Genomic DNA, 49,451 nt, shown 5'->3' on the forward strand with positions numbered 1-49,451 from the left:
TTGTCCGAAGACATTAAGAATCCATGTCACTTTGAGTGCCCACACAGATTGTCTGATAAATTGTTAAAGAGCAGTTGCGACGCGCTTTAGCGCTCTGTCGCGAGGTGGCGTATATTACGCTTTCCTCTTTCAGAGTCAACCCTGAATTTCAGGATTTTTCTCTTCAACCGAACTGGCTGTTTGTGTGAAGTGATTCACATCCGCCGTGTCGATGGAGGCGCATTATAGGGAGCTCTCCGGGAATGACAAGCGGAAAAATACAATTTTATTTCAACCGCTCATCTTTTAAACGCAACGCTTATTTTTGCTGCTTTTTAATCGCCGCAGGCAGCTCTGCCAGGCTATTTAGCACCCAGTCAGCCGCTTTTTCCGCTTCTTCAGTCAGGGGCTTACCGGTACGCACCAGCACTTTAGTACCGACATCTGCCGCCGCAGCAGCCTGCATATCTTCCAGTTTGTCCCCTACCATATAGGAAGAAGCCATATCGATATGCAGATAATCGCGGGCGGAGATCAGCATCCCCGGATGCGGTTTACGACAATCACAAGTCTGACGGTACTCCTCCACCGCACCCTGCGGGTGATGCGGGCAATAGTAGATACCGTCCAGGTCGACGCCACGATCGGCCAGAGACCAGTCCATCCATTCGGTCAGCGTTTCAAACTGGGCTTCGGTAAATTTACCGCGTGCAATACCGGACTGGTTAGTGACCAGCACCAGCGCATAGCCCATCTCTTTTAGTTCGCGCATCGCGTCAATGACGCCATCGATAAATTCAAAATTGTCGATTTCGTGGACGTAGCCATGATCGACATTAATAGTGCCGTCACGGTCGAGAAAAATTGCGGGTACTGACTTTGCCACCGGTTTGCTCCTGAAAAAGGCTAGTGCCGTTAGTATCGCATGTTTCAGCATGCAAGAAAGTGCTCATTATAAAGAGTCAGATTGATTTAGACGTCTGGATGCCTTAACATCCATTTCATTGCCAGGCATCGCCTGGATACGGCAGAAGAAAATGCCACGGCAAACGGCTAAACGATAATAAATAACTGATGATTAAACTTTCCAATATCACCAAAGTGTTCCAGCAGGGGAATCGCAGCATTCAGGCGCTGAATAACGTCAGCCTGCATGTCCCTGCCGGACAAATTTATGGCGTCATCGGAGCCTCCGGCGCCGGTAAAAGTACGCTGATTCGCTGCGTCAACCTGCTGGAGCGCCCGACCGAGGGCAGCGTACAGGTTGACGGTCAGGAATTGACTGCACTGTCGGAAAAAGAGCTAACCCGTGCGCGCCGTCAGATTGGCATGATTTTCCAGCATTTTAACCTGCTGGCCTCCCGGACCGTTTTCGGCAACGTCGCGTTGCCCCTGGAACTGGATAACACCCCGCAGGCAGAAATCAAACGCCGTGTGACGGAGCTGCTGGATCTCGTCGGCCTGGGTGATAAGCACGACAGCTACCCGGCTAATCTCTCCGGTGGCCAGAAACAGCGCGTCGCTATTGCCCGCGCGCTGGCCAGCAACCCGAAGGTATTGCTGTGCGATGAAGCCACCAGCGCCCTCGACCCGGCCACCACCCGTTCCATTCTCGAACTGCTGAAAGACATTAACCGGCGTCTGGGACTGACCATTCTGCTGATCACCCACGAAATGGATGTGGTGAAACGCATCTGCGACTGCGTGGCGGTCATTAGCAACGGTCAACTGATCGAGCAGGATACGGTGAGCGAAGTCTTCTCCCATCCGAAGACGCCGCTGGCCCAGCAGTTTATTCAGTCCACGCTGCACCTCGATATTCCGGATGACTACCAGGCGCGCCTGAAATCTACTGCCACAGCGGATAGCGTGCCGATGCTGCGTATGGAATTTACCGGCCACTCCGTCGATGCGCCGCTGCTCTCTGAAACCGCGCGTCGCTTCAATGTGAATAACAACATTATCAGCGCGCAGATGGATTATGCCGGCGGGGTGAAGTTCGGCATCATGCTCACCGAAATGCACGGTACACAGGAAGACACTCAGGCGGCCATCGCCTGGCTGCAGGAACATCATGTAAAAGTAGAGGTATTGGGTTATGTCTGAGGCAATGATGTGGCTGCTGTTGCGCGGCGTATGGGAAACGCTGGCAATGACCTTTGTCTCCGGCTTCTTCGGTTTTGTCCTTGGTCTGCCGGTGGGCGTGCTGCTGTATGTGACCCGGCCGGGGCAAATCGTCGCCAATGCCAAACTGTACCGTACTCTGTCGGCGCTGGTGAACATTTTCCGTTCCATTCCGTTCATTATCCTGCTGGTCTGGATGATCCCGTTTACCCGCGTAATCGTCGGCACCTCGATCGGCCTGCAGGCGGCAATCGTTCCGCTGACGGTGGGCGCCGCGCCGTTTATCGCCCGCATGGTGGAGAACGCCCTGCTGGAGATCCCGACCGGGCTCATCGAAGCTTCCCGCGCGATGGGCGCCACACCGCTGCAGATCGTCCGCAAGGTTCTGCTGCCTGAAGCGCTACCGGGGCTGGTCAACGCCGCCACCATCACGCTTATTACCCTGGTAGGCTACTCCGCCATGGGCGGCGCGGTGGGCGCCGGTGGTCTGGGGCAGATTGGTTATCAGTACGGTTATATCGGCTACAACGCAACGGTGATGAATACCGTACTGGTGTTACTGGTTATTCTGGTTTATTTAATTCAATTCTCTGGCGATCGTATCGTCCGGGCTGTGACTCATAAATAACGTTATTGGCAGACAACACTCATTCTTACAGGAAGGAAATAACATGGCCTTTAATTTCAAAACCTTTGCGGCAGTTGGCGCGTTAATCGGTTCTCTGGCGCTGGTGGGTTGCGGTCAGGATGAAAAAGATCCGAATCATATTAAAGTCGGCGTTATCGTCGGGGCGGAACAGCAGGTCGCTGAAGTTGCGCAGAAAGTGGCAAAAGAGAAGTATGGTCTCGATGTTGAGCTGGTGACCTTCAACGATTACGTGCTGCCAAACGAAGCGCTAAGCAAAGGCGATATCGACGTGAACGCCTTCCAGCATAAACCGTATCTCGACCAGCAGATTAAAGACCGTGGCTATAAGCTGGTCTCCGTTGGCAACACCTTCGTCTATCCGATCGCGGGTTACTCGAAGAAAATCAAATCGCTGGACGAACTGCAGCCGGGCTCGCAGATCGCCGTCCCGAACGATCCGACTAACCTCGGCCGTTCCCTGCTGCTGCTGCAGCAGGTGGGTCTGATCAAACTGAAAGACGGCGTGGGCCTGCTGCCGACCTCGCTGGATATCGTCGAAAACCCGAAAAACCTGAAAATTGTTGAACTGGAAGCGCCACAGCTGCCGCGTTCGCTGGACGACGCACAGATTGCGCTGGCCGTCATCAACACCACTTACGCCAGCCAGATTGGCCTGACCCCGGCGAAAGACGGTATCTTTGTTGAAGGCAAAGAGTCTCCTTACGTGAACCTGATTGTGGCGCGTGAAGACAATAAAGATGCTGAGAATGTGAAGAAATTCGTTCAGGCTTACCAGAGCGATGAAGTTTACGAAGCGGCGAACAAGATCTTTAACGGCGGCGCAGTGAAAGGCTGGTAATCTTTTCTCACCGTAATATCATTCAGGACGGGCTTCACGCCCGTCTTGTCATTTATGCAAGCACCTGATTCAATAACGCCCTGTTTTTTATTCATTGAGGAAATACTATGCGTGCTTTACCGGTCTGTTTGTTAGCACTCATGTTAAGCGGTTGTTCCATGCTAAGCAGATCCCCCGTTGAACCTGTTCAAAGCACTGCAACCCCCCCGGTTAAATCTGAGCCGAGCAAACCACGCGCAACCCGTCCGGCGCCGGTACGTATTTATACCGATGCGTCAGAGCTGGTGGGAAAACCGTTCCGCGATCTGGGTGAAGTGACTGGTGAGTCATGCCAGGCCTCAAATCAGGATTCTCCGCCGAACATCCCAACCGCCCGCAAGCGTCTGCAGGTGAATGCGGCACGCATGAAAGCCAATGCCGTCCTGCTTCACCGCTGCGAAGTGACCAGCGGCACGCCAGGCTGCTACCGTCAGGCGGTTTGTCTGGGCTCGGCGCTTAACGTTTCGGCACAATGAGTGCATTCCAGTTCGCGCAGATAGGCGTTATCCGCTCGCCGTATAAAGAGAAATTTGCCGTTCCTCGCCAGCCTGGTCTGGTGAAACACGGCGGCGGAGAACTGCATCTGGTTGCGCCCTACAACCAGGCCGACGCCGTGCGAGGCCTGGAAAACTTCAGCCATCTGTGGATCCTGTTTGTGTTTCATCAGACCATGGAAGGCGGTTGGCGTCCGACGGTGCGCCCTCCCCGACTGGGAGGCAATGCGCGGATGGGCGTCTTCGCCACCCGTTCGACGTTTCGCCCCAACCCCATCGGCATGTCGCTGGTTGAGCTGAAAGGCGTTCGCTGCCAGAAGGATCAGGTGATCCTGGAACTCGGTAGCCTCGATCTCGTCGACGGGACGCCGGTGGTTGATATCAAACCGTATCTTCCTTTCGCCGAAGCCCTGCCGGATGCCAGCGCCAGCTATGCGCAACAGGCGCCGCTGGCGGGTATGAACGTCAGTTTTACACCGGAAACAGAAGCACAGTTACTGACCCTGGAAAAACGCTACCCGCATATCAAAGCGTTTATCCGCGAAGTATTGGCGCAGGATCCGCGCCCGGCCTACCGTAAAGAGGAAGAAGCAGGAAAAAATTATGCCGTCTGGTTGCTGGATTTCAACGTCCGCTGGCGGGTGGTTGCCTCTGGTTTTGAAGTCTTTGCCCTCGAAGCGCGCTAATTTTATTTTTCCTCTCTTTTGGCATCTTTGCCACACTGGTAAACTAAACCACTTTTTTTGTTTCAGGCTGGGCAACCAGCCTGTTCCGCTCGTTTAACTGGAACCGTTACAACATGCGTACTAGCCAATATCTGCTCTCCACTCTGAAGGAGACACCTGCCGACGCCGAGGTAATCAGCCACCAGCTGATGCTGCGCGCCGGGATGATCCGCAAGCTGGCCTCCGGGTTATACACCTGGCTGCCGACCGGCGTGCGCGTCCTGAAAAAAGTCGAAAACATCGTGCGTGAAGAAATGAATAATGCCGGTGCGATCGAGGTGTTAATGCCGGTCGTTCAGCCCTCTGAACTGTGGCAGGAGAGCGGTCGCTGGGAGCAGTATGGCCCGGAGCTGCTGCGCATTGCCGATCGTGGCGATCGCCCGTTCGTCCTCGGTCCAACCCACGAAGAGGTCATTACCGATCTGATCCGCAACGAGCTGAACTCCTATAAGCAGTTGCCGCTGAACTTCTATCAGATCCAGACCAAATTCCGCGACGAAGTGCGCCCGCGTTTCGGCGTGATGCGCTCCCGTGAATTCCTGATGAAAGATGCTTACTCTTTCCATACCTCTCAGGAATCGCTGCAGGAAACCTACGACGCGATGTATACCGCTTACAGCAAAATCTTCAGTCGTATGGGGCTGGATTTCCGTGCGGTACAGGCTGACACCGGTTCTATCGGCGGCAGCGCCTCTCATGAATTCCAGGTGCTGGCGCAGAGCGGCGAAGACGATGTGATCTTCTCCGACAGCTCCGACTACGCGGCAAACATCGAGTTTGCGGAAGCCGTTGCGCCAAAAGAGCCGCGCGCAGCCGCCACCCAGGAGATGACCCTAGTTGATACGCCGAACGCCAAAACCATCGCCGAGCTGGTTGAGCAGTTCGACCTGCCGATCGAAAAAACCGTGAAGACCCTGCTGGTGAAAGCGGTTGAAGGTAGCGCCTCCCCGCTGGTTGCCCTGCTGGTGCGCGGCGATCACGAGCTGAACGAAGTGAAAGCGGAAAAACTGCCGCAGGTCGCCAGCCCGCTGACCTTCGCCACCGAAGAAGAGATCCGCGCTCTGGTGAAAGCGGGTCCGGGCTCCCTGGGTCCGGTGAACCTGCCGATCCCGGTGGTTATCGACCGTACCGTCGCGGTAATGAGCGATTTCGCCGCTGGCGCTAACATCGATGGCAAACACTACTTCGGCATCAACTGGGATCGCGACGTCGCGACTCCGGAAGTTGCTGATATTCGTAACGTCGTTGCCGGCGATCCGAGCCCGGACGGCAAGGGTACTCTGCTTATCAAGCGCGGTATCGAAGTGGGCCACATCTTCCAGCTGGGTACTAAGTACTCTCAGGCGATGAATGCCGCAGTTCAGGGCGAAGATGGCCGTAACCAGATCCTGACCATGGGTTGCTACGGTATTGGGGTGACCCGTGTGGTGGCCGCCGCTATCGAGCAGAACTTTGACGATCGCGGGATTATCTGGCCAGACGCCATCGCGCCGTTCCAGGTGGCAATTCTGCCGATGAATATGCACAAGTCCTATCGCGTGCAGGAGCTGGCCGAGAAGCTGTACGCCGAGCTGCGTGCGCACGGCATCGATGTGCTGATGGACGACCGTAAAGAGCGTCCGGGCGTGATGTTCGCCGATATGGAACTGATCGGTATTCCGCACACCATCGTGCTGGGCGATCGGAACCTCGATAACGATGATATCGAATACAAGTATCGTCGCAATGGTGAGAAGCAGCTGATTAAAACCGGTGATATCGTGGAATATCTGGTTAAAGCGATAAAAGGCTAAGCAACCACCTCAGGGCCCTGAACGGATGTCAGGGCCTTTTTTTTACAAGGAAAGTACCCATGACTGCACCTATCCTCAGCAGCGGACTGCTTACTTCCGCCCTGCTGCTGCTTACCGCCTGCACCATAGACGTCGGCCGCAGCGCCGCTTCCGCATCCGCTACCGAGGGCCGCTCCCCGCCATGGGCTGTCACTCTCCAGCGTCAAAGCTCGATTGCCGGCAGCGGGCTCCACGAAATTGACGAAAGCGATCTCCGTTCCGGCGACCTGCTCTTCTCGTCCAGCATGGGTATCACTTCGCTTGGGATCCGCGCCTTCAGCGCCTCTTCCGTTAGCCACGTCGCACTGTATCTTGGCGAGGGTCAGATCGCGGAAGCCACCGGCGCTGGCGTACAGGTGATTTCTGTTCAGCAGGCGCTGGCGCATAGCGATAAACTCTTTGCCCTCAGGGTGCCCGACCTGACGCCGGACCAGGCAACGGCGATGAAAAATTTTGCCTGGCAGGTCAAAGACAGCGGGTATAACTATCGCGGCATTATTCAGTTTATCCCTTATATGGTCACCAAACCGCTCTGCTCGCTCAACCCTTTCTCGCGTAACTTTCGTCAGCAGTGCGTGAGCGGCCTGGCCAAAGCGCAACTGGGCGATGCGGCAAGCGCCGACAAGAAAGCGTGGTTTTGCTCGGAGTTTGTTAGCGAGGCCTTCGTCAGAGCCGGGCATCCGCTGACCCTGGCGCAGGCGGCGTGGATCAGTCCTTCCGATCTGCTGCACATGCGGGAAGGAGACGTCGCCACGTTTAAACCCGAAACGCAGCTACAGTATGTCGGGCATCTGAAACTGGGCGTTTATCTTCAGGCCGGGAAGCTGGTGGGGCTGAATAAACCGAAGGACGATGCGGAGTAAAGAAAAGATTTGCGCTTTTCCGCCAGCCAGACTCACGCTCACTCTGTATATGACAGGGCGAATAGCAGGAGCAAGTAGGGGTACTGTGTGGGATCATCCCCTGCCCGTTTCCCGGGCAGGGGCCTGACAATCAATGGCTACAGTCTTTACCGGGAATAAATTTGCCGGCCTGGTCCGTCATCAGCGTCTTCATCATTTCGCCGGTGTCCGGGTTCGCCTCGAGGGTAAAGTGCCCCTCCACCACCAGCAGCACCGGTCGTGAATCATTGCCGCGGGCAGCGGCATAATCCCGCTCAAGCTGGGCATTGTTCGCCACCGCGACGCGTTTACCGGTCGCGCAATCGGTAAAGGTTGCCGCATCGGCCATATAGAAATACATGCCGCGCATCGCCATCGGGGTGGTCGGCAGGCTGGCCTTCACCGGCTCCAGGGTATAATTGAGAGGAGACTGAACGGGGCTCCCGTTGCGGTCAAGCATCTCCAGCTTGTCGCCCTTCGCGCGAAAATATGATTTCTCGCCTTTGCTGTCGGTCAGCACCAGTTTATCCGCTGTGCGAGCCCAGGTGCCATAAGAGGCAAAAGATGACGGTTCACGACGAGCGCCCTGGTAGTGCTCGTTCATCACCCAGGTACCGTCTTTTTCCAGGAACAGCGAGGTGTCGATACCTTCACAATCCGCGCAAGGCATCACCCCACGCCAGCTTTGCTGCATCGGTTTGAGCTCTTCCATCGCCGCTGGCTGTACGGTGTCAGTCTCGGCGCGATGGTTACAACCAAACAGCGCGAACAGCGAGCAGGCCGCTATCACGGAGAATACGATTTTCTTCACTTTGCTTTCCTTATCATCCATTTCACCCGTTCGCCGACGTCTTCACTGGCGAACTTTCCCACGCAGCGCCTTGACTGAGGACTTCTGTGCCTTGGAAGCAAGGCGTCGCTCTTTGGATGCCCGAGTCGGTCGCGTCTCCCGGCGACTTTTTTGCACTGCGGTTAATTCTTTTATGAGGGCCACCAGCCGGGCAATCGCCGCTTCGCGGTTCATCTCCTGGCTGCGGTATTCCTGAGCCTTAATGATAACCACACCGTCAGCAGAAATTAAGTGGTGCCTGGCGGCGAGCAGGCGCTCTTTGTAAAACTCCGGCAGGCTTGAAGCTTTAATATCAAAGCGCAGATGGATTGCCGTCGACGCTTTGTTCACATGCTGGCCCCCGGCCCCCTGGGCACGAATACCTTCCAGCGTAACCTCGTTATCGGCAAGGGTCACGCTGCGGCTAATGGTAATCATGCCGGTGCTTGCCAGGCCGTCAAATGAATTTCCAGATTATTCCGAGCATCGGATAACCAGATACTACCGTCCTGCAGAGTGGCCTGCAGTGTCATGGTACGGTCGGCAAAGGCGCTAAGCTGCGCCAGTTGCGCGTCATCAAGATACCAGATGGTCAACTTCGGGTACGCCGCAAGCTTGTTCTGATTCTGCTGCCACCAGATTTCAGCGGCCCGGCTATTATAGGCAAACAGCGCTACCGCCTGCGCCCGTGAGCAGGCTTTCTTAATCCGCCGCTCATCCGGCAGACCCAGTTCGATCCACAGATCGACCCCGAGATGATCGTTAAGCAGCCACAGCTCCGGCTCGTCGTCCGACGACAGGCCGCGGGTAAACTGCAGCCGTTCATCGGCATATTTGATCCACGCCAGCAGGCGCAGCATCATGCGCTCCTGGGTTTCCGAGGGGTGCTGCGCCAGCGTCAGGTTAGCATCCAGAAACTGGTTGCGATCCAGATCGGCTACATTTACCGCAGCTTTATATATTGTCGCTTTCAGCGCCATGAATAAACTCCTGAAAAGAATGGCGGACATTGTAGCGAAACTGGCGGCAAAAGGCTGTCGTCAATCGCAGCAACCTGTTTCATCCTGCTGAAATTGCTTAAATGACTATGATATAGTTCCCTTGCTAAACAGAGTTTATCTTCGTAGGCTTAAACTTGCATCCCACGGTTGAGTCAGAACGCTGACAGGAGGGCATGTGGACCACTATTGTGAGTTAATACGCAAGCGGTATGCGGAAATAGCCAGCGGAGACTTAGGGTATATCCCGGATGCGCTGGGTTGCGTGTTGAAAGTATTGAATGAGATTGCGGCGGATGAGGCCCTTTCGGAGTCAGTCAGGGAAAAGGCCGCTTATGCGGCAGCAAACTTACTGGTGAGCGATTATGTCAATGAATGATACTTATCAACCCATTAACTGCGATGATTACGACAACCTGGAACTGGCTTGCCAGCATCACCTGGTGCTGACGCTGGCGCTGAAGGATGGCGAACAGCTGCAGGCAAAGGCCAGCGATCTAATCTCGCGTAAAAATATCGAGTATCTGGTGGTCGAACTCGCCGGCAACGTCCGCGAGCTGCGCCTGGATAAAATCGCCAGCTTCAGTCACCCGGAAATCGGCACCGTGGTGGTGAGCGAATCCTGAATCAAAACGGGCTTAACCGCCCGTTTTCCTCCATGACAGCCTGACCCCTTCCCCGTCCTTCACTTCACCTTCGGTGGTCACAAACAGATCGTCCGCTGCAGCGATCGGCGTTTCGCCGTAAAACAGCAGCGGCGTAGTGTCTCGTCGCCAGGGAGGAACGCCCAGCTCCTGCCAGATCTTCTTCAGCTTACGTCCGCCGTGGCGTCCGACGATATGCAGGTGGCCGCTGGCGCGAAAGCGGACAGTGACCGGCTCATCCGCAGACGGCGGGCGCAGCCTGCCGCCGGGCTGCAGCATCAGCTCGCCGAGACCGTCTGCCAGCCGCAGCGGCTGGCGCCAGTCGGGCCAGTGCTGGACACTTTCCGTCTGGCCGGGAAGATACTTCACCCAGTACAAACGCTGTTGAAAACGGCGGACGGTAAAATCCCCCAGCCGCAGACAAGGGCTGGCATCTTCCCGCGCCAGCGCCACCTCATGCCAGAGGCGCTCTGGCACCTCCCGGGCCGGCATCGGCGCCTGATGCCCGGCGAGCCAGCGACGCAGCAGCGCCGCGCGACGGGGTGGGCTCATCGGCGTCAGCGGCGTGATAGACAGCGAGCCATCTTCGGCCACCAGCGACGCCAGCTCCGCCGCCAGCATTTCGTCCAGCAGTTGTTCCTGCTCGGCGCACAGGCTGGCGCTGCGGGCAACGGCCTCGCTAAAGTGCGGCCAGCGCTCGCGCAGGACCGGGATCACCCGCAGGCGCAGAAAGTTGCGGTCATAGGTATCGTCCTGATTACTCTCATCTTCAATCCACGACAGCTGATGGGCGAGCGCCCACTGGCGTAGCGATTCGCGGGTTTCATTGAGGAGAGGACGCAGTAGTCGACTGTCGGCAAAGGCAGAGGATGGCGCCATCGCCGACAGACCAGTAGGACCGCTGCCGCGTTTTAACGCCAGCAGCAGCGTTTCGCACTGGTCATCCTGGTGCTGGGCGGTCACTAACACCTCGCCGGCATTGAGCGTATCCTGAAAGGCCTGATAGCGCGCCGCACGGGCATGGGCCTCCACGCCGAGACCGCCCCTGGCTAACGTCACATGATGCACCACCAGCGGCACCTGCCACTGCTGGCAAATCTGCCGACAATGCGCCACCCAGTCGTCTGCATGGGCGCTCAGGCCGTGGTGAACATGCACCGCTCGCAGCGTCAGCGAGGGATCCTGTTCCCGCAGCAGCACCAGCTGGTGCAGGAGAACCGTCGAATCCAGACCGCCGCTGAAGGCCACCAGCAGCTGGCGATGGGGATGAAGCGTATGCGCAATATCAGCCGTCATATCCACGAACATACCGAGAAGTGATGGCCCGGCAAGTTACCGGGCCAGGGTCGCGCTGGCAAGGTTTACTGCTGATATATTTCCAGCGGCAGGTCGTCCGGATCGCTAAAGAAGGTAAAGCGTTTGCCGGTAAAGGGATCGACGCGAATCGCTTCGCACTCGACGCCATGCGCCGTCAGATGCGCTACCGCGGCGTCGATATCATCCACGCTAAAGGCCAGATGACGCAGCCCGCAGGCTTCGGGGCGACTGGGGCGGGCCGGGGGAAAGGGGAACGAGAACAGCTCAATCACGTACTCGCCATTGAGCGCCAGATCGCCCTTCCAGGAGTCGCGCTCGGCGCGATAGAACTCACTTTGCAGCGTAAACCCCAGAATATCGCAATAGAACGCTTTACTGCGGGCGTAGTCAGTCGCAATGATGGCAATATGGTGAACCCGTTTCAAACCCAGCATGGTCAAACTCCTTCTGTTAAGCCAGCCACGTTACTCGTGCGCGCCGTTAACGCGCAAGCCTTTCGTCATTTTTTAAGACTCGTACCCGATACACGCCGTCCTCATCGCGCTTCGCCCCGTGAATATCGGTCTCAAACCCCGGATAATGACGGCCGATAGAGCAGAGCATCAGCAGGAAATCGAGCACTGCCCGGCTCTCCTCCGTAATCATCTCTCCCGGCATCAGCAGCGGTACGCCCGGCGGATAAGGGAGGATCATGTTGGCCGAAATCCGGCCGACCAGGTTCTCCAGTTCAATGGTTTCCACCTCACCCTTAATCTGGCGCTGCCAGGCGTGATGCGGCGTCATTTTCATTTCCGGCAGGACGTCAAAGGCGCTGAGCATCAGCTGCGGCAGCTGGTGCTGACGGATCAAGCGGTGGATCCCCTGTGCCAGATCCTGGATCCGCATGTTGCGGTAGAAGTCGGGATCTTCCGCGTACAGATCCGGCAACATATTTTTCACCCGCAGATTGAGATCGTAGGCGCGTTTGAACTCGGTCAGGCCGCGCAGCAGCCCCATCGCCCGGGTTTTATCAATACCGATGCTGAACAGGAACAGCAGGTTATAGGGGCCCGTTTTTTCCACAACCACGCCCCGCTCGTCGAGGAACTTCGCCACCAGCGCCGCCGGGATCCCCTCTTCATCCATATTCCCCTGCTCGTCCATGCCCGGCGTCAGAATGGTGACCTTCACCGGATCGAGATACATATGATCCGCATCGGCATCTTTGAAACCGTGCCAGTCTTCGCCAGGCGCCACCGGCCAGCACTCGGCTTTATCCACCGCTTCCGGCTGCCAGATATCAAAGAACCAGCCGTCCGACTCCTCGCGCAGTCGCTGCACCTCTTTGCGGAAATCCAGCGCCCGCTCAATGGAGCGCTGGATCAGGCGCTTACCGGAGTTACCGCGCAGCATCGCCGCCGCGGTCTCAATCGACGCGACGATGGGATAGCTCGGCGACGTCGAGGTATGCATCATAAAGGCTTCATTAAAGGTCTCTTCATCATAGTTGCCCTTAATGTGGATCAGCGAGGCCTGCGACAGCGCGGCCAGCATCTTATGCGTCGACTGCGTCTCGAAGATGACTTTTCCGGGGATCCGCTCCCCGCTCATGCCGCTTTTCCCCTGATATATCGGATGGAAATGGGTATAGGGCACCCAGGCGGAATCGAAATGGATCGACGGGACGTCGAGCGTCTCCTTAAGCCAGGTGGTGTTATAGAGCAGGCCATCGTAGGTGGAGTTGGTGATCACCGCATGCACGGGCCACTGCGCCCCGCCCGTGTCGCGTACTTTCTGCTGAATGCTGTCGCGGGTAAATTCGCGCCGGGGGATACCGCCGAGGATCCCCAACGCGTTGCGGGTCGGCTTCAGCCACAAGGGAACCACATCGCTCATCATCAGCAGGTGGGCCAGTGATTTGTGACAGTTACGGTCAATCAGCAGCGTGCTGCCGGCGGGCGCCGAGTACATACCGACAATTTTGTTGGACGTCGAGGTGCCATTGGTCACCATGTAGCTCTGTTCAGCGCCAAAGGCGCGGGCAATATACTCCTCCGCCTCCAGATGCGGGCCGGTATGATCCAGCAGGGAGCCCAGCTCGGTGACCGAAATCGAGACATCCGCCTTCAGCGTATTTCCGCCAAAGAAATCATAGAACAGGCAGCCCACCGGGCTTTTCTGATAGGCGCTACCGCCCATATGGCCCGGTGTACAAAAGGTATACTTCCCCTCCTGCACATAGTTAAACAGCGCGCGGGTAAACGGCGGGGTGATATTGTCCAGGTACTCGCGGGTATACTGCCCAATGCGGGTGGCGATCTCTTCGGAGAGTCCCAGCGCATATTCGAAGAACCACAGCGTCATGCGTAGATCTTGACTGCTGACGTCCATCGTGGAGTGGGCATTAATAAAGGCGTACAGGGGCAGATATTCATTGAGCTGATTGATATCGCTGCACAGATCGACGCTGTATTCATCCCAGTCGAAGATCACCCCGCAGATGCGCGGGTTGTGCTCAATAAACTGCAGCAGGTCGGCGCTGTTTTGCGGCCAGATGGTCTGGAAGCCCTGGCGCTGCAGCGCCGCTTCCAGTTCTTTGATCGGCTCGTCTTTGTGGTAGACGCCGTGAGGCCCCATGATGGCGATAATATTCACGCTTTCCTCCTGGTATTCACCTAAGTCAAGCATCATAGCAATCCCCTGGGCGCATCGCACACAAAAAAAGGGCCGGAAAATCCGGCCCTTAGTGTTTTTCGCTAGCGGAAAACTTAGGCGTAACCGTAGCTCATCAGACGCTGATAGCGGCGGTTCAGCAGCTCTTCTTCGCTGAGCAGATCGAGATCGGCCAGGTCTGCCAGCAGCTGCGCTTTCAGGCTCGCTGCCATTGCTTCCGGGTTGCGGTGCGCGCCGCCCAACGGTTCCTGAACGATAGAATCAATCAGCTTCAGCTCTTTCAGACGCGGTGCGACGATACCCATCGCTTCCGCGGCCAGCGGTGCTTTATCCGCGCTTTTCCACAGAATGGACGCGCAGCCTTCCGGCGAAATCACCGAATAGGTGCTGTACTGCAGCATATTGACCTTGTCGCCCACGCCAATCGCCAGCGCGCCGCCGGAGCCGCCTTCGCCGATCACGGTGCAGATAACCGGCACGCTCAGACGCGACATCTCACGCAGGTTGCGGGCAATCGCTTCCGACTGGCCGCGCTCTTCCGCGCCGACGCCCGGGTAGGCGCCAGGGGTGTCGATGAAGGTGATGATCGGCATTTTAAACCGCTCGGCCATTTCCATCAGGCGCAGCGCTTTGCGGTAGCCTTCCGGGGCCGGCATACCAAAGTTGCGACGGATCTTCTCTTTGGTTTCGCGACCTTTCTGGTGGCCGATGATCATCACCGGACGACCATCAAGACGCGCGATACCGCCGACAATCGCTTTATCGTCAGCGTAGGCGCGGTCACCGGCCAGTTCGTCAAATTCGTCGAACGCCAGGCGGACATAATCCAGGGTATAAGGACGGCGCGGGTGGCGCGCCAGTTGCGCAACCTGCCATGCACCGAGATCGGCGAAGATTTTGCGCGTCAGCTCTACGCTTTTCTCGCGCAGACGATGCACTTCTTCGTCGATGTTAATATCCAGTTTCTCATCCTGACGGCTTACCGCAGTCAGGGAATCGATTTTCGCTTCCAGCTCTGCAATCGGCTGTTCAAAATCTAGGAAATTCAGACTCATAGTATTCCTGTATTAGTCAAACTCCAGTTCCACCTGCTCCGAGCCGATAAGGCCACGCAGATCGTTAAGTAAACGATCGCTCGGAGAGACGCGCCATGTTGCGCCGAAACGCAACCGCGCGCGTGCATCCGCCCTCTGATAGTAGAGGTGCACTGGAATGGTTCCCGAACGGTGGGGTTCCAGAGACTGACGGAGTCGGTTTAAAAGCTGGTCATCAATTTGCCTGTCCGTCAGCGAGATAGCAAGCCCGCGAGCATATTTTTCCCGGGCTTCGTCAATGTCCATGACTTCGCGGGCGGTCATTTTAAGCCCCCCGCTAAAGTCATCAAAGCTGACCTGTCCGCTGACGATAAGTATGCGGTCTTTTTCCAGCAACTGCTGATATTTATCCAGCGCGTCGGTGAACAACATCACCTCCAGACGCCCGGAACGGTCATCCAGGGTACAGATGCCGATACGATTGCCGCGCTTGGTGACCATTACCCGCGCCGCAATCACCAGCCCCGCCGCCGTGGTCACTTTACCACGATCGGTCGGATGCATGTCTTTGAGCCGCACGCCGCCGACGTAGCGCTCAATCTCTTTCAGGTACTGGTTAATCGGGTGCCCGGTCAGGTATAGCCCCAGGGTTTCCCTTTCACCATCCAGCACCACCTGCTCAGGCCATGGCTGACAGCTGGCGTAGGACTGTTCTATTTGTTCAGGCTCTTCAGCCAGTACGCCGAACATATCGGCCTGGCCAATAGCCTCCGCTTTCGCGTGCTGGTCGGCGGCTTTCAACGCATCGCCCAGCGAGTTCATCAGCGCCGCGCGATGCGGACCGAGACGATCGAACGCCCCGGACATAATCAGTTTTTCCAGCACCCGGCGGTTGAGCTTTTTAATATCGGTCCGCGCGCAGAGGTCGAACAGCTCGCGGAAATAACCGCCGTTGTTGCGCGCCTCAATGATCGCTTCGATCGGCCCTTCGCCAACGCCTTTGATGGCGCCGATGCCGTAGACAATCTCGCCGTCGTCGTTAACGTGGAAATGGTACAGGCCGGAGTTAATATCCGGGGGCAAAATTTTCAGCCCCATGCGCCAGCACTCGTCCACCAGGCCAACGACCTTCTCGGTGTTGTCCATATCGGCGGTCATTACCGCCGCCATAAACTCAGCCGGATAGTGCGCCTTAAGCCACAGCGTCTGGTAGGAGACCAGCGCGTAGGCGGCGGAGTGCGACTTGTTAAATCCGTAACCGGCGAATTTCTCCACCAGGTCGAAGATTTTCATCGCCAGTTCGCCGTCAACGCCGTTTTTCTTCGCCCCATCTTCAAAGATAGAACGCTGCTTGGCCATCTCCTCCGGTTTTTTCTTACCCATCGCACGGCGCAGCATATCCGCGCCGCCGAGGGTATAACCGGAGAGCACCTGGGCAATCTGCATGACCTGTTCCTGATACAGGATAATGCCGTAGGTCGGCTCCAGCACCGGTTTCAGGCTCTCATGCTGCCACTGCACGTCCGGGTAGGAAATCTCTTCGCGGCCGTGCTTACGGTCGATAAAGTTATCTACCATCCCCGACTGCAGCGGACCCGGGCGGAACAGGGCCACCAGCGCGATCATATCTTCGAAGCAGTCAGGCTGCAGACGCTTAATCAGATCTTTCATGCCGCGCGATTCAAGCTGGAAGACCGCGGTGGTTTCCGAGCGCTGCAGCATGTCGAAGCTTTTCTTGTCATCCAACGGGATAGCGGCGATATCCAACGGCCCTTCGCCGTTTTTCGCCCGCCGCTTGTTGATCATCTCCAGCGCCCAGTTAATGATAGTGAGCGTACGCAGACCGAGGAAGTCGAATTTTACCAGCCCGGCGTATTCCACGTCGTTTTTGTCAAACTGGGTAACCGGATGCAGCCCCTGCTCATCGCAATACAGCGGCGCAAAGTCGGTGATTTTAGTGGGAGCGATAACCACCCCACCGGCGTGTTTACCGGCGTTTCGCGTCACCCCTTCCAGCTTACGCGCCATGTCGATCAGCGCTTTAACTTCTTCGTCCGCCTCATAGATTTCCGGCAGCTGCGGTTCGGCTTCAAACGCTTTCGCCAGCGTCATGCCCGGATCGGGCGGCACCAGCTTGGAGATACGGTCGACAAAGCCGTACGGATGACCCAGCACGCGGCCCACATCGCGGATGACCGCTTTCGCCGCCATAGTACCGAAGGTGATGATCTGCGATACCGCATCGCGGCCGTACATGTCCGCCACGTGCTCAATAACCTGGTCGCGTTTCTCCATGCAGAAATCGACGTCGAAGTCGGGCATCGAGACACGTTCCGGGTTAAGGAAACGTTCGAACAGCAGGTCGAATTCCAGCGGATCAAGATCGGTGATCTTCAGCGCGTAGGCCACCAGCGAGCCGGCGCCGGAACCGCGGCCCGGGCCAACCGGCACGCCGTTATCCTTCGACCACTGGATAAACTCCATAACGATCAGGAAGTAGCCCGGGAACCCCATCTGGTTGATCACCTGCAGTTCAATATCCAGACGCTGGTCATACTCCGGGCGCTTTTCAGCACGGACGGCAGGATCCGGGAAGAGAAATTCCAGCCGCTCTTCCAGACCCTCTTTCGATTTCATGACCAGGAAATCCTCCGTGGTCATATCGCCGGTCGGGAACTGCGGCAGGAAATATTCGCCAAGCCGCACGGTGACGTTGCAGCGTTTGGCGATCTCGACGCTGTTCTCCAGCGCTTCCGGGATATCGGCGAACAGCTCGCACATCTCCTCCTCACTGCGCATATATTGCTGCGGCGAGTAGTTGCGCGGCCGTTTCGGGTCGTCGAGCGTAAAGCCGTCGTGGATCGCGACGCGGATTTCATGGGCGTCGAAATCGCTGGTGTCGAGGAAGCGGACATCGTTGGTCGCCACCACCGGCAGGCCGCGTGCTTCCGCCAGCGCCACGGCGGCGTGGAGATAGGCCTCTTCATCCTGACGACCGGTGCGGATCAGCTCAAGAAAATAACGGTCCGGGAAATGCTCTTCATAGAACGCGACGCACTGTTCCACTAACGGCATATTGCCGCGGATCAGGCTAACGCCGACGTCGCCTTTACGGCCGCCGGAAAGCAGAATCAGCCCTTCCTGGTGTTCCACCAGCCAGTCGCGGTCAATCCACGGCCCCAGCGCGCCGTAGCCGCGCTGATAGGCGCGGGAAATGAGCAGCGTCAGGTTCTGGTAACCGGTGTTGTTCGCCGCCAGCACGGTCAGCTCGGTAAACTCATCGCCGAGCAGGTCGCACTGCACGTGAAAATCGGCGCCGACAATCGGCTTAATACCCGCGCCGTGTCCCGTCCCGTAGAACTTCACCAGCCCGCACAGGTTGGTGAAATCGGTGATCGCCAGCGCCGGCATGCCAAGCGAGGCCGCCTTCTTGACCAGTGGCCCGGTCTTTGCCAGCCCATCGATCATGGAATAGTCGCTGTGCACCCGCAGGTGTACGAAACGTGGTTCAGCCATCTTTAGATCCCGGTGACTTAGTTGGACGCCAGGCCCAGGGCACGCTTCACCGGACCAAAACTGCGCCGGTGATGCTCTGTTGCGCCGTGTTCCTGCAGCTTCTGCAGGTGAACAGCGGTGGGATAGCCTTTATGCTGGGCAAATCCGTAGTGGGGAAATGCGAGGTCCAGCGTGGCCATTTCGGCGTCACGAGTGACTTTTGCCAGAATAGACGCTGCGCTGATTTCTGCCACCCGGCTGTCGCCTTTCACCACCGCCAGAGAGGGCATCGGCAGCGACGGACAGCGGTTGCCATCGATCAGGACAAACTCAGGAACAATGCTCAGGCCGGCGACGGCGCGCTGCATCGCCAGCATAGTGGCATGCAGAATATTCAGCTCGTCGATTTCGTGCGGCTCGGCACGCCCCAGGCTCCAGCACAGCGCTTTCTCTTTAATCTCATCGCACAGCGCCAGGCGACGCTTTTCGCTGAGTTTTTTGGAATCATTCAAACCCACAATCGGCTTCGCCGGATCGAGGATCACCGCCGCGGTCACGACCGCGCCAACCAGCGGCCCGCGGCCAACTTCATCAACGCCGGCAACCAGATGGGTATGCGGATAGACGAACTCCATCATTGTTTTGCTAACTCCAGTACGGCGTCCGCGGCCTGCTCATCGGCGTTGCAGCGGATCTGCTGATGCAGCGCGCGGAACGTCTCATGCATCTCGTGGCTGGTTTTGCCATCGGCCAGCAGCGGCTGCAGGGCGGCGGCCAGCGCCTGCGGCTCGCACTCATCCTGCAGTAGCTCTTTGACCAGCTCGCGACCGGCCAGCAGATTCGGCAAGGAGACGTAGTCGGTTTTCACCAGACGCTTTGCCAGCCAGAAGGTGAACGGCTTCATGCGGTAGCCAACCACCATCGGGCACTTCGCCAGCATGCACTCCAGCGCCGCCGTCCCGGAGGCCAGCAGCGCGGCGTCGCTGGCGATCATCGCATCGCGCGCCTGACCGTCCAGCATATGCACGATCATATCCGGCGCCGTCTCAGCTTTGATTCGCTCAAACTGCTCCCGCCGTTTGGCATTGACCAGCGGCACCACCACCTGCAAATCGGGATAGGTGCCGCGTAACAACTGCGCGGTTTTCAGAAAGTCCGCGCTGAGCATTTCGACTTCCGCGCCGCGGCTGCCGGGCAGCAGCGCCAGACAGCGCACATTGTGCGGGATCCCTAACCGGTCGCGCGCAGCGCCTTTGTCAGGATCCAGCGGCATCGCATCCGCCATGGTATGGCCGATAAAGCGGCAGGGGACGTTAAATTTGTCATAAAACGCTTTTTCGAAAGGCAGAAAAGCCAGCACCAGGTCGGTCGCTCTGCCGATTTTGAAAACGCGTTTTTGTCGCCAGGCCCAGACCGACGGGCTGACGTAGTGAATCGTTTTGATGCCCTGCTTTTTCAGATTCCCTTCGAGGGTAATATTGAAGTCAGGGGCGTCGATGCCGACGAAGACATCGGGGCGCAGCTCGCCAAAGCGGCGAGTAAGATCGGCGCGAATATGCAGGAGACGGCGTAAGCGACCGAGCACCTCAACAATGCCCATCACCGCCAGCTCTTCCATTTCGTACCAGGCTTCGCACCCTTCCGCCTGCATCAGCGGCCCCGCCACGCCGACAAAGCGCGCGTCAGGGATGCGCGCTTTGAGAGCCCGGATGAGGCCTGCACCAAGAATATCGCCGGAGGTTTCTCCGGCGACCAGGGCAATCGTCAGGGGACGCGGTTCAGCCATTAACGAATCAAGCCGCGAGTGGAACGGGCAAAGAAATCAACAAACGGCTGAACTTCAGGATGCTGAGTCGCCAGTTCGGCGATTTCCGGTTTGGCTTCGTCCAGCGTTTTGCCGCTGCGGTACAGCAGTTTATACGCGTTACGAATCGCGGTAATCGCCTCACGGCTAAAGCCGCGGCGTTTCAGCCCTTCGATGTTGACGCCAAACGGCGTCGCGTGGTTACCCTGGGCGATCACGAACGGCGGAACGTCCTGCGCCACGCCGGAGCATCCGCCTACCATGACGTGTGCGCCGATGATGCAGAACTGGTGTACTGCGGTCATGCCGCCGATGATGACGAAATCATCCAGAGATACGTGACCGGCCAAGGTTGCGTTATTGGCCAGAATGCAGCGATCGCCAAGCGTACAATCGTGCGCCACATGGGCGTTGATCATCAGCAGGTTATCGTTGCCCACCTTTGTTAATCCACCGCCCTGTACTGTGCCGCGATGAATGGTGACGCTTTCGCGGATGCGGTTGCGATCGCCAATTTCCACCCGGGTCGGTTCGCCAGCATATTTCAGATCCTGGTTAACTTCGCCGATGGAAGCGAACTGATAGATCTCATTGTCACGGCCGATTTTGGTATGGCCGTTAACGACGACATGAGACTTCAGTACGGTGCCTTCGCCAATTTCGACGTTAGCGCCAACAATACAAAACGGACCAATGTGAACGTTAGCACCAATGACGGCGCCTTCTTCTACAATGGCGGTAGGATGAACAAAAGCGGTTTTATCAATCACGTATCAGGCCTCCCGGCTACGCGCACACATCATCGTCGCTTCGCAAACCACTTTACCGTCAACCAGCGCGACGCCTTTGAAACGGGTCAGGCCGCGGCGGGTTTTCTCGAAAGTGACTTCCATAATCATCTGATCGCCTGGTACTACCGGACGTTTGAAGCGCGCTTCGTCGATGCCTGCGAAATAATACAGCTCGCCTGGCTCCAGTTTTCCGACGCTTTTAAATGCCAGAATCCCGGTGGCCTGCGCCATCGCTTCCAGAATCAGCACGCCAGGCAAAATCGGCTTACCAGGGAAGTGCCCCTGGAAAAACGGCTCGTTTACAGAAACATTTTTTACTGCGCGCAGAAAACGACCTTCTTCAAAATCCAGCACGCGGTCTACCAGCAGGAACGGGTAACGGTGAGGCAGAAGTTCCAGAATCTCTTCAATGTGCAGAGTATGAGTGTCAGTAGTCAAAATACTCTTCCTGTCTAAATGTACTAAAAGGCAATAATAACACGGCCTGCGGCAATCTTTTAGCGAATGCAACAGGCCGGAAATGTCATGTGACCAAATGATGAATTAGTCTTGTTGATTAACCTTGCGCTCAATCGCTTTCAGGCGCTTGCTCATCTCGTCAATATTCATCACCAGCGCCGCAGTTTTACGCCACGCCTTGTTCGGCTGCAGCGGAATACCAGAGGAGTATACGCCAGGTTCAGAAATAGGACGCATCACCATCCCCATCCCCGTGACGGTGACTTTATCGCAGATTTCCATATGGCCGTTAATCACGCTGGCGCCGCCAATCATGCAGTAGCGGCCAATTTTCAGGCTGCCCGCCATGATAACGCCGCCGGCAACCGCGGTATTGTCGCCAATCACCACGTTATGCGCAATCTGACACTGGTTATCAATGATAACCCCGTTACCGATAAGGGTATCGTCCAGCGCGCCGCGATCGATGGTGGTGCAGGCGCCAATCTCCACGCGATCGCCAATAATGACGCGACCCAGTTGCGGGATCTTGACCCAGTTACCGCGATCGTTAGCATAACCGAAGCCATCCGCGCCGATCACCGTGCTGGACTGGATCAGGCAATTCTCGCCGATCTCAATCTCATGGTAAATGGTCACATTGGCCCACAAACGCGAGCCGGCACCGATTTTCGTATTTTTCCCAACGAAGCAGCCTGCGCCGATCGCCACGTTATCGCCCAGTACAACACCGGATTCGATAACCGCGTTAGCGCCGATAGCCACGTTGTTACCCAGCTTCGCCGACGGATCGATGACCGCGCTCGGCGCGATATCCTGTGCCGGCTGCGGCGTGGTATCAAGAATTTGAGCCATGCGCGCGTAGGTCAGGTAGGGATTACGCACTACCAGCGCGGCGCTATGGGCAAAAGGCAAATCATCCTGCGTCATGACAACGGCAGAAGCCTGACAAGCGGCCAGGTGTTCACGGTACTTAGGGTTGACCATGAAAGTGATTTGGCCCGTTTTCGCGCTCTGCATGGACGCAACGCCGGTGATGACGATATCGCCATCACCGTGTAATTCTGCATCCAACTGCTGCGCGAGATCAGCCAGTCGAATTGAAGGCATTACTTATTTAACCTGTTTCAGCACATCAGCGGTGATGTCTTTTACATCGCTGCTGTTGTATGCAACGGCATTTGCGTCAACCACCAGATCGATGCTCTGATCTTTCGCTACGCTCTGTACAGCAGTCTGGATGCGGGTAACCAGTTTGCCACGCTCTTCGTTGGAACGACGTGCGCGATCCTGTTCAAACGCCTGCGCTTTCTGGGAGAAGGTCTGGCGCTGAGCCATCACGTCTTTTTCCAGTTTGGTACGATCGGCGCCCGGCTTCATGGACTGCAGACGCTGCATTTTAGACTGCAGGTCGCCTTCCATACGCTGCAGTTCGCTAGCGCGGCCTTTGAACTCGTTTTCCAGCGTGTTGGAAACGCCAGTTTTCTGGGCAACCTGTTGGAACAGGCTGTTCATGTTCACCAGGGCAATTTTATCTGCCGCCTGAGCGGAAGTTACCATTGCCAAACCCAGACCTGCAGCTAATAACCACTTTTTCACAATAAACTCCTTACCATCCCATGAGTACCCAGGGGTACCGTTATTTGCGTGGCGAGGCGATAACCGCGTTATCGCCTACAGTCAGCGCTATACTGCACTTGCATTCCGTTGCCGCCAACAATTACCAGGTTTTACCAATGTTAAACTGGAACTGTTCGGCTTTGTCTCCATCGTACTTTTTGAACGGTTGGGCGTAGGAGAAGACCAACGGCCCCAACGGCGACATCCACTGCACGGCAATACCCGCAGACATACGGATGTTGCTCGGATCACTGTAATCCGGGTAACCGCCATAGGCGTTCGAATCCCAGTGAGTATCCCATACGGTACCCATATCCCAGAAGACGGAAGTACGGACCGAGTTCGCATATTTGTCACTAATAAACGGCGTCGGGGTAATCAGCTCCAGGCTGGCCACCGCCATCGCGTTACCGCCCACCGCATCATCGGATTTACACGGCGCGGATTCGGTGCTCTTACAGTCATTGGTATAACCGCTATCGCCATCATGACGGCTGCTCGACGGGAAGTACACCGCCTTCGGACCAATGGTGTTCGACTGGAAGCCACGCACGGTGCTGGAACCACCGGCATAGAAGTTCTCATAGAACGGCATCTCTTTGCCGCCGATACCATCGCCATAGCCAAAGCGGGTACGACCCAGCACTACCCACTGGTGATCGTTGTCGATCGGCACATAGGTGGCGGTATCCAGCGTCGCTTTGTAGTATTCGTTGTCTGAGCCCGGAATGGTCACTTTACCGTTCAGGTTGACGCGCGAACCTTCCGTTGGGAAGAAGCCGCGGTCAAGCTTGTTATAGGTCCAACCGTAGTTGAAGGTGAAGTCATTCGCACTGAACGAGTTCCGGTCGTTGGTGTTGTCCGGATACTGGCCCATCGAGTTCAGGTAACGCCACATCGCCACCTGCGGCTGCATATTGGACAGGGAGTTATGAACATAACCGACCCCGGCGCGCAGCGTGTTGTATTCGTTGACCGGGAAGCCCAGCGTGACGTCTGTACCATAGCTTTTGTTGGTATAGTCAGACAGATCCGCATCGTTCGCATCAAAGTCATTATAGAAGATACGGCCGCCGAGGCTCACACCGTCAACGGTGAAGTACGGGTTGGTCACCGACAGTTCGGTATAGGTCTGGTAATCGTTTTTGGTGCCGTTGATCCCGACCGCATAACCGGTACCTAACCAGTTATCCTGCTGGACGCCCGCCTGGAAGCTGACGCCGCTTTCGGTACCGTAGCCGATACCGAAGTTGAAGCTACCGGTGTTACGCTCTTTCACCTTGTAGACAACATCGACCTGGTCCGGGCTGCCCGGCACGCGTTGGGTATCGGTATCCACCGTTTCGAAGAAGCCTAAACGGTTGAGGCGGTCTTTACCCTGATCGACGAGATCGCTCCCCAGCCATGCGCCTTCCATCTGGCGCATTTCGCGGCGCAGGACGGCATCTTTGGAGGTGTCGTTACCTTCGAAGCGAATTTTACGCACGTAATAGCGGTTACCCGCATCGACGTTGACGTGCAGTTTGACGGTCTTATCGCTGTCGTTGATTTCCGGCTGCGACTGAACGCGCGGGTAGGCGTAACCATAACGACCCAACAGTTTCTTGATGTCGTTTTCCATCTTGGTTACTTTCGCGCCGTTGTACAGTTCGCCCGGCTCGACTTTGGTCAGCGCTTCGATTTCGGCCGAATGGCCCGCGAGATCGCCCGTTACCTGCACCCCGGAAAGCTTGTACTGATCGCCTTCGGTGATGTTGACGGTAATGTAGATCCCTTTCTTGTCCGGCGTCAGGCTAACCTGAGTAGAATCGATGTTGAAACGGGCATAACCGCGATCCAGATAGTAGCTGCGCAGGGTTTCAAGGTCGCCCGCCAGCTTCTGCTTCTGGTATTTACGGTCGCCGACCACGTTCCACCACGGTACCTCATCGCGCAGCTGGAAGTGGGAGATCAGTTCATCGGTCGAAAACGCATGGTTGCCGACGATATTGATCTGCTGAATTTTTGCGGAGACGCCTTCCTGGAAGACCAGCTTCAGATCGACACGGTTACGCGGCAGCGGCGTCACAACCGCTTTGACGCTGGCGCTGTATTTACCAACGCTGTAGTAGAAATCCTCCAGACCCTTCTCGATATCCGCGATGGTCGTGCGGTCAAGCGACTCGCCCACCCGAACACCAGAGGCCTCGAGGTTCTGCTTGAGCATGTCATCTTTCACCGACTTATTGCCGGAGAAGGTGATGCTGGCGATCGTCGGACGCTCTTTCACCTGCACCAGCAGGGTATCACCATCGCGCAGGACGCGGACGTCCTCAAAGTTGCCAGTGGCAAACAGCGCGCGAATAGTGTTACTGATATCATCGTCGGTCACCGTATCGCCAGGACGCACTGGCATACTGAGGAGGGCCGCACCAACAGCGACACGCTGCAAGCCTTCGAAATGAATGTCCTTCACCACGAACCCTTCAGCACCGTATACAGTCGCGCTGCTAAACAGCAGCGACGCTATGAGCAACTTTTTCATCGCCATCGTTATTATGCGTTCTTCCTAACAAACTCTCTTATAACCGAGAGAAATCATTGAAAAGTGCAAGCCCCATTAACAGCACCAGCAGTATTGAGCCAATGCGATAACTAAAGTCTTGAACTCGCTCGGATACCGGCCCGCCCTTCAGCTTTTCGATCGCTAAAAACAGCAGATGTCCCCCATCCAGTACGGGCAGTGGGAACAGGTTGATGATTCCGAGGTTCACGCTAATCAGCGCAAGGAACATCAGATAATAAATCAACCCAAACTCCGCTGACATTCCAGCCCCCTGAGCGATAGAGATCGGCCCACTGAGGTTGTTCAGTTTGACATCACCGGTTATCAATTTACCCAGCATCCTGACCGTCAGTGACATCAGCTGCCAGGTTTTATCCGTGGCTTCAGCGATGGCGGCAAACGGTCCGTACTGACGTACTGTCTTGTATTCCTCAGGTAGCGGGATGACCTTTGGCACCACCCCTGCGAACCCTTCTGCCTTACCTTTTACCGTTTTCGCATCCGGCGTCAGGGTTAACGGCAGCGCACTCCCCTGCCGTTCAATCTCCAGCGCCAGCGCTTTGCCCGGATTATCGCGCACCAGATTAACAAACGTCATCCACTGCGTTAACGGTTGACCATCGACTTTAACGATCCGATCGCCCGCTTGCAAACCCGCTTTCTGGGCTGCCGAGCCCGTCTGGACCTCCGCCAGCACCGTATCAATCTGCGCGCTGCGCGGCTGGATCCCCAGCGAGGTCACGGGATCTTGCTTGTCTGGCTCAAACGCCCAGTGCCGCAGATCGACGATTTTATCCTGGCGCTGATTGGTCCCGAAAGGGGCGACGGTAAGTATTGTTTGCGGGTTGCCGATTTTGGCGACCAGCTGCATACGCACCGCATCCCAATCAGGCGTTTCGATACCATCTATCGCTTTAAGTTCCGTTCCTTTTGCAATTTGTGCTTGCGCGGCAACCGAATTGGGCGTTATTTCACCCACCACCGGCCGCACGCCAGGAACACCGATAATAAAGACCAGCCAGTAAGCAAAGATAGCGAAAATGAAGTTAGCGATGGGGCCGGCGGCAATCACCGCCGCACGCTGGCCGACGGTTTTATTGTTGAAGGCGTAGTGGCGCATCTCCGGCGCCACCGCCTCGACGCGCTCGTCCAGCATCTTGACGTAGCCGCCCAGCGGGATCAGGGCAATCACGAACTCCGTGCCCTGCTTATCCATCCGCCGCCACAGCGCTTTGCCAAAGCCGATAGAAAAACGCTCAACCCGGATGCCGCAGCGGCGCGCCACCCAAAAATGGCCAAACTCATGCACCGTAATCAGTACGCCAAGCGCAATGATAAAAGCTGCCAGATTCCAGAGCACGCTCAGCATATAACCTTCCGTCAAATCGTCCTGAAGACCAACAGTAGCAGACAGGCAAAGACCGGTACCGCCGCCGTCAGGCTGTCGATACGATCGAGAATACCGCCGTGTCCGGGAATCAAGTGCCCGCTATCCTTAATGCCGGCCTCGCGCTTAAACATACTTTCCGTCAGATCGCCCAGCACGGAAGCCAGGGCCGCCACCACGGAACAGACCAGCAGCACCGTCGGCGTGACGTCAAGATGCGCCCACACCCCGTAAGCCCAGGAGATCACGGCCGCCGTCAGCAAACCGCCAAAAAAACCCTGCCAGGTTTTTCCCGGTGAAACCTTCGGCGCCAGCTTATGCTTGCCGAACATTTTGCCAAACATGTAGGCGCCAGAGTCGGCTCCCCAGACCAGGATCATGACGTACAGCAGCCACACCGCACCGCTGTAGTGATTATCGGTATAGTGCCAGGCGCGCAGCGCCAGCATGCCCCAGAAAAACGGAACAATGGTCAATATGCCGAAGATAAGGCGCAGCACTTTGGAATGGCGCCAAAATGCCGCCGACGCCGGGTACGATAACACCAGCAACAGCGCGACGATCCACCAGGCGAATGAGGCCCAGAGTGAACCTTCCACCATCGGTTGATGAACGTCATAATGGTATTCAGGCAGCAGAAAAAGCATGGCAGCCAGCAGAAGGCCGCACAGCACCGCCAGCCAGACCCGCTGCGACGTTGAGGTGAAACCGCTCAGTTGCCCCCACTCCCACGCGGCGAGCATGCAGACCACGAGGGTCACGATAGCAAATCCCATCGGCGGCAATAAGAACAGCGCCGCAATGACGACGGGAATTAAGACGAAAGCAGATATCAGGCGATACTTCAGCAAAAGTGACCCCCATCAGGCATGACTGCCACCCGGCTCAGTGCCGCCGAAACGACGCTCTCGATTAACAAAGGCATGGAGTGCACCTTCAAAGTCCTGTTCAGCAAAATCGGGCCAAAGAACATCCGTAAAGTAAAGTTCGGCATAGGCAATTTGCCAAATCAAAAAGTTACTTATTCGGTGCTCTCCCCCGGTCCTAATAACTAAATCAACGGGAGCCAGTTCATGCATGCAGACCTGCTGACTCAGCATTTCTTCCGTGATCTCTTCAGGCAGCAGCGTCCCGTCCTGTACTTGTTTCGCCAGCAGACGAACGCCCTGGGTAATATCCCAGCGACCGCCGTAATTTGCCGCAATGTTCAGCGTTAAGCCGGTATTGTTTGCGGTCAACGCTTCCGCTTTGCGGATGCGTTCCTGCAGGCGCGCATTGAAGCGCGTGGTGTCGCCAATGACCCGCAAACGCACATTGTGTCGGTGCAGACTTTTGACTTCGCTATCCAGCGCCCAGACGAACAGTTCCATCAGCGCGCTGACTTCCTGGGCTGGACGGTTCCAGTTTTCGCTGCTGAACGCGTATAACGTTAACGCCTCAATTCCATTATTCGCCGCGAAGGAGACCGCGCGACGCACGGATTTCGCACCGGCCTTGTGCCCGAAAGCGCGAATTTTACCTTGCCGTTTCGCCCAACGGCCGTTGCCATCCATAATAATGGCGACATGACGGCAGCCATGAGTTGGCGATATTTCGCTGACAGTTTGATTAGCAGACAACATCACGCGTTTTAAGTCCATAATAAGGATTAACTAGCCACCAAACAGAGGCCACCGGGCCGCGCTGGATACGCATTTTTATCCGATGCCGGGGCTGCAGCCAATCGCAGAGAACAACCAAAAGCTTTACGCAAAAAAGCCGTGTTTTGCCACGGCCACCGTAATCTTTAACAACAAAATGCAACGATCGGGTGGCGCAGACTATATCACCGAAGCCTTTCGCCCACAAATACCACCGCGTTACGCCTGCGCGCCCAAACGATTAAGCTGCTGGTGAGCTACCGCACGAGCGTCAGCGTCGATAACCAGAACATCATCAATGCTTTGCGGCTCCTGCAGGTTCATCTTATCCAGCACCGCCAGATTCACCGCCGCAATATCGGTAAAGCGGATATCGCCATGCAGAAACGCGGCAACCGACTCTTCATTGGCCGCATTCAGCGCCGTGGTGGCCGCCTGGCCGACCTCAAACGCGTCCATCGCCAGCTTCAGGCAGGGATAGCGGGCGTAGTCCGGCGCGGAGAAGCTCAGGTTGCTCAGCTGGCAGAAGTCCAGTGGTTTGACCCCGGAGCTCAGGCGCTGTGGCCAGCCCATGGTATGAGCAATCGGCGTGCGCATATCCGGCTCCCCAAGCTGGGCCAGCACGCTGCCGTCCTGATAGCGAACCATCGAGTGGATCACCGACTGCGGGTGGATCAGCACTTCCATCTGCTGCGCCGAAGCATTGAACAGCCAGCGGGCTTCAATATATTCCAGACCTTTGTTCATCATCGTGGCTGAATCGACGGAGATCTTACGTCCCATCGACCAGTTGGGATGGCGGCAGGCCTGATCCGGGGTCATCGCCGATAGTTCAGCCACGTCCGTCTCGCGGAAAGGCCCCCCGGAACCGGTTAACAGAATGGACGAGACGCCATTCCGGGTGAGGTCAGCGTATCCCAGATGCTGTTGAATTGTCTCCGGCATACTCTGAAAAATCGCGTTATGTTCGCTATCGACCGGCAGCAATCGCGCCCCCGACCGCTGAACGGCCTCCATGAACAAGCGACCGCAGGTCACCAGCGATTCTTTATTCGCCAACAACACGGTTTTCCCGGCGCGGATCGCCGCAAGCGTCGGTACCAGCCCCGCCGCGCCGACGATTGCCGCCATCACCTGATCGACCTCATCCAGCGCCGCGACCTCAGCCGCCGCCTGCTGGCCGCTCAGCACCTCGGTACGGCAGCCATGCTCATGCAGACGGATGCGCAACCGCTCAGCGCTTTGCGCATCATCCATCACGGCGTAACGCGGAGTAAATTCCAGGCATTGTTCAACCATGCGGTCAACGTTTTTCCCCGCGACCAGCGCGGCGACGGAAAAGCAACCAGGGTTATGGCGTACCACGTCCAGCGTGCTACAGCCAATGGAGCCGGTCGAACCGAGAACGGTTAATTGCTTCATGAGACGTCCAGAAGAAAGGAAACAGAATAAAAAGCAAAACGCCGCCAGCAAGCCCCTACGCAACAACTATCGGGGATAAGGCGGCGGCATCAGGCCTTCAACTTAGCGCTAAAGGCTACAAGGCCAGCCGGCTCAACGCAATCCCGAGAATTGAGCGTACAGTCTTCTGTACGGCGTTTCAGATTTTACTCAGGCCAGGAAGTATCGGCCCGAGCAACAGCAGAGCATCAGAACTGCATCAGTTCCGCTTCTTTATCTGCCAGCGCCGCGTCAACTTTCTTGATTGCGGCGTCAGTCATTTTCTGCACGTCGTCCTGAGAACGGCGATCGTCATCTTCGCTGATCTCTTTCTCTTTCAGCAGCGCTTTAACTTTGTCGTTCGCGTCACGGCGAACGTTACGCACGGCGACACGCGCCTGCTCAGCTTCGCCACGGACGATCTTGGTCAGATCTTTACGACGCTCTTCGGTCAGCGGCGGCAGCGGAACACGAATATCGCTGCCGGCGGAGCTTGGGTTCAGACCGAGGTCAGACGCCATGATCGCTTTTTCAACAGCCGCAGACATAGAACGGTCAAAGACGTTGATTTTCAGGGTACGGGAGTCTTCGACGGTGACGCTGGCCAGCTGGCGCAGCGGAGTCGGCGTACCGTAGTATTCAACAACAATCCCGTCCAGCAGGCTCGGAGAAGCACGACCCGTGCGAATTTTGCTGATTTGGTTTTTGAATGCTTCGACGCATTTTTCCATGCGGATTTCAGCATCTTTTCTGATATCGCTAATCACGTTACGAATCCTTGAAAGCTTGTCTCAGTCAGACCAGACGGGACACCCGTCGGAAAATGAGCTAAGTATAGTCAGATTTAATGAAAATCACCGGGCAATATCCCCGCGAAAGTAAAGCGGAATATTACCCGGATTTGGCGCTGACGGGAATTATTCCGTGATCAATGTGCCTTCTTTTTCGCCCATGACCACGCGACGCAGGGCGCCGGGTTTGTTCATGTTGAAGACGCGAATCGGCAATTTGTGGTCACGCGCCAGGGTGAAGGCCGCCAGATCCATCACTTTCAGCTCTTTATCCAGCACTTCGCTGTAGGTCAGCTGATCGTACATGGTGGCAGAAGGATCTTTTGCCGGATCCGCGGTAAACACACCGTCAACCTTGGTCGCTTTCAGCACCACGTCGGCTTCAATTTCAATACCACGCAGGCAGGCTGCGGAATCGGTGGTAAAGAACGGGTTGCCGGTGCCTGCGGAGAGGATCACCACGCGGTTGTTGCGCAGCAGGCTGATCGCCTCTGCCCAGCTGTAGTTGTCGCACACGCCGTTCAGCGGGATGGCGGACATCAGACGAGCGTTCACATAGGCGCGGTGGAGCGCATCACGCATTGCCAGGCCGTTCATGACCGTTGCCAGCATGCCCATGTGGTCGCCCACAACGCGGTTCATACCCGCTTTCGCCAGACCAGCACCACGGAACAGGTTACCACCACCAATTACTACGCCAACCTGAATACCCAGCTCGACCAGCTCTTTGATCTCCTGAGCCATGCGGTCAAGTATGCTTGCATCAATACCGAAGCCTTCTGAGCCCTGCAGCGCTTCGCCACTTAATTTCAGCAGAATACGTTTGTAGACGGGTTTTGCATTGGTAGCCATGTTTCTTTCCTGAGACTGTCAACGAATGAGATATGAGAATTCTGGCGACATTGTATGTCGCATTTCAGCGCGGTCACTATACGCAGTTGGCTGAATTTACAAAATGGGCGCAAAAAGAAGCCGCCCTCAGGCGGCTCCTTGTAAAAATTAAGACTGCTTGGACATCGCAGCAACTTCTGCTGCAAAGTCAGTCTCAACTTTCTCGATGCCTTCGCCCACTTCAAAGCGGATGAAGCCAGTCACGTCAGCGTTGTGCTCTTTCAGCAGTTGGCCAACAGATTTGCTCGGCTCCATAACGAAAGGCTGACCCGTCAGAGAAACTTCGCCGGTGAATTTCTTCATGCGGCCTTCAACCATTTTCTCTGCGATTTCTTTCGGCTTACCGGACTGCATCGCGATGTCCAGCTGTACCTGGTACTCTTTCTCTACCACTTCAGCAGACACGTCTTCCGGCTTAACGAATTCCGGCTTGCTTGCTGCAACGTGCATTGCCAGCTGCTTAACCAGCTCTTCGTCAGCGCCTTTAGCGGCAACCAGAACACCGATGCGCGCACCGTGCTGGTAGCTACCCAGAACGTCGCCTTCCAGAACAGCGATACGACGGATGTTGATGTTCTCACCGATTTTAGCAACCAGCGCAACGCGTTCTTCTTCGAACTGCGCTTTCAGAACTTCAACGTCGGAGATTTTACCCGCAACAGCAGCGTCCAGTACTTTGTCAGCAAATGCCTGGAAACCACCATCTTTAGCAACGAAGTCAGTCTGGCAGTTAACTTCCAGAATGTAACCGTAGTTGCCTTCGATTTTGGTTTTGATCACGCCGTCAGCAGCCACGTTGCCTGCTTTCTTCGCCGCTTTGATCGCGCCGGATTTACGCATGTTTTCGATTGCCAGCTCGATGTCGCCATTCGCTTCAGTCAGCGCTTTTTTGCAATCCATCATGCCTGCGCCAGTACGTTCGCGCAGTTCTTTTACCAGGGAAGCGGTAATTTCAGCCATTCTAAAATCCTCGGGAGATGTGGATACTGCCCGGCCAACGGCCAAACAGCGTAAATTGAAAAAAGGGGCCTGTAATGGGCCCCTATTCATACACGGTACTAATAAGGGCTTAAACCTTATTATTCAGCTTCTACGAAGCTTTCTTCCGCCTGAGAAGCCAGGTCCTGAGAGCGACCTTCACGAACGGTAGCAGCAACAGCGCCCAGGTACAGGCTTACTGCGCGGATTGCATCGTCGTTACCCGGGATAACGAAGTCTACGCCGTCCGGATCAGAGTTGGTATCAACGATAGCAAATACCGGGATACCCAGGTTGTTTGCTTCTTTGATAGCGATGTGCTCGTGGTCAGCGTCGATAACGAACAGTGCGTCCGGCAGGCCGCCCATGTCTTTGATACCGCCCAGGCTGTTTTCCAGCTTGTCCAGCTCACGAGTGCGCATCAGCGCTTCTTTCTTGGTCAGCTTGTCGAAAGTACCGTCCTGGGACTGAGTTTCCAGGTCTTTCAGACGTTTGATGGACTGACGAACGGTTTTCCAGTTAGTCAGCATACCGCCCAGCCAGCGATGGTTCACGAAGAACTGGTCGCAGCTGTTAGCAGCTTCTTTTACCGCTTCGCTTGCAGCGCGCTTAGTACCCACGAACAGGATCTTGCCTTTACGGGCAGAGATTTTGTTCAGCTCAGCCAGAGCTTCGTTGAACATCGGTACCGTTTTCTCAAGGTTGATGATGTGAACTTTGTTACGCGCGCCGAAGATGAAAGGCTTCATTTTCGGGTTCCAGTAACGGGTCTGGTGACCAAAGTGAACACCAGCCTTGAGCATGTCGCGCATGGAAACAGTTGCCATGTTTAAAACCTCTATAGATTAAATTGGGGTTATGCCTCCACGTATCCCATATTACCGACCCCAAGGGGCACCCCGGAATATGTGTCGATACGTGTGTGTTATTTACACAATATGAGTATGTCGCTTACGCCCATCCTTGTGTATCTGAGATGGAACGGAAGTCCGGCGCGCTTTATACCACAAAATCCGCCCAGACACCAACTCTTGTTGACGCCACGTGCTGTTAATGATTCTCAATTTGGCACCAGCCTGCCCGGACTGTTACCATTGGCAGGACTTACTCTATTATTGTCGAAAATATCGACACTGCTGGACATACTCCATGGCTATCTCTATCAAGACATCTGAAGACATTGAAAAAATGCGCGTTGCCGGCCGCCTGGCCGCTGAAGTGCTGGAAATGATCGAACCCTGGGTTAAACCTGGCGTCAGCACCGGCGAACTGGACCGCATCTGTAACGACTATATCGTTAACGAGCAGAAGGCCATTTCCGCCTGCCTCGGCTATCACGGCTATCCGAAGTCCGTCTGCATTTCGGTCAACGAAGTGGTTTGCCACGGTATCCCTGACGACGGCAAACTGCTGAAAGATGGCGATATCGTTAACATCGACGTGACGGTCATTAAAGATGATTTCCATGGCGACACCTCCAAAATGTTTATCGTCGGTAAACCGACGATTCTCGGTGAGCGCCTGTGCCGCATCACTCAGGAAAGCCTGTATCTGGCGCTGAAAATGGTGAAGCCGGGGATCAACCTGCGCACCATCGGCGCGGCGATCCAGAAATACGTTGAAGCCGAAGGTTTTTCCGTGGTGCGCGAATACTGTGGCCACGGTATCGGCCGCGGCTTCCATGAAGAGCCGCAGGTGCTGCACTACGACTCACCAGAAACCAACGTTGTGCTCAAACCCGGCATGACCTTCACCATCGAGCCGATGGTCAACGCGGGTAAAAAAGAGATCCGCAGCATGAAAGACGGCTGGACGGTGAAAACTAAAGACCGGAGCTTGTCTGCGCAGTACGAGCATACTATTGTGGTGACAGACAACGGCTGCGAAATTCTGACGCTACGCAAGGATGACACCATCCCGGCGATAATCTCGCACGATGAATGATGAAAAGCCGGCGCCCGCCGGCTTTTTTATTAGATAGTTTTTTCTTATGGTGACGCGATGAGCAACTCATTACCTGACACAGCCTCCCCTCTTCTGCCCGTCCCGCCGGAACATCCGGTGAGCTGGCCGCAGGGCGATCTGAACTGTGCTGCAATTAAGGCGCACATCGATACCTTCCAGCACTGGCTGGGCGAGGCGTTTGACTCCGGCATCGCCGCGGAGCAGCTCATTGCGGCGCGCACCGAATTTATCGACCAGCTGCTGCAGCGGTTGTGGATCGCCTACGGTTTTGAATCCGTCTGCGATCTGGCGCTGGTGGCCGTCGGCGGCTATGGCCGCGGCGAGCTGCACCCGCTCTCTGACGTCGACCTGCTGATCCTCAGCCGCAAAAAGCTGCCGGACGACCAGGCGCAAAAGGTCGGCGAACTGCTGACGCTGCTGTGGGACGTCAAGCTGGAGGTGGGCCACAGCGTGCGCACCCTCGAAGAGTGCCTGCTCGAAGGACTCTCGGATCTCACCGTCGCCACTAACTTGATTGAATCGCGCCTGCTGATCGGCGACGTCGCGCTGTTCCTTGAACTGCAAAAACATATTTTTAGCGACGGCTTCTGGCCATCGGAAAAGTTCTTCGCCGCCAAGGTGGAAGAGCAGAACGTCCGTCATCAACGCTATCACGGCACCAGCTATAACCTGGAGCCGGACGTGAAAAGCAGCCCCGGCGGCCTGCGCGACATCCATACGCTACAGTGGGTGGCTCGCCGTCATTTTGGCGCCACCTCGATGGATGAGATGGTCGGCTTCGGCTTTCTGACCGAAGCCGAGCGCAATGAGCTCAACGAGTGTCTGCATCAGCTGTGGCGCATCCGTTTCGCGCTGCATCTTGAACTCACTCGCTATGACAACCGTCTGCTTTTCGACCGTCAGCTCAGCGTCGCCCGCCGGCTCGGCTATGAAGGCGACGGCAACCAGCCGATTGAGCATATGATGAAGGACTTCTTCCGCGTCACCCGCCGGGTGAGCGAGCTGAACCAGATGCTGCTTCAGCTGTTTGAAGAGGCTATTCTCGCCCTGACCGAGGACGAAAAACCGCGCCCGATAGACGATGACTTCCAGTTGCGCGGCACTCTTATCGATCTGCGTGACGACACGCTGTTTATTCGCGAACCGCAGGCCATTCTGCGCATGTTTTATATGATGGTGCGCAACAGCACTATCACCGGCATCTACTCCACGACGTTGCGCCATCTGCGCCATGCCCGGCGCCATCTGACCCAGCCGCTGTGCTATATCCCGGAGGCGCGTACGCTCTTTCTCAGCATGCTGCGCCATCAGGGGGCGGTCAGCCGCGGACTGCTGCCGATGCATCGCCACAGCGTGCTGTGGGCCTATATGCCGCAGTGGTCACATATCGTCGGCCAGATGCAGTTCGATCTGTTTCACGCCTACACCGTCGATGAACACACCATCCGCGTGATGCTGAAGCTGGAGAGCTTTGCCAAAGAAGAAACCCGCAGCCGCCACCCGCTGTGCGTGGAGTTGTGGCCGCGCTTAACGCACCCGGAGCTGATTTTAATCGCCGCCCTGTTCCACGACATTGCGAAAGGGCGTGGCGGCGACCACTCGATCCTCGGCGCGCAGGATGTGCTGAAGTTTGCCGAGCTGCACGGACTGAACTCTCGCGAAACGCAACTGGTCGCCTGGCTGGTGCGTCACCATCTGCTGATGTCGGTCACCGCCCAGCGGCGCGACATTCAGGATCCGGAGGTGATTAAGCAGTTCGCCGAGGAAGTGCAAACGGAAAATCGCCTGCGCTATCTGGTGTGCCTGACCGTCGCCGACATCTGCGCCACCAACGAAACGCTGTGGAACAGCTGGAAGCAGAGCCTGCTGCGCGAACTCTATTTCGCCACCGAGAAACAGCTGCGTCGGGGCATGCAAAGCACCCCGGATATGCGCGAACGGGTGCGTCATCATCAGCTGCAGGCGCTGGCCCTGCTGCGGATGGACAATATTAATGAAGAGGCGCTGCATCAGATCTGGAACCGCTGCCGCGCCAACTATTTCGTGCGGCATACGCCGACGCAGCTCGCCTGGCACGCCCGCAACCTGCTGCGTCACGATCTGAATAAGCCGATGATTCTGCTGAGTTCGCAGGCCACCCGCGGCGGTACGGAGATTTTTATCTGGAGCCCGGATCGCCCTTATCTGTTTGCCGCGGTGTGCGGCGAACTGGACCGCCGCAACCTCAGCGTCCACGACGCGCAGATCTTCACCACCCGCGACGGCATGGCGATGGATACCTTTATTGTCCTCGAACCCGACGGCAGCCCGCTTTCAGCTGACCGCCACGACGCGATTCGCCACGGTCTTGAACAGACGATAACTCAGCGCAGCTGGGAACCCCCGGCCCCGCGTCGTCAGGCGGCAAAACTGCGTCACTTCTCTGTGCCGACAGAGGTGAATTTCCTGCCGACCCATACCGATCGAAAATCGTTTCTCGAGCTGATTGCGCTCGATCAGCCAGGGCTGCTCGCCCGCGTCGGCCAGGTGTTCGCCGACCTCGGTATTTCGCTTCACGGGGCGCGAATTACGACAATTGGTGAGCGAGTAGAAGATTTATTTATAATCGCCACCGCCGACCGGCGTGGCCTTAATAATGAGCTACAACAAGAAGTGCAACAACGGTTGACAGAGGCCCTCAATCCAAACGATAAAGGGTGACGTATTTTTTTTAGTGAATGGAAAGAAACAATGCAGCAGTTACAGAACGTTATTGAGTCCGCCTTCGAGCGTCGCGCCGACATCACGCCGGCCAATGTGGATACCGTGACCCGCGAAGCGGTAAACCAGGTTATCGCCCTTCTGGATTCCGGCGCGCTGCGCGTCGCTGAGAAGATCGATGGTCAGTGGGTGACGCATCAATGGCTGAAGAAAGCGGTACTGCTCTCTTTCCGTATTAACGATAACCAGGTTATCGATGGTGCGGAAAGCCGCTACTTCGATAAAGTACCGATGAAATTCGCTGACTATGACGAAGCGCGTTTCCAGAAAGAAGGTTTCCGCGTGGTGCCGCCGGCAGCGGTACGTCAGGGCGCATTCATCGCCCGCAACACCGTGCTGATGCCGTCCTACGTTAACATCGGCGCCTACGTTGACGAAGGCACCATGGTTGATACCTGGGCTACCGTCGGCTCCTGCGCGCAGATCGGTAAAAACGTTCACCTGTCCGGCGGCGTCGGCATCGGTGGCGTACTGGAGCCGCTGCAGGCGAACCCGACCATCATCGAAGACAACTGCTTCATCGGCGCGCGCTCTGAAGTGGTTGAAGGGGTGATTGTCGAAGAAGGCTCCGTCATCTCCATGGGCGTTTACCTGGGTCAGAGCACCAAAATCTACGATCGCGAAACCGGTGAAGTCTTCTACGGCCGCGTACCGGCTGGCTCGGTAGTCGTGTCAGGCAACCTGCCGTCGAAGGATGGTAAATACAGCCTGTACTGCGCGGTGATCGTTAAGAAAGTCGATGCCAAAACCCGCGGCAAAGTCGGCATTAACGAACTGCTGCGCACCATCGACTAAAGCAAATAAAAAGCGGGAGATATCCCGCTTTTTTTATATTTGATGCTGGCGAAAATGGATTTTTTCGTTAATTATTCAATGGTTATGATGCTATCAAAGGTACCGTTATGTACGATAATCTGAAAAGTCTTGGCATTACCAACCCTGATGAGATCGATCGCTATAGCCTGCGGCAGGAAGCTAACAACGACATCCTGAAAATCTATTTTCAGAAAGACAAAGGCGAATTCTTCGCCAAGAGCGTGAAGTTTAAATACCCGCGTCAGCGCAAAACCGTTGTCGCCGACGGCGTCGGCCAGGGCTACAAAGAAGTCCAGGAGATCAGCCCCAATCTGCGCTACGTCATCGACGAACTGGATCAGATCTGCCAGCGCGATCGCACTGAAATCGATCTCAAGCGTAAAATCCTCGACGATTTACGCCATCTGGAAAGCGTGGTCACCAATAAGATCAGCGAAATCGAAGCCGATCTGGAAAAACTTACCCGTAAGTGACAGCGTTCCCGGCGGCGCACCGCCTGACCGGGCAACCAATATAATCTGCCGCTTACGCCATGCATCCTCCAGGCCGGGTAAGGCGAACCGCCTCCCGGCATTTTTATCTCGACGCCCTATCGTTGCTCATCCAGCTGCAGGGCTATATAGAGCAGCAGCCGATCGTCAAAGCTGCCGAGATCCAGACCGGTCAGCTCCGAGATACGGTTCAACCGATACTCCAGGGTATTGCGATGAATAAACAGCGCCTTTGATGTCGCCAGCGGCTGCACGTTATGGCGAAACCACGCCTGCAGCGTACGCCGCAGCAAACCGTTGTTATCCATAGCCTTCAGACGCGCCAGCGGACGGGCCAGTTCATTGGCCTGCCAGCCGCCGCGCAGGCTGTCTAGCAGCACCGGCAGCATCAGATCCTGATAGAAATAGCTGCGGCTCTCCGGCATTCGTTGCTTACCCACCATCATGGTCGTCCGTGCGGTACGGTAAGAGCGGGCGATACTCCCGGGACCGGTGAAGAAGTTGCCCAGCGCCACGCGAAAGCGGAGCTGACCATTCTCTTTCATCCTGGCGATAAGCTGCTCGACGCGGCGGACGTGATCGTCGGCATCCCAGCGGCCAAAGCTGTTCAGCGCCGGTTTCAGCACCACCATTTCCGTGAGTGACACAATGGCCACCAGATTATTGCGATCGGGGGTGGTCAGCGCGTTCTGCAACTGCTGCAGTTCCGCCATCGCGCTGTCCACGCCGAGCTGGCCGCTGTCCACCTCAATCATCGCCACCACCCGCGGCTGATTGAGATCGATACCTAACCGCTGAGCCCATTCGTTCAGCGCCGGGGTATGCTCTTCCGCCTGAATCAGGTTCATCACCAGCTCTTCGCGCAGGCGGCTGTCCTGCGCAAGGAGATGCATCAGCCGCGACTGCTCCAGCATCATCTCTGCCGTCATGCACACCAGCTCGCCATATTTCCGCAGCGCCTCCGGCTCGCCGGTCAGGCCGATCACCCCGACGATTTCACCTTCGAGGCGTAGCGGCAGGTTGATCCCCTGACGCACGCCGTGCAGATGGCGAGCGACCGCATCGTCGATATCCACCACCCGCCCCTGAGAAAGCACCAGCAGCGCGCCTTCGTGCAATTCACCAATTCTTTCCCGATCGCCGCTGCCAATAATCCGCCCGCGGGCATCCATCACGTTGATGTTGGTATCGATGATGCGCATCGTGCGCGCCACAATATCCTGCGCCATTTTGGTATCAAGATGCCAGCCAGCCATGTAATCCTCCCCTATGCAGGGCACCAGCATAAAAGAGTCTCCGTCCTGCTGCATTGTGCATATGCCCGAAGGCGGGGCGAGATATGTGGAGTTGTGGAAGTGGTCACAGAACGAAAAAAAAGCCCCTGCCCTCGGCGAGGGAAGGGGCTGTGGCGCTTGCGCTGACGATTACTGCAACAGCAGGTAGATAGAGGCGTCGCCGCGCTGAATGTTCAGCGCCAGCACGGACGGTTTGGCGTCGAAGATTTTCCGCAGATCGGCGATGTTTTTCACCGGCTGCTGATTCGCCCCGACAATGATATCGCCTTTCTTGAGGCCAATCTGCGCCGCCGGGGTGCCGGCTTTCACATTGTTGACCACCACGCCCTTATCCTGACCCTTGTTACTCATTTCCGCCCCTTCAATCCCGTTGAAGATGGTGCTGGAATCCACCTGGGTCTGGTTGCTCTGCTGCAGTTCGACGGTAACGGTGACCGGTTTGCCGTCGCGGAGCAGGCCAAGCTCAACTTTGCTGCCGATAGGCATGGTGCCGACCTGAGCACGTAGCGCGGCGAAGCTGCTGATCGCCTTGCCATTGAGGGTGGTGATCACGTCGCCGGCTTTAATGCCCGCTTTGGCGGCTGCCGAACCTGGCATCACCTGGCTGACGAAGGCGCCGCGCTGGGCGTCGACTTTCATCGCTTTCGCCAGTTCAGAGTTCAGTTCGGTGCCCATGATGCCCAGCTCACCGCGTTTCACCTGGCCATATTTCACCATCTGCTCGGTCAGGTTTTTCACCATGTTGCTCGGGATAGCAAAACCGATACCGATGTTGCCGCCGTCCGGCGCCAGGATGGCGGTGTTAATGCCGATCAGCTCACCGTTGAGGTTCACCAGCGCGCCGCCGGAGTTCCCGCGGTTAATCGCCGCATCGGTCTGGATAAAGTTTTCGTAGTTTTCCACGTTCAGGCCGCTACGGCCCAGCGCGGAGACAATCCCGGAGGTCACGGTTTCGCCCAGACCAAACGGGTTACCGATAGCCACGGTGTAGTCGCCGACGCGCAGCGCATCAGAATCAGCCAGCTTAATCGCCGTCAGGTTTTTCGGATCCTGAATCTGAATCAGCGCGATATCGGAGCGCGGATCTTTGCCCACGACTTTGGCATCAAACTTACGGCCATCGCTCAGTTGAACCTTAATCGTGGTGGCGTTGTCCACAACGTGGTTGTTGGTCACCACATACCCTTTGGCCGCATCAATGATGACGCCGGAGCCCAGCGCCATGAATTTCTGCTGCTGGCCGCCGTCAGGCTGACCGCCCTGTCCACCGCCCTGGCAAAACGGTGAACTCTGGAAAGGAGAACCATCCTGGCAGAACGGCGAATTATCGCCAAAGAACTGCTGGAAGTTACGCGGCATCCGTGGGGTATTAACAGTGGTGCTACCTTCAACGTTAATGCTCACCACCGATGGCATCACCTTCTCCAGCATCGGGGCCAGGCTTGGCATCTGCTGTGCATTAGTGGCCGAAGATGCCGTTTCTGCCGCGCTCGCAGAGAGCGGGGACAACGCCAGACCTAAACTCAGAGCCAGTGCACTCATTGCTAACGTGGTTTTTTTCATCAGTTTCAATCTCAATATCAGATAACGAAAGTTGCTGTGTACGTGACTATCAGAGTCATTTTATAGCGCTAAGTTCCGGAATTAAGTTTCTGGAAAAAGTAAAAATTTATTGTCCATCTTTACAAAACTCCAGCCTATTCCACCGCCATCAGTCGCCGATATTCATCCCACGCATACAAATCCGTCATTCCGCTGATATAATCCTGGATCAGACGGCAGCGATAATAGTATTCCATCAGCGCAAATTCGGGCGCCGTGCGCACCAGCTTATTTACTGCTTCAACATAGGCCAGCCGGTGACGGGTTGAAAGTTTCTGATACAGCCGGGAGGCAATGGGTAACCGCCGTACCCGCTCCTGCGCCACTAATTCGCTGAAATCCTCCAGAGATAATTTCAGCAGCGGCTGATAGATATCCAGCAGGCCGCTAATCACCCGGTAGCCCTGCAATTCCAGCTGCTCGACATCCGGATGGCTAAAGACCTGTTTCATCGCTACATTTTTATAGAGTTCCAGCAGCTGGCTGCAATCGCTATCGTCCTCAAGCAGCGCATGATTAAAGTCGCCAGTGAAGATGGCCGGCAGGTTATCAATAAATCGGCGCGCCGCGTAGGGCACCAGCTTATTCAGCGTGTTTACCCGCAAATACATAAAAAACTGATCTTCCGCGCTCTGTCGCAGGTAATTAGCTCGCGATTTTTCCCAGGCATTTTCCACTACCTGAGAGAATAACGATCCTTTTTCATGGTTGCCCCAGGCGTCGTAAAGATGCTGATAAAGCTGCTCGGCGCTGAAAATACGTTTTTCAACCGCATCCTCAAGATCCGCGACGCAATATGAGATGTCATCCGCGGCCTCCATAATCCAGGTTAATGGGAATCGATTGTAAGGTGCCAGATCCAGTTCTTTACGCAGGCGCGCGACATACTCTTCTTCGGCTAAATAATAGCCAGGCTTCTTCATTAAATAACTGTGACTGGCTGGCGTCGCCTCGAACCACCACGCCGGTCGGGTATATTTCAGGATGCAGCCCACCTGCGCCCAGGTCAGATTCATCCGCATCAGCGTGTGGACCAGACGAATCCCCTGCGCGTTGCCCTCAAAGCTGCAGAGATCCTGGCGCACTTTACGCCGCAGCGCATTCAGCGCCGTTTCCCCTTCGTGCAGGCGTAACGCCTGTACCTCGCAGCGATCGTCGGTCAACGGCTGGCCGAGCGCATCGCCGGGGGCCAGGCGCTGGCGAAACCAGTCGTTAATCGCCGCCTCGCCAAAGTGGCCAAACGGCGGGTTGCCAATGTCGTGCATCAGGCAGGCCATTTCAACCACGCTCTCGAATGGCCCGGTCAGCTCTTCCAGGCCATACTCTTCCAGTAGCTTCTGCTCTTTCAGCCTGCTAAGCACTTCTTTGGCGATATAGCGCCCCACCTGCTGCACCTCCAGCGAGTGGGTCAGGCGAGTACGGACCGCCGCGTTGCGCTCCAGCGGGAAGACCTGGGTTTTTTGCTGTAGGCGGCGGATGGCCGGCGAGTTGACGATCCGCCCCCGATCGCTTTCGAAGATCCGCAGGATGTCGCGCTCCGTCTCCACCCGCGGCGGCGAACGGAAGCGTCGACGCCAGTTTATCTTGTTGCGAAAATCAATCTTTGCCATAGCCTCTCCCGCGCGAGCAATACGCTTCCCCTTAAGCGCATGATAGACTATGCAACTAAACCTGACACATCGCGAGTAAATCTATGAAAATTGGCATTATTGGCGCTATGGAAGAGGAAGTTACCCTCCTGCGCGACAAAATCGAAAACCGCCAGACTATCACTATTGGCGGGAGCGAAATCTATACCGGCCAACTTCACGGCGTTGACGTCGCTCTGCTGAAGTCTGGTATCGGGAAAGTGGCGGCGGCGACGGGCGCGACCCTGCTGCTGGAGCGCTGCCAGCCTGACGTGATCATTAATACCGGTTCTGCCGGCGGCCTCGCGCCGACGCTGAAGGTCGGCGATATCGTCGTCTCCGATGAAGCGCGCTACCACGATGCCGACGTCACTGCCTTCGGTTATGAGTATGGCCAGCTGCCTGGCTGCCCGGCGGGCTTTAAAGCGGACGATAAGCTGGTGGCCGCCGCCGAAGACTGCATTAAAGCGTTAGATCTCAATGCCGTTCGCGGCCTGATCGTCAGCGGCGATGCCTTCATTAACGGCTCCGTCGCGCTGGCGAAGATCCGCCATAATTTCCCGCAGGCAATCGCCGTGGAAATGGAAGCGACCGCCATCGCTCACGTCTGCCATAACTTCAAGGTTCCCTTCGTGGTGGTTCGCGCCATCTCCGACGTGGCCGATCAGCAGTCCCACCTCAGTTTTGACGAGTTCCTTGCGGTCGCCGCCAGACAGTCCACCCTGATGGTGGAGAATCTGGTACAGAACCTGGCACGTGGCTAAGTCGCTATCCTTCGCGCTTGCCGCGCTGCTGTTACTCGCCCCGGCGTGGCTACTGGCCGCGCCGCGGGTGGTCACCCTCTCCCCCGCCAATACCGAACTGGCCTTTGCCGCCGGGATCACGCCGGTCGGCGTCAGCAGCTATTCCGATTATCCGCCGCAGGCCAAAACCATAGAACAGGTTGCCAGCTGGCAGGGGATGAACCTGGAGCGCATCGTGGCGCTAAAGCCAGACGTGGTGCTGGCCTGGCGCGGGGGCAATGCCGAACGCCAGGTTAACCAGCTGCAGTCGCTGGGTATTCATGTCCTCTGGGTGCAGACCTCGACGATAGAAGAGATCATCGCCACCCTGCGTCAGCTGGCGCAGTGGAGCCCGCAGCCGGAAAAAGCGCAGCAGGCGGCGCAGGCGATGCAGCAGGAATACGATACGCTGAAAGCGCGCTATGCCAATGCGCCGAAGAAACGCGTCTTCCTGCAGTTCGGATCCGCGCCGCTATTCACCAGTGGTCCCGGTTCGATTCAGGATCAGGTGCTGGGGCTGTGCGGCGGCGAGAATATCTTTGCCACCAGCCGTGTTCCCTGGCCGCAGGTGAGCCGCGAACAGGTGCTGGCCCGCCAGCCGCAGGCGATCGTGGTGACCGGCGACGCCAGCCGCATTGCCGAAGCGCAGCGCTTTTGGCAACATCAGCTCACCATTTCGTTGATTGCGTTACACAGCGACTGGTTTGAACGCGCAAGCCCACGTATTATCCTCGCCGCCAAACAACTTTGTGCGGCGCTTGACCAGGTAAAATAATCATCCGGCGCACCGGATGTTCAGTGGGAATCAACGATGCTTGTCTATTGGCTGGATATTATTGGCACGGCTGTCTTCGCGATCTCCGGCGTTCTGCTGGCGGGAAAATTACGCATGGACCCATTCGGCGTGCTGGTGTTAGGCGTGGTGACGGCGGTGGGCGGCGGAACCATCCGCGACATGGCGCTGGCGAATGGCCCGGTATTCTGGGTCAAAGATCCCACCGATCTGGTGGTGGCGATGGTCACCAGCATGCTGACCATCCTGCTGGTCCGCCAGCCGCGTCGGCTGCCGAAATGGATACTGCCCGTTCTTGATGCCGTCGGTCTGGCGGTGTTTGTCGGCATCGGCGTCAATAAAGCCTTTCTCGCCGGCAGTGGTCCGCTGGTGGCGGTCTGCATGGGGGTGGTCACCGGCGTCGGCGGCGGGATTATCCGTGACGTGCTGGCGCGCGAAATTCCCATGATTCTGCGCACCGAGATCTACGCCACCGCCTGTATTGTCGGCGGCATTGTCCACGCTACAGCACACGACACCTTTCATCTCCCGCTGGAGAATTCGGCGATGATGGGCATGGTGGTGACACTGGTGATCCGTCTGGCGGCGATCCGCTGGCACCTGAAGCTGCCGACGTTTGCCCTGGACGATAACGGGCGGTAGTAAAAGCAAAACGGTAACCTTAAGGTTACCGTTTTTCGCGTTGGCTCCCTCTCGCTGGAGGAGAAGGCGCCCGGTCGCACTCGCTTTAAACGCTGAATGAGGAACCGCAGCCGCAGGTGCTTTTCGCGTTCGGGTTGGTCACGATGAAACGCGAACCTTCCAGACCCTCGGTATAGTCGACGGCGCCGCCGACCAGATACTGCAGGCTCATTGGGTCAACCACCAGGCCGACGCCCTGTTTCTCGATGGTCATATCGCCTTCGTTCACCTGATCGTCAAAGGTGAAGCCATACTGGAAACCGCTGCAACCGCCGCCGGTGATATACACGCGCAGTTTCAGGTTCGGATTATCTTCATCCGCAATCAGGTGTTTTACTTTGTTGGCTGCGGCTTCGGTAAACTCCAGCGGCAACGCTACGTCATCACTCATTTTTTGCTCCCATTGATACTTCCGGCCGGTTAAAGAATAACCGGACCTTTTGAGCCATTATCTAATACCCTGGTAAATCGTTCAAGTATTCTCCCGCGGTGCCTGCTGCGCTTTTGCCGCCTGCTCGGCCTCCTGCTTCGCCAGAGTACGTTGCAGAATGGTCGAATACAAAGGCTTACCGCCGAGGAATTGCGCCAGTAGTGTTGCGCCAAGGCAGGTAATAATCATTGGCAAAATGAGCTGATAGTTATCCGTCATCTCCAGCACCAGCACAATCCCGGTGAGCGGCGCGCGCACCGAGGCGGCCAGCAGCGCCCCCATCCCGGCGATGGCGAAGGTGCCGGCATCGAGATGGTAGGCCGGAAACAGCGGAATAGCCGCCATGCCGAACGCCGTGCCCAGCAAGGTGCCCAGCGCCAGCATCGGCGCGAAGATCCCCCCCGGCGCGCCGGAAGAGAAGCAGATCAGCGTGGTCACCACGCGGGCAATAAAGATAAACAGCAGCAAACCGACGGAGAAATTACCGGCGGCGGCGATGGGGATCAGGTTAAAGCCACCGCCCACCGCGGAGGGCTGCATCAGCCCCAGCAGGCCGCAGATCCCGCCGATGACCCCGCCCATCAATACCCATTTTTTGATATTGCCACCGTGGATGCGCTGGAAGATATCCTGGGTGCGCAGCACCAGGAAGTTAAACAGCGGACCAAAGCAACCAAAGAGCATGCCCAGCACCAGATACAGCCACAGGGTATTCACCGGGGCGTTGCTCAGCTTGCCTACCTCAATGATCGCCGCTTCGCCATTGAAAATACGAAACACAATGCTCGACATGATCACGCCGGTAAATACCGCTTTAATGGAGATCAGGTTGTAGCGAAACTGCGGGCGCATCTCTTCGATGATAAACAGAATACCGGCCAGCGGCGCATTAAAGGCCGCCGAGAGCCCCGACGCCGCACCGGTCGCCAGCAGCGTGTGCCGCGCCTCCGGACTGCGCATGCGGAAGATATCCAGCACCATGCGTCCAATGTTGCCGCCAAGCTGCACCATCGGCCCTTCGCGTCCCAGCACCATTCCGGCGCCCAGGGTCCCCATGCCGCCGATGAATTTCACCGGCAGCACGCGCCACCAGCGCACCGGCCGCAGCTCCTCCAGCGCCCCTTCGATTTCCGGGATCCCGGAGCCGCCCGCCTCCGGCGCAAAGCGGCGCACGAGAAAATAACCGACCATTGCCAGCAGCGCCGACAAGATAAACGCCAGCGGCCAGACCAGATACCAATGATCGGCCACCTGCGCCAGCGCGCCGATCCGCTGGTTCTGCACCCAGTTCACGCTCTTTTCAAACGCCACGCCCACCAGACCGGCCAGCGTGCCAACCACCGCCGCCATCAACAGGACCGCCAGCGGCGTTTTATCGCGCTGAATCAAACGGCGCACCGCATCGCCGCGACGTACCCGCACGAACTGATGTGCTTCAAAAGAGGGAGTTTCTGCTTTCATGCCATTATCAATTATTGGTAATACAAATGAAGAGAGAGGCATTTTAGCCGTCCCGGCGCGCTGCGTCGTCAAAAAAATGCCCTTGCGGCGCATTGTTTCAATTGGGCAAAACTTTCATAACCATCCTGGAATAACTTAGAATAGCCGATAAAACATTTTTCACGAACCAGGACCCTGGCCATGAGCAAATCTGAAAATCTATACCATGCTGCGCGCGAACTGATCCCCGGCGGCGTTAACTCGCCGGTGCGCGCCTTCACCGGCGTCGGCGGCACGCCGCTGTTTATCGAACGCGCGGATGGCGCCTATCTTTATGACGTGGACGGGAAGGCCTATATCGATTATGTCGGCTCCTGGGGTCCGATGGTGCTGGGCCACAACCACCCGGCTATCCGCAATGCGGTGATCGAAGCGGCGTCCCGCGGCCTGAGCTTTGGCGCGCCGACCGAAATGGAAGTGAAAATGGCGGAGCTGGTGACCGAGCTGGTCCCGACCATGGATATGGTGCGGATGGTGAACTCCGGCACCGAAGCGACCATGAGCGCGATTCGCCTGGCCCGCGGCTTCACCGGCCGCGATAAGATCATTAAGTTCGAAGGCTGCTATCACGGCCATGCCGACTGTCTGCTGGTGAAAGCCGGTTCCGGCGCGCTGACCCTCGGCCAGCCAAATTCGCCGGGCGTGCCAGCCGATTTCGCGAAACATACCCTGACCTGCACCTATAACGACCTCGCCTCGGTACGCGCGGCGTTCGAGCAATATCCACAGGATATCGCCTGCATCATCGTCGAGCCGGTCGCCGGGAATATGAACTGCATTCCGCCGCAGCCGGAGTTCCTGCCGGGCCTGCGCGCGTTGTGCGACGAATTTGGCGCCCTGCTGATCATCGACGAAGTGATGACCGGCTTCCGCGTGGCGCTGGCGGGCGCCCAGGCTTATTACGGCGTGGAGCCGGATCTGACCTGTCTCGGGAAAATCATCGGCGGCGGGATGCCGGTGGGCGCCTTCGGCGGCCGCCGCGAAGTGATGGACGCGCTGGCGCCGACCGGCCCGGTGTACCAGGCTGGTACGCTCTCCGGTAACCCGATCGCCATGGCCGCTGGCTTCGCCTGCTTAAGCGAAGTGGCGCAGCCGGGTGTGCATGAAACCCTGACCGATCTGACCAACCAGCTGGCGGATGGCCTGCTGAACGCGGCGCGCGAAACCGGGATCCCGCTGGTGGTCAATAACGTCGGCGGCATGTTCGGCATCTTCTTTACCGATGCCGAAACCGTCACCTGCTATCAGGACGTGGTGAAGTGCGATGTCGAACGCTTCAAGCGCTTCTTCCACCTGATGCTGGAGGAAGGCGTGTACCTGGCGCCGTCGGCATTTGAAGCCGGCTTTATGTCCATCGCTCACAGCGAAGAGGACATTAACAACACCATCGACGCCGCCCGTCGGGTGTTTGCCAAACTGTAAGGTACTTGAAGGCCTGGTGGCGCAGGGATTTTCCCGGAGGCGGCGCGCTGCGCCTTGTCCGGGCTACCAAATCGCACAGCGCTGTAGCCCCGGTAAGCGCTAGCGCCACCGGGGAGTTTCCCGGAGGCGGCGCGCTGCGCCTTGTCCGGGCTACCAATTCCCGGAGGCGGCGCGCTGCGCCTTGTCCGGGCTACCAAATCGCACAGCGCTGTAGCCCCGGTAAGCGCTAGCGCCACCGGGGAGTTTCCCGGAGGCGGCGCGCTGCGCCTTGTCCGGGCTACCAAATTGCACAGCGCTGTAGCCCCGGTAAGCGCTAGCGCCACCGGGGAGTTTCCCGGAGGCGGCGCGCTGCGCCTTGTCCGGGCTACCAAATCGCACAGCGCTGTAGCCCCGGTAAGCGCTAGCGCCAC

General features: G+C 56.9%; 46 protein-coding genes. 17 read left to right on the forward strand and 29 right to left on the reverse strand.

Annotated features, from left to right (window positions below; translation table 11 throughout):
- Positions 1-298: 298 nt before the first annotated feature.
- Positions 299-865: a D-glycero-beta-D-manno-heptose 1,7-bisphosphate 7-phosphatase gene (gene gmhB, locus CW267_RS15080; RefSeq protein ID WP_008807333.1), complete on the reverse strand. Its 567-nt coding sequence runs from the start codon at positions 863-865 to the stop codon at positions 299-301.
- Positions 866-1,053: 188 nt separating this feature from the next.
- Between gmhB and metN the strand changes: the two genes are divergently transcribed.
- The 7 genes from metN (at position 1,054) to CW267_RS15115 (ending at position 7,543) form a co-directional block, all read left to right on the forward strand.
- The gene (gene metN / locus CW267_RS15085) at positions 1,054-2,085 is read left to right on the forward strand and encodes a methionine ABC transporter ATP-binding protein MetN (protein WP_023297090.1); all 1,032 of its coding nucleotides are present in this window, start codon (positions 1,054-1,056) and stop codon (positions 2,083-2,085) included.
- Positions 2,078-2,731, forward strand: a complete 654-nt coding sequence (locus tag CW267_RS15090) for a methionine ABC transporter permease MetI (RefSeq protein ID WP_004204478.1) — start codon at positions 2,078-2,080, stop codon at positions 2,729-2,731. The genes metN and CW267_RS15090 overlap by 8 nt, the downstream gene beginning before the upstream one ends.
- A gap of 43 nt (positions 2,732-2,774) precedes the next feature.
- Entirely contained in the window at positions 2,775-3,590 is an 816-nt protein-coding gene (gene metQ / locus CW267_RS15095) for a methionine ABC transporter substrate-binding lipoprotein MetQ (RefSeq protein WP_008807336.1), read from the forward strand.
- Between the two features lie 107 nt (positions 3,591-3,697).
- A complete protein-coding gene (gene rcsF, locus CW267_RS15100; protein WP_008807337.1) occupies positions 3,698-4,105 on the forward strand; it encodes an Rcs stress response system protein RcsF in 408 nt (135 codons plus the stop codon).
- Complete coding sequence (gene tsaA / locus CW267_RS15105) at positions 4,102-4,809, forward strand: tRNA (N6-threonylcarbamoyladenosine(37)-N6)-methyltransferase TrmO (RefSeq protein WP_012968898.1); 708 nt, start codon at positions 4,102-4,104, stop codon at positions 4,807-4,809. The genes rcsF and tsaA overlap by 4 nt, the downstream gene beginning before the upstream one ends.
- Positions 4,810-4,922: 113 nt before the next feature.
- Positions 4,923-6,641, forward strand: coding sequence for a proline--tRNA ligase (gene proS, locus CW267_RS15110; RefSeq protein ID WP_012968899.1), 1,719 nt, complete (start codon positions 4,923-4,925; stop codon positions 6,639-6,641).
- Between the two features lie 59 nt (positions 6,642-6,700).
- On the forward strand, positions 6,701-7,543 hold the full coding sequence (locus tag CW267_RS15115; protein WP_100781219.1) for a YaeF family permuted papain-like enzyme: 843 nt from the start codon (positions 6,701-6,703) through the stop codon (positions 7,541-7,543).
- A 130-nt stretch (positions 7,544-7,673) separates the two neighbouring features.
- Here CW267_RS15115 and nlpE read toward each other — a convergent pair whose 3' ends face one another.
- Genes nlpE through CW267_RS15130 form a run of 3 tightly spaced genes read right to left on the reverse strand, consistent with a single transcriptional unit; the run spans position 7,674 to position 9,370 of the window.
- Entirely contained in the window at positions 7,674-8,372 is a 699-nt protein-coding gene (gene nlpE, locus CW267_RS15120) for an envelope stress response activation lipoprotein NlpE (protein WP_096834304.1), read from the reverse strand.
- Between the two features lie 42 nt (positions 8,373-8,414).
- Complete coding sequence (arfB, locus tag CW267_RS15125; protein ID WP_008807342.1) at positions 8,415-8,828, reverse strand: alternative ribosome rescue aminoacyl-tRNA hydrolase ArfB; 414 nt, start codon at positions 8,826-8,828, stop codon at positions 8,415-8,417.
- Complete coding sequence (locus CW267_RS15130; RefSeq protein WP_008807343.1) at positions 8,825-9,370, reverse strand: YaeQ family protein; 546 nt, start codon at positions 9,368-9,370, stop codon at positions 8,825-8,827. The genes arfB and CW267_RS15130 overlap by 4 nt, the downstream gene beginning before the upstream one ends.
- A 196-nt stretch (positions 9,371-9,566) precedes the next feature.
- On the opposite strand from CW267_RS15130, the gene CW267_RS15135 reads away from it, so the two are divergent.
- Entirely contained in the window at positions 9,567-9,767 is a 201-nt protein-coding gene (locus CW267_RS15135; RefSeq protein WP_002889429.1) for a YaeP family protein, read from the forward strand.
- Positions 9,754-10,014, forward strand: a complete 261-nt coding sequence (gene rof / locus CW267_RS15140; RefSeq protein ID WP_002889424.1) for a Rho-binding antiterminator — start codon at positions 9,754-9,756, stop codon at positions 10,012-10,014. The genes CW267_RS15135 and rof overlap by 14 nt, the downstream gene beginning before the upstream one ends.
- A gap of 12 nt (positions 10,015-10,026) precedes the next feature.
- Here the strand turns inward: rof and tilS are convergent, their stop codons facing one another.
- From tilS to rpsB, 20 genes are all read right to left on the reverse strand, one after another.
- Positions 10,027-11,340, reverse strand: coding sequence for a tRNA lysidine(34) synthetase TilS (gene tilS, locus CW267_RS15145; protein WP_100781220.1), 1,314 nt, complete (start codon positions 11,338-11,340; stop codon positions 10,027-10,029).
- Between the two features lie 53 nt (positions 11,341-11,393).
- A complete protein-coding gene (locus tag CW267_RS15150; RefSeq protein WP_002889387.1) occupies positions 11,394-11,783 on the reverse strand; it encodes a VOC family protein in 390 nt (129 codons plus the stop codon).
- Positions 11,784-11,829: 46 nt separating this feature from the next.
- Positions 11,830-13,983 carry a lysine decarboxylase LdcC gene (locus CW267_RS15155; RefSeq protein ID WP_004204462.1) on the reverse strand — a complete coding sequence of 718 codons (2,154 nt, stop codon included), beginning with the start codon at positions 13,981-13,983 and terminating at the stop codon, positions 11,830-11,832.
- Positions 13,984-14,096: 113 nt separating this feature from the next.
- Positions 14,097-15,056, reverse strand: a complete 960-nt coding sequence (gene accA, locus CW267_RS15160) for an acetyl-CoA carboxylase carboxyl transferase subunit alpha (protein WP_008807345.1) — start codon at positions 15,054-15,056, stop codon at positions 14,097-14,099.
- Between the two features lie 12 nt (positions 15,057-15,068).
- Positions 15,069-18,551, reverse strand: coding sequence for a DNA polymerase III subunit alpha (gene dnaE / locus CW267_RS15165; protein WP_008807346.1), 3,483 nt, complete (start codon positions 18,549-18,551; stop codon positions 15,069-15,071).
- A 17-nt stretch (positions 18,552-18,568) separates the two neighbouring features.
- Positions 18,569-19,168, reverse strand: a complete 600-nt coding sequence (gene rnhB / locus CW267_RS15170; protein ID WP_012542806.1) for a ribonuclease HII — start codon at positions 19,166-19,168, stop codon at positions 18,569-18,571.
- Positions 19,165-20,316, reverse strand: a complete 1,152-nt coding sequence (gene lpxB / locus CW267_RS15175; RefSeq protein WP_022065547.1) for a lipid-A-disaccharide synthase — start codon at positions 20,314-20,316, stop codon at positions 19,165-19,167. The genes rnhB and lpxB overlap by 4 nt, the downstream gene beginning before the upstream one ends.
- Positions 20,316-21,104 (reverse strand): acyl-ACP--UDP-N-acetylglucosamine O-acyltransferase, encoded by a 789-nt coding sequence (gene lpxA / locus CW267_RS15180; RefSeq protein ID WP_008807349.1) that lies wholly within the window; start codon positions 21,102-21,104, stop codon positions 20,316-20,318. The genes lpxB and lpxA overlap by 1 nt, the downstream gene beginning before the upstream one ends.
- Positions 21,105-21,107: 3 nt before the next feature.
- Positions 21,108-21,563 (reverse strand): 3-hydroxyacyl-ACP dehydratase FabZ, encoded by a 456-nt coding sequence (gene fabZ, locus CW267_RS15185; protein ID WP_004145858.1) that lies wholly within the window; start codon positions 21,561-21,563, stop codon positions 21,108-21,110.
- Positions 21,564-21,668: 105 nt separating this feature from the next.
- Complete coding sequence (gene lpxD / locus CW267_RS15190) at positions 21,669-22,694, reverse strand: UDP-3-O-(3-hydroxymyristoyl)glucosamine N-acyltransferase (RefSeq protein ID WP_022065546.1); 1,026 nt, start codon at positions 22,692-22,694, stop codon at positions 21,669-21,671.
- A gap of 3 nt (positions 22,695-22,697) precedes the next feature.
- A complete protein-coding gene (gene skp / locus CW267_RS15195; protein WP_002889325.1) occupies positions 22,698-23,183 on the reverse strand; it encodes a molecular chaperone Skp in 486 nt (161 codons plus the stop codon).
- A gap of 121 nt (positions 23,184-23,304) precedes the next feature.
- Positions 23,305-25,734, reverse strand: a complete 2,430-nt coding sequence (gene bamA / locus CW267_RS15200; RefSeq protein WP_008807351.1) for an outer membrane protein assembly factor BamA — start codon at positions 25,732-25,734, stop codon at positions 23,305-23,307.
- Between the two features lie 31 nt (positions 25,735-25,765).
- Positions 25,766-27,118, reverse strand: coding sequence for a sigma E protease regulator RseP (gene rseP, locus CW267_RS15205; protein WP_008807352.1), 1,353 nt, complete (start codon positions 27,116-27,118; stop codon positions 25,766-25,768).
- Positions 27,119-27,129: 11 nt separating this feature from the next.
- Positions 27,130-27,987: a phosphatidate cytidylyltransferase gene (gene cdsA, locus CW267_RS15210; protein WP_008807353.1), complete on the reverse strand. Its 858-nt coding sequence runs from the start codon at positions 27,985-27,987 to the stop codon at positions 27,130-27,132.
- 12 nt (positions 27,988-27,999) lie between these two features.
- Positions 28,000-28,758 (reverse strand): (2E,6E)-farnesyl-diphosphate-specific ditrans,polycis-undecaprenyl-diphosphate synthase, encoded by a 759-nt coding sequence (gene ispU / locus CW267_RS15215; RefSeq protein WP_012968905.1) that lies wholly within the window; start codon positions 28,756-28,758, stop codon positions 28,000-28,002.
- A 237-nt stretch (positions 28,759-28,995) separates the two neighbouring features.
- Positions 28,996-30,198 (reverse strand): 1-deoxy-D-xylulose-5-phosphate reductoisomerase, encoded by a 1,203-nt coding sequence (gene ispC / locus CW267_RS15225; protein ID WP_023297086.1) that lies wholly within the window; start codon positions 30,196-30,198, stop codon positions 28,996-28,998.
- A 227-nt stretch (positions 30,199-30,425) separates the two neighbouring features.
- Positions 30,426-30,983, reverse strand: coding sequence for a ribosome recycling factor (gene frr, locus CW267_RS15230; protein WP_002889308.1), 558 nt, complete (start codon positions 30,981-30,983; stop codon positions 30,426-30,428).
- A gap of 150 nt (positions 30,984-31,133) precedes the next feature.
- Positions 31,134-31,859: a UMP kinase gene (gene pyrH, locus CW267_RS15235; protein ID WP_004098747.1), complete on the reverse strand. Its 726-nt coding sequence runs from the start codon at positions 31,857-31,859 to the stop codon at positions 31,134-31,136.
- Between the two features lie 147 nt (positions 31,860-32,006).
- The gene (gene tsf / locus CW267_RS15240; protein ID WP_004151930.1) at positions 32,007-32,858 is read right to left on the reverse strand and encodes a translation elongation factor Ts; all 852 of its coding nucleotides are present in this window, start codon (positions 32,856-32,858) and stop codon (positions 32,007-32,009) included.
- A gap of 119 nt (positions 32,859-32,977) precedes the next feature.
- A complete protein-coding gene (gene rpsB, locus CW267_RS15245) occupies positions 32,978-33,703 on the reverse strand; it encodes a 30S ribosomal protein S2 (protein ID WP_008807356.1) in 726 nt (241 codons plus the stop codon).
- 322 nt (positions 33,704-34,025) lie between these two features.
- On the opposite strand from rpsB, the gene map reads away from it, so the two are divergent.
- The 4 genes from map (at position 34,026) to CW267_RS15265 (ending at position 38,890) form a co-directional block, all read left to right on the forward strand.
- On the forward strand, positions 34,026-34,820 hold the full coding sequence (gene map, locus CW267_RS15250; RefSeq protein WP_004204446.1) for a type I methionyl aminopeptidase: 795 nt from the start codon (positions 34,026-34,028) through the stop codon (positions 34,818-34,820).
- A 57-nt stretch (positions 34,821-34,877) separates the two neighbouring features.
- A complete protein-coding gene (gene glnD / locus CW267_RS15255) occupies positions 34,878-37,541 on the forward strand; it encodes a bifunctional uridylyltransferase/uridylyl-removing protein GlnD (RefSeq protein WP_012542810.1) in 2,664 nt (887 codons plus the stop codon).
- 30 nt (positions 37,542-37,571) lie between these two features.
- Positions 37,572-38,396, forward strand: a complete 825-nt coding sequence (gene dapD, locus CW267_RS15260; protein WP_002889295.1) for a 2,3,4,5-tetrahydropyridine-2,6-dicarboxylate N-succinyltransferase — start codon at positions 37,572-37,574, stop codon at positions 38,394-38,396.
- 107 nt (positions 38,397-38,503) lie between these two features.
- Entirely contained in the window at positions 38,504-38,890 is a 387-nt protein-coding gene (locus tag CW267_RS15265) for a DUF3461 family protein (protein WP_002889292.1), read from the forward strand.
- 116 nt (positions 38,891-39,006) lie between these two features.
- Here CW267_RS15265 and cdaR read toward each other — a convergent pair whose 3' ends face one another.
- The 3 genes from cdaR to dgt all read right to left on the reverse strand — a co-directional run bounded on the left by cdaR (position 39,007) and on the right by dgt (position 43,415).
- Complete coding sequence (gene cdaR, locus CW267_RS15270) at positions 39,007-40,164, reverse strand: DNA-binding transcriptional regulator CdaR (RefSeq protein WP_012968907.1); 1,158 nt, start codon at positions 40,162-40,164, stop codon at positions 39,007-39,009.
- A 168-nt stretch (positions 40,165-40,332) separates the two neighbouring features.
- On the reverse strand, positions 40,333-41,766 hold the full coding sequence (degP, locus tag CW267_RS15275; protein WP_008807359.1) for a serine endoprotease DegP: 1,434 nt from the start codon (positions 41,764-41,766) through the stop codon (positions 40,333-40,335).
- A 134-nt stretch (positions 41,767-41,900) separates the two neighbouring features.
- Positions 41,901-43,415, reverse strand: coding sequence for a dGTPase (gene dgt, locus CW267_RS15280; RefSeq protein WP_008807360.1), 1,515 nt, complete (start codon positions 43,413-43,415; stop codon positions 41,901-41,903).
- 83 nt (positions 43,416-43,498) lie between these two features.
- Between dgt and mtnN the strand changes: the two genes are divergently transcribed.
- The 3 genes from mtnN to CW267_RS15295 are packed head-to-tail and all read left to right on the forward strand — an operon-like array spanning position 43,499 to position 45,650.
- Positions 43,499-44,197 carry a 5'-methylthioadenosine/S-adenosylhomocysteine nucleosidase gene (gene mtnN / locus CW267_RS15285; protein ID WP_012968908.1) on the forward strand — a complete coding sequence of 233 codons (699 nt, stop codon included), beginning with the start codon at positions 43,499-43,501 and terminating at the stop codon, positions 44,195-44,197.
- Positions 44,190-44,990 (forward strand): vitamin B12 ABC transporter substrate-binding protein BtuF, encoded by an 801-nt coding sequence (btuF, locus tag CW267_RS15290; RefSeq protein WP_012542811.1) that lies wholly within the window; start codon positions 44,190-44,192, stop codon positions 44,988-44,990. The genes mtnN and btuF overlap by 8 nt, the downstream gene beginning before the upstream one ends.
- Positions 44,991-45,026: 36 nt before the next feature.
- The gene (locus CW267_RS15295) at positions 45,027-45,650 is read left to right on the forward strand and encodes a TRIC cation channel family protein (protein ID WP_002889277.1); all 624 of its coding nucleotides are present in this window, start codon (positions 45,027-45,029) and stop codon (positions 45,648-45,650) included.
- Positions 45,651-45,735: 85 nt separating this feature from the next.
- Here the strand turns inward: CW267_RS15295 and erpA are convergent, their stop codons facing one another.
- Together erpA and clcA are read right to left on the reverse strand one after the other, a co-directional pair.
- Entirely contained in the window at positions 45,736-46,080 is a 345-nt protein-coding gene (erpA, locus tag CW267_RS15300; protein WP_008807363.1) for an iron-sulfur cluster insertion protein ErpA, read from the reverse strand.
- Positions 46,081-46,161: 81 nt separating this feature from the next.
- Positions 46,162-47,580, reverse strand: coding sequence for a H(+)/Cl(-) exchange transporter ClcA (gene clcA / locus CW267_RS15305; RefSeq protein WP_008807364.1), 1,419 nt, complete (start codon positions 47,578-47,580; stop codon positions 46,162-46,164).
- A gap of 180 nt (positions 47,581-47,760) precedes the next feature.
- Between clcA and hemL the strand changes: the two genes are divergently transcribed.
- Positions 47,761-49,041: a glutamate-1-semialdehyde 2,1-aminomutase gene (gene hemL, locus CW267_RS15310; RefSeq protein WP_022065539.1), complete on the forward strand. Its 1,281-nt coding sequence runs from the start codon at positions 47,761-47,763 to the stop codon at positions 49,039-49,041.
- Positions 49,042-49,451: the final 410 nt, after the last annotated feature.

The sequence above is a fragment of the Klebsiella sp. X1-16S-Nf21 genome (assembly GCF_002837615.1).
Classification (GTDB): Bacteria; Pseudomonadota; Gammaproteobacteria; order Enterobacterales; family Enterobacteriaceae; genus Klebsiella; species Klebsiella variicola.

What these genes read in the sequence shown, in the direction of transcription:
- CW267_RS15115 (WP_100781219.1), top strand. Translation starts at nt 6,701, where the DNA reads ATGACTGCACCTATCCTCAGCAGCGGACTGCTTACTTCCGCCCTGCTG.
- CW267_RS15150 (WP_002889387.1), bottom strand. Translation starts at nt 11,783, where the DNA reads ATGCTGGGTTTGAAACGGGTTCACCATATTGCCATCATTGCGACTGAC.
- CW267_RS15090 (WP_004204478.1), top strand. Translation starts at nt 2,078, where the DNA reads ATGTCTGAGGCAATGATGTGGCTGCTGTTGCGCGGCGTATGGGAAACG.
- hemL (WP_022065539.1), top strand. Translation starts at nt 47,761, where the DNA reads ATGAGCAAATCTGAAAATCTATACCATGCTGCGCGCGAACTGATCCCC.
- accA (WP_008807345.1), bottom strand. Translation starts at nt 15,056, where the DNA reads ATGAGTCTGAATTTCCTAGATTTTGAACAGCCGATTGCAGAGCTGGAA.
- degP (WP_008807359.1), bottom strand. Translation starts at nt 41,766, where the DNA reads ATGAAAAAAACCACGTTAGCAATGAGTGCACTGGCTCTGAGTTTAGGT.
- glnD (WP_012542810.1), top strand. Translation starts at nt 34,878, where the DNA reads ATGAGCAACTCATTACCTGACACAGCCTCCCCTCTTCTGCCCGTCCCG.
- ispC (WP_023297086.1), bottom strand. Translation starts at nt 30,198, where the DNA reads ATGAAGCAATTAACCGTTCTCGGTTCGACCGGCTCCATTGGCTGTAGC.
- tsf (WP_004151930.1), bottom strand. Translation starts at nt 32,858, where the DNA reads ATGGCTGAAATTACCGCTTCCCTGGTAAAAGAACTGCGCGAACGTACT.
- tilS (WP_100781220.1), bottom strand. Translation starts at nt 11,340, where the DNA reads ATGTTCGTGGATATGACGGCTGATATTGCGCATACGCTTCATCCCCAT.
- rpsB (WP_008807356.1), bottom strand. Translation starts at nt 33,703, where the DNA reads ATGGCAACTGTTTCCATGCGCGACATGCTCAAGGCTGGTGTTCACTTT.
- tsaA (WP_012968898.1), top strand. Translation starts at nt 4,102, where the DNA reads ATGAGTGCATTCCAGTTCGCGCAGATAGGCGTTATCCGCTCGCCGTAT.
- lpxB (WP_022065547.1), bottom strand. Translation starts at nt 20,316, where the DNA reads ATGGCTGAACCGCGTCCCCTGACGATTGCCCTGGTCGCCGGAGAAACC.
- arfB (WP_008807342.1), bottom strand. Translation starts at nt 8,828, where the DNA reads ATGATTACCATTAGCCGCAGCGTGACCCTTGCCGATAACGAGGTTACG.
- dapD (WP_002889295.1), top strand. Translation starts at nt 37,572, where the DNA reads ATGCAGCAGTTACAGAACGTTATTGAGTCCGCCTTCGAGCGTCGCGCC.
- CW267_RS15130 (WP_008807343.1), bottom strand. Translation starts at nt 9,370, where the DNA reads ATGGCGCTGAAAGCGACAATATATAAAGCTGCGGTAAATGTAGCCGAT.
- dnaE (WP_008807346.1), bottom strand. Translation starts at nt 18,551, where the DNA reads ATGGCTGAACCACGTTTCGTACACCTGCGGGTGCACAGCGACTATTCC.
- rcsF (WP_008807337.1), top strand. Translation starts at nt 3,698, where the DNA reads ATGCGTGCTTTACCGGTCTGTTTGTTAGCACTCATGTTAAGCGGTTGT.
- rof (WP_002889424.1), top strand. Translation starts at nt 9,754, where the DNA reads ATGTCAATGAATGATACTTATCAACCCATTAACTGCGATGATTACGAC.
- erpA (WP_008807363.1), bottom strand. Translation starts at nt 46,080, where the DNA reads ATGAGTGATGACGTAGCGTTGCCGCTGGAGTTTACCGAAGCCGCAGCC.
- CW267_RS15295 (WP_002889277.1), top strand. Translation starts at nt 45,027, where the DNA reads ATGCTTGTCTATTGGCTGGATATTATTGGCACGGCTGTCTTCGCGATC.
- CW267_RS15265 (WP_002889292.1), top strand. Translation starts at nt 38,504, where the DNA reads ATGTACGATAATCTGAAAAGTCTTGGCATTACCAACCCTGATGAGATC.
- clcA (WP_008807364.1), bottom strand. Translation starts at nt 47,580, where the DNA reads ATGAAAGCAGAAACTCCCTCTTTTGAAGCACATCAGTTCGTGCGGGTA.
- pyrH (WP_004098747.1), bottom strand. Translation starts at nt 31,859, where the DNA reads ATGGCTACCAATGCAAAACCCGTCTACAAACGTATTCTGCTGAAATTA.
- rnhB (WP_012542806.1), bottom strand. Translation starts at nt 19,168, where the DNA reads ATGATGGAGTTCGTCTATCCGCATACCCATCTGGTTGCCGGCGTTGAT.
- cdaR (WP_012968907.1), bottom strand. Translation starts at nt 40,164, where the DNA reads ATGGCTGGCTGGCATCTTGATACCAAAATGGCGCAGGATATTGTGGCG.
- mtnN (WP_012968908.1), top strand. Translation starts at nt 43,499, where the DNA reads ATGAAAATTGGCATTATTGGCGCTATGGAAGAGGAAGTTACCCTCCTG.
- ispU (WP_012968905.1), bottom strand. Translation starts at nt 28,758, where the DNA reads ATGTTGTCTGCTAATCAAACTGTCAGCGAAATATCGCCAACTCATGGC.
- bamA (WP_008807351.1), bottom strand. Translation starts at nt 25,734, where the DNA reads ATGGCGATGAAAAAGTTGCTCATAGCGTCGCTGCTGTTTAGCAGCGCG.
- dgt (WP_008807360.1), bottom strand. Translation starts at nt 43,415, where the DNA reads ATGGCAAAGATTGATTTTCGCAACAAGATAAACTGGCGTCGACGCTTC.
- proS (WP_012968899.1), top strand. Translation starts at nt 4,923, where the DNA reads ATGCGTACTAGCCAATATCTGCTCTCCACTCTGAAGGAGACACCTGCC.
- lpxD (WP_022065546.1), bottom strand. Translation starts at nt 22,694, where the DNA reads ATGCCTTCAATTCGACTGGCTGATCTCGCGCAGCAGTTGGATGCAGAA.
- rseP (WP_008807352.1), bottom strand. Translation starts at nt 27,118, where the DNA reads ATGCTGAGCGTGCTCTGGAATCTGGCAGCTTTTATCATTGCGCTTGGC.
- metN (WP_023297090.1), top strand. Translation starts at nt 1,054, where the DNA reads ATGATTAAACTTTCCAATATCACCAAAGTGTTCCAGCAGGGGAATCGC.
- map (WP_004204446.1), top strand. Translation starts at nt 34,026, where the DNA reads ATGGCTATCTCTATCAAGACATCTGAAGACATTGAAAAAATGCGCGTT.
- metQ (WP_008807336.1), top strand. Translation starts at nt 2,775, where the DNA reads ATGGCCTTTAATTTCAAAACCTTTGCGGCAGTTGGCGCGTTAATCGGT.